We start from the raw sequence: 55,931 nt of genomic DNA, 5'->3' as shown, positions 1-55,931 counted from the left end.
TCCGGCACTTCTGTCAGCGGGTCGCGGTGATGTACCTGGGGCGGATCGTGGAGATCGGCGACCGGGCGGACATCTACGAGCGTCCGCAGCACCCGTACACCCGGGCGCTACTCTCGGCGATCCCGGACGTCACCCGGCTCGGCCCGGGGGGCCGGATCCGGTTGACCGGCGACGTGCCCACCCCGCTCGACCCGCCGTCGGGCTGCCGGTTCCGCACCCGCTGCTGGAAGGCGCAGGACATCTGCGCCACCGAGGAGCCGGCGCTGGTGCCGCGCGACGGCGGCGACCAGGCCACCGCTTGTCACTTCCCGGAATCGGGAGGGGCCCCCGCAGGGGAGGCCGCCGACGCGATCGTCGAGGAGGTGTCGCCGTGAGCCTGTCCCCGGTGGAGGGTGTGGCGCTGGCCGAGATCGAGTCCGGCACGGGCGCGGGCGGTCCGGAGGTCAAGGGTGTGGTCGGCCGCTCGCCCGGCCAGCTCGCCTGGCTCCGGCTGCGCCGCGACCGTACGGCCATCGTCAGCGGCGCGCTGCTGATCTTCTTCGTTCTGCTGGCGCTCGCCGCCCCGCTGGTCGAGATGGTCTACGGGGTCGGCCCCCGTGACCAGTTCCAGAAGCTGTTGGACAACTTCGGCATGCCGTTGGGCTACGCCGGCGGTGTCACCGGGGACCACTGGTTCGGTCTGGAGCCGGGGCTGGGCCGGGACATCTTCATCCGGTTGATCTATGGGCTGCGGACCTCGCTCTTCATCGCGTTCGCCGCGGCCCTGATCACCGCGACGATCGGCATCGTGCTCGGCGCCCTCGCCGGCTACCTGGGCGGCTGGCTCGACGCGGTCATCAACTGGATCACCGACCTGACCCTGGCCATGCCGTTCCTGATCATCGCGCTGGCGCTCACCCCCACCCTGACGCTGCGCTTCTACGGCGAGCGGGGGCAGGTGTCGGCGGCCTTCGGGGTGGGCGTGCTGATCGCCGTATTCGCCATCTTCGGCTGGACCAGTACGGCCCGACTGGTGCGTGGGCAGGTGATCGCGCTGCGCGAGCGGGAGTTCGTGGAGGCGGCCAAGGCCAGCGGCGCCGGGCTCGGGCACATGCTCTTCCGGCAGTTGCTGCCGAACATCTGGGCGCCGATCCTGGTCTCGTTCTCGCTGGCGGTGCCGCAGTTCATCACCAGCGAGGCCGCGCTCTCGTTCATCGGCGTCGGCCTCAGCGACGAGACCCCGAGCTTCGGCCGGATGATCTACGACAGTCTGGACTTCCTCCAGACCGACCCGGCGTACGTGTTCTTCCCGGGCATCACGATCTTCGCGCTGGTGTTCGCCTTCAACCTTTTCGGCGACGCGTTGCGTGACGCGCTCGACCCGAAGTCGTCCCGGTAGGGGTTTCCATGGCGCGATTTCTGATCAAGCGGCTCTTCTCCGCCACGCTGACCCTCTTCGCGGTCAGCGTGCTGACCTTCCTGATGTTCTTCGCCCTGCCACGCGACCCGGTCACCGGCATGTGCCCGAAGAACTGCAACCCGGAGCGGCTGGAGCGGGTCCGGACCGAGTTGGGCCTCAACGACCCGCTGATCAGCCAGTACGCCGGCTACATGAAGGGCATCGTGGCCGGACGGGACCTGGGCAGCGCCCAGGGCGGCCGGTGTGACGCGCCCTGCCTGGGCTGGTCGTACGTCACCAACGAGGCGGTCTCGGACACCATCGCCCGGGTGCTGCCGGTGACGCTGAGCATCGTGATCCCGGCGGCCATCCTCTGGCTGCTGCTCGGGGTTGGTCTGGGCATGGTCTCCGCGCTGCGCCGGGGCACCTGGCTGGACCGGCTGGCGATCGGCTTCTCCCTGACCGGCGCCTCGTTGCAGCTCTACTTCGTGGGCGCGGTGCTGCTGCTGGTGTTCGTCTACAACCTGCGGTTGCTGCCGGTGCCCAGCTACACCTCGATCTTCGACAGTCCGGCGAAGTGGGCCAGTGGGCTGGTGCTGGCCTGGGTCGCGCTGGCCTTCCTGTTCTCGGCCATCTACGCCCGGCTGTCCCGGGCGCAGATGCTGGAGACGTTGTCGGAGGACTTCGTCCGCACCGCGCGGGCCAAGGGCCTGGCGAAACCCAAGGTGTACGGGCGGCACGCGCTGCGCGCGGCGATCACCCCGGTGGTGACGATCGCCGGCCTGGACGTCGGTGGCGCGCTCGGTGGCACCGTCATCACCGAGACGACCTTCGGCATCCAGGGGCTGGGGCGTACCGCGGTGGATGCGGTGCGCTCGGGCGACCTGCCCACCATCATGGCCACCGTGCTGATCGCGGCCGTCTTCGTGGTGCTGGCGAACGTGCTGGTGGATCTGCTCTACGCGGCCATCGACCCGCGGGTCCGGCTGCGCTGAACCCGGCCGTTGATCTGGGTGTCCACCACCCGGATGGCGGCGAAATTTATCGACAACTGTTACACAATTCGTAGGTTTTCTTCTTTACGATCCTCGAGACGTCGGCGGTTCTCGCCCCGACGGACCGCACGGCACATTGATGAAGGAGGTACTTCATGCGACCACGCGTGGCGGCCGCCGTAGGCGGCGCGATCGCTCTGGTTGTGGCATTGGGTGCGTGCTCGGAGAACACGGGCGAGGGCACCACGGTGGACACCGAGCGGAAGCAGACCGGGGTCATCGCGACCGACCCCAAGGACTCCCAGGGCCCGGCGGCCGAGGTGAGCGGCGCCCAGAAGGGCGGCACGTTCACCATCATCCGCGAGACGCCGATCTCCCACCTGGACCCGCAGCGGACGTACTCGTTCGCCGGTCTGATGGCGAACCCGCTCTTCGCTCGCTACCTGACCACCTGGAAGGACGACGGCAAGGGCGGCCTCGTTCTCGTCGGTGACCTGGCCGAGACGCCGGGCACCAATGTCAACAAGGACTGCAAGGTCTGGGAATTCAAGATCAAGGACGGGGTGAAGTTCGAGGACGGCCGCCCGATCACCTCCAAGGAGATCGCGTACGGCATCGCCCGCTCCTTCGACCCGGACCTCTCCGGTGGCCCGACCTACATTCAGGAGTGGCTGGCCGACACCGCCCAGTTCGACACCAAGTGGGACTTCAAGAAGAACAAGACGTCGCTGCCGCCCGGGCTGACCACGCCGGACGAGAAGACGCTGCGCTTCGAGTTCGCCAAGCCCCGCTGTGACCTGCCGTTCGCGGTCTCGCTGCCGACCACCGCGCCGCTGCCTCCGGACAAGGACACCGGCGTCAACCTGGACCAGAAGCCGTTCTCCTCCGGTCCCTACAAGATCGCCAAGAACCAGACCGGCGTACAGCTCACCCTGGACCGCAATCCCAACTGGGACCCGGCCACCGACGCGGTGCGCCACCAGTACCCGGACCAGTTCGTGTGGAGCTTCGGCCCGACCGCGGACGCCGCCAACAACCGGGTGATCGCCGACAACGGGGCCGACCAGAGCGCGCTGGCCTGGAACTACGTGCCGGCCTCGCTGGTCGCCAAGGTGGCCGGGGACGCGGCGCTGAAGTCCCGCACCATCCTCTCCCCGACGCCGAGCACCAACCAGCTCCTGATCAACAACCAGCGGGTCACCGACCTGAAGGTCCGCCAGGCGCTCAACTACGCCATCGACCGGGAGGGCCTGATCAAGGCGATGGGCGGGCAGACCATCGCCGCGCCGCTGACCACGCTGATGCCGCCAGCCACGATCGGCTTCAAGGCGTACGACGCGTACCCGGCCGGTGCGAACGGCAACGTCGACAAGGCCAAGGAGCTGCTCGGCGGAAAGACGCCGGAGCTGGTCCTCGGCGTCGCCGACAACTCGACGGAGCAGCAGCAGGGCGCCCAGCTCAAGGCCAACCTGGAGCGGGCCGGCTTCAAGATCACGCTTCGCAACATCCCGGACGACGCGAAGCTCGACGAGGTCAAGAAGAAGAACAACCCCTGGGACCTGTACATCGGCAACTGGGCGGCGGACTGGCCGAGCGGCGCGTCGATCCTGCCGGTGCTCTACGACGGCCGCACCATCAAGGCCGAGGGCAACAGCAACAGCGCGTACTTCAACGACCTGGCGGTCAACACCGAGATCGACCGGATCCTCGCGCTCGAGCCGGGCGCTCAGGGGCCTGAGTGGGCCAAGCTCGATGAGCGGATCATGAAGGAGCAGGCCCCGGTGGTGCCGCTCTTCGTCGACGTGGCCTACGCGGTGCACGGGTCCAAGGCGGGTGGCGTCTTCATCTCCAGCGTCTTCGGCTACCCGTCGTTTGTCGACGCGCACGTCAAGCCGTAAGTCACATCGCAGGCAGGCAGGGTCCCCTCCCGACAGCGTCGTCGGAAGGGGGCCCTTGCCGTTCACACCGAACAGGTGCCCCAACGACGATCACCCAGCTCGCTATCGCCCTCGGGGTTTCTGAACACGACAGTTCACAGCAGGTGGGTACGGAGGAAATCGAGTTCCAGAGGGAGCAGGCGCTCCGCGGTGCCGTTCGCGGCCATGTGGGTGGCGCCGGTCAGCGGCAGCACGGCGTGCGGCCGGCCGGTGTTCAGCAGGGCCGCGGAGAGCCGGAGCGTGTGCGCGGCCACCACGTTGTCGTCGGCCAGGCCGTGCACCAGCAGCAACGGCCGGGCCTGGTCTGGACCGGTGACCGGCTCGGCGGCCAGCTCGACCAGCGAGTGGTGCGCGTAGATGTCCGCCCCGTCCTCCGGCATCCCGAGGTAGCGCTCGGTGTACGCGGTGTCGTACAACGCCCAGTCGGTCACCGGAGCGCCGGCGATCCCGCACCGGAACAGCTCCGGGTGGCGTAGCACCGCCAGCCCGGCCAGCCAGCCCCCGAACGACCAGCCGCGCACCCCCACCCGGCCCAGGTCCAGGTCGGGGTGCTTGCCGGCGAGCGCGGTCAGCGCGTCGATCTGGTCGGTCAGGATCACGTCGGCCACCCGCCGGTGGATCGCCTTCTCGAACGACGGGGCCACTCCCGGCGTACCCCGGTTGTCGATGGTGACCACCGCGAACCCGGCGTCGGCCCACCACTGCCGTTCCAGCCAGGCGGCCCGGGCGGCCACGACCTCCTGGTGCCCCGGACCGCCGTAGACGTCCAGCAGCACGGGCAACCGCCGGCCCGTCACGTGGTTGTCCGGGTAGAGCACCGCCGCCGGCAGCCGCCGGTCGGTCACCCGTTCCAGCAGCGGCAGTGGCGAATACGGAGGGGTGGCGGCCAGCGACCGCAGCTCGGCCAACTCCTGGTCGCCGCGGCGGACCGTCCACCGCACCCCGGCGTGGTCCAGCGAGGCGACCCCGACGACCAGCACGTCCCCGCCGACGGCGGCGGTGTGCCAGCCGGAGTCGGTGGTGAGCCGGCGGGCGTCCACCCCGCCGCCGATGGTGGTGCGGACCCGGAACAGGTGCCGCTCGCTCGGCTCGCCATCACTCGCCTCGACCAGCAGGTCGGCCGGGCCGGTGCCGGCGGGGAGCCGGCCCACCACCCGCCGCACGTACAGCGACGGCGGGGTGAGCAGGGTGCCGTCGGCGAACAGGCACCGCGCGTCGTACCCGTCGTGGGCCAGCTCGCCACCGACCAGCACCCGGCCGTCCGGCAGGTGCGCCGGTGTGCCGGCGATCGGCTCGACCCAGCGCGGATCGGCCAGTTCGGCGTGCACCTGCGTCTCACCGGTCCGGGGGTCCACCGCGAGCACCAGGCCGTGCTGCTGCGAGCGGCGCAGCACGGTGATCAGCGGGCTGCCCTCGGCCCAGCTGACCCCGGTCAGGTACGGGTAGGTCTCCCGGTCCCAGTGCACGTCGACCCAGCCGTCGTCCAGGTCCAGCAGGTGCAGGCTGACCTCCGCGTTCGGCCCACCGGCCCGGGGGTACGCGACGGCGGTCGGCGGGCTCGCCGGATCGGCCGGGTCGTGCAGGTGCCAGCGGTCCAGCCGGGACTCGTCGACCCGGGCCGCGAGCACCGAGCCGCCGTCCGGCGCCCACCAGTAGCCCCGGAACCGCCCGAACTCCTCGGCCGCGATGTGCTCGGCCAGCCCCCAGCTCACACCGGCGTCCTCGCCGGCCAGCAGGGTGTCGGTGCCGTCGGCGTCGATCACCCGGAGCTCGCCCCGGCGGATGCCCTCGGCCGCGTCGGTCACGTACGCCAGCCGCTGCCCGGTCGGGTCCGGCCGTGGGTCCAGCACCGGGCCGACGGTGGCCACCTCCACCACGTCGCCGTGCACCAGGTCGGCCCGGAACAGCCGGCCGGCGAGCGCGAACACCGCCACCCGGCCGGCGGCGTCCAGGGCGTACGAGCCGATGCCGGCGGCGCTGAGCCGCAGCCGCTCGCGTAGCGCGCGCTCACCGGGGGAGAGCGCCCCGGCGTTGCCGTCGGCGCCCAGCAGGGTGGCCGGGTCGGCGACCAGCCGCTCCTCGGCGGTGGCCACATCGAGCAGCCAGAGCGCGTCCGCCGGATCCTCCGGGCCGCCGGAGCGCAGGAAGATCACCCGGGAGCCGTCCTCGGCCACGGAGACAGCACGCGGCGCGCCGTGGCTGAACCGGCGGGTGCGGGCGGCCAGCTCCGGAAAGTCCACAGGCCAAATCGTAGAGCCGCGCCGGGCGTGATGTGGCCGACCTGGGCGGACGCGTCTACGGCCGCGGGCCGGAACCGCCGGTTAGAGTGATCGTCGTGACGATGCTGCCCGACCGCCGCCTGCTGCTGGTCCACGCGCACCCCGACGACGAGTCGATCGGCACCGGCTCGACGATGGCCCACTACGCCGCCAACGGCGCCCACGTCACGCTGGTGACCTGCACCCTCGGCGAGGAGGGCGAGATCCACGTGCCGGAGCTGGCCCAGCTCGCCGCCGCTGGGGCCGACCAGCTCGGCGGGTACCGGATCGGGGAGCTGGCCGCCGCGTGCGCCGAGCTCGGCGTCACCGACCACCGCTTCCTCGGCGGCGCCGGCCGTTACCGCGACTCGGGGATGATGGGGCTCGCGACCAACGAGCACCCCCGCGCCTTCTGGCAGGCCGGCCTGGACGAGGCCGCCGGGCACCTGGTGGAGGTCATGCGGGAGGTCCGCCCGCAGGTGCTGATCACGTACGACCCGAACGGCTTCTACGGCCACCCCGACCACATCCAGGCGCACCGGGTGGCGATGCGCGCCGTCGAGCTGGCCGCCGCCGAGGGCTGCGCCCCCGCCAAGGTCTACTGGACGGCCATGCCGCGCAGCGTGCTGGAGGCCGGAATGACGCACTTCGCCGAATCCTCGGACAACCCGTTCGCCGGCATCCAGGACATCGCCGACCTGCCGTTCGGCACCCCAGACGACCAGATCGCCGCCCGGATCGACGCGACGGAGCAGCACACCGTGAAGGAGGCCGCGATGCGGGCGCACGCCACGCAGATCCCGGCCACCTCCTGGCTCTACTCGATCGCCGGCAACTTCGGCGGCGAGTTCATGGGCGTGGAGTTCTTCACGCTCGCGGTCGGCGAGAAGGGCCCCGGCGCCGGCCGGTACGGCTGGGAGGAAGACCTCTTCGCCGGGCTGTCCGAGGAGGGCGCCCCGGACCGGCTCCCGGTCGTCGCGGCCGGTCTCCGATGACCCTGCCCGTCGCCCCGATGTCGGTCGTGCAAGGCCAGGACGCCCCGCCCCCGGCGGGGCCGCCCCCGCGCCTGCTGGACCTGGGCCTGCGGTTGGCCGGCGCGATCGTCGTGGTGGTGGCCGGGGTGCTGACCGGGGTGCTGGAGCTGTTGTTCTCCACGGTCCGGGTCGGGGGGCAGCTGATCGGCGTGTCGGCGCTGCTCGCCGTCGGGGCCAACATCGTGCTGAGCTGGTTCGCGTACGAGGTGGTCGGCCGCCGGTGGGCGGTGGCGCTGCCCGCGGTGCCGTGGTTCGTGCTGATGGCGGTGGCCGCCGTCCGGACCAGCGAGGGCGACCTGCTGCTGGCTGGCGACAACTGGGTCGGCCTGGCCATGATCGTCGCCGGGGCGATGACCTTCGCGGTGATGGGGTTCCGGCAGATCCTCGCCACTCCGCCCGCACTGGGCGGCTGATGACGCCACCCAGGTACGGGTGGTAGATATCTCTGCCAGAGATGCGTGCCCCTCGACGGGGCGTACGGCAGGAGGTCGTGCGGTGGACGGACGGTGGCGTGACGTCGGAGTGCTCTCGGGAGCGCTGTTCGCGGTCAACGTGGTGGCCCGGCTGATCATCCGGTTCGGCTTCGACGGTGACGACACCGCCGCCGACCGGGTGTCGCTGGCGATGTTCGCGGTGATCGGGCTGATCCTGGCCGTGGTCGCCTTCCGGTGGGCTCGCCGCCGGCCGCTGGCCGACTGGGCGGCCGACATGGCCCTCGTGGTGCTGGCGGCGCTGGCGCTGACCGTGCTGGTCGGGCCCCTGCTGATCGCTCACAACCCGTTCGCTGGCGGTGCGGCGACGTTCTTCGCCCAGATCTGGCTCTACCTGCTGGCCGCCGGCGCCGGAGTGGTGGTCGGCTACCTGGTCCTCACCGCGCTCGGGCGGGACTACCGCTCCCAGCAGCTCAAGCGGTATGCCGAGGTCAAGGCCGCCAAGCCGCGCCGGGTCGTCCGCCGCTGACCCGTCCGGGCAGGCGGTCCGGGGTGGGTGCTCTTCGTCCGGCGGCGGCGGTGATCGACTCGACTTCGCGGAAGTCGGGGGGTCCGGCCGAAGCGGACGGCCCGACTTCCGGGAACCCGAGTTGATCACGTCCGGGGTGGGTGCCGGCTCAGTGCGGAGCGACCCGGGTCAGGTAGGTGTGGTGGGTCGTGAAACCGAGCCGCCGATAGAGCGCCACCGCGGCGGTGTTGTGCTGCTCCACCTGGAGGAAGGCGTGCGTGGCCCCGGCCGAGCCGCCCCAGTCGGCCAGCGCCGCGATCACCGTCCGCGCCAGCCCCTGACGGCGCGCCTCCGGCAGCACCTCGATCAGGCTCAACCCGAGCCAGCGGCCCTGCCCGGTCACCGTGCCCCGGCCGATCGCCACCAGCGTGCCGTCCGCGTACACGTGGGCGAAGCGGACCTGGTCCACGGCGGTGAGCACGTGCCGGGCGGCGTCCGGTAGGCCACCCTTGCGCCCGGCGGCGATCGCCAGCCACGCCGTGGACGGCGCGGCCATCAGCTCGACGTCGGCTCCGGCGGCTGCCCCGGCGACCGGCTCGACGCCGGCTCTGACGACCGCTGATCCGGCCCCGGGGTCGACCAGGGGGAGCGGCGCGGTCTGCACCAGCGTGGGCGGGCGGCTGCCCCAGCCGCGGGTGTCCAGCTCGGCACCGACCGGCGCGGCGAGCGGCAGCGGGGTGTTGATCAGCGCCGGTCGGCCCTGCTCGGCGTACCAGCGCTCGACCGCGTCCACCGCCGCCGGCAGCGGCCGGTCCGGGTCGCCGATCGGCAGCGCGGAGTTGGCCCGTCCGGTCCAGCCGTCGGCGGCCCGGAGCAGCCAGTCGCCGAGCCGCCCCCGCGTCGGTGCCGGCCAGGCCTCGTCGGCGGCCCGTTCGAGGGCCACTACCGCGGCGGCGGTCGGTCGGCGGGTCGGCGGCACCCGCTTGGCCCGGTGCACCTGCGCCACCGGGACCCGCAGCTGACCCTGCGCGGTGGCCAGCGTGAGATGAGTCTCGCTCAGCTCCACCAGCTCGCCGAGGGCGTCCGAGAAGAGCGGCCGGCCTTCGCGAATCCCCACAATCCGGCGGACCACGATCCGGTGTCCCACATCCTGCTGTCGGAGCACGATCGACCCCCTCCCCGGCGAGATACTAGGCTCTAACCGTCGCGGGAGATCGCGGCGTGTCTTGCGGAGGAGAAGACCGGTGACCTACATCATCGCCGAGCCGTGCGTGGATGTGCTCGACAAGGCATGTATCGAGGAGTGCCCGGTCGACTGCATTTACGAGGGCAACCGGATGCTCTACATCCACCCCGACGAGTGCGTCGACTGTGGTGCCTGTGAGCCCGTCTGCCCGGTGGAGGCGATCTTCTACGAGGACGACGTCCCCGAGCAGTGGAAGGACTACACCGGCGCCAACTACGAGTTCTTCGAGGACCTGGGCTCGCCCGGGGGCGCCTCGAAGATCGGCAAGGTGGAGAAGGACGCCACGTTCGTCGCCGCGCAGCCGCCGCGCGGCGAGGGCCACTGAACAGCCCCGCGCCGGTCTCGTCGCGGCTGCCCGAGTACACCTGGGATACCCTGGCCGCCGCGGCCACCCTGGCCGCGGCGCACCCAGAGGGCCTGATCAACCTCTCCATGGGCACGCCGGTCGACCCGGTGCCCGAGGTGATCCGGCGGGCGCTGGCCGACGCGTCCGACGCTCCCGGCTACCCGTTGACCGCCGGCACCCCGGCGCTGCGGGACGCGATCGCGGCGTGGGTCGCCCGGGCCTGTGGCGCCGGGGTCGATGGTCTCGGCGTGCTGCCGACCATCGGCTCCAAGGAGCTGGTCGCCTGGCTGCCCACCCTGCTCGGCATCGGTCCCGGTGACGTGGTGGTGGTGCCGTCGATCGCGTACCCGACGTACGAGGCCGGGGTCCGGCTGGCCGGGGCCACCGTGGTCCGCGCCGACTCGCTCACCGCGGTCGGGCCGACCTCCCGGGTCCGGCTGGTCTGGGTCAACTCGCCCGGTAACCCGACCGGTCGGGTGCTGCCCGCGGCGCACCTGCGCAAGGTGGTCGACTGGGCCCGGGAACGCGGCGCGGTGGTGGCCAGCGACGAGTGCTACCTGCCGCTCGGCTGGTCGGCCGAACCGGTCTCGGTGCTGTCTCCGCAGGTCTGCGGCGGCAGCTACGCCGGGGTGCTCGCCGTGCACTCGCTCTCCAAGCGGTCCAATCTCGCCGGCTACCGGGCCGGATTCGTGGCCGGCGACCCGGCGCTCGTCGCCGAGCTGCTGAAGGTCCGCAAGCACGCCGGCATGATCGTGCCCGCTCCCGTGCAGGCGGCCATGGTGGCCGCTCTGCAGGACCAGCGGCACGCCGACGAGCAGCGGGAGCGCTACCGCGCCCGACGTGAGGTGCTGACCGCCGCGTTCACCGGCGCCGGCTTCACGGTCGAGCACTCGGAGGCCGGCCTCTACCTCTGGCTCACCCGTGGTGAGGACTGCTGGCAGACGGTCGACTGGCTGGCCCGGCGCGGCATCCTGGTCGCGGCCGGCGTCTTCTACGGCCCCACCGCCGGGCAGCACGTCCGGGTGGCGCTGACCGAGTCCGACGAGCACGTCGCCGCGGTCGCCGGCCGGCTGCGGGCCTGACCCCGGGTCCCGGTGATGACCGGCGAGGCGACCGGGCGGTACGCCGGCGTGCGGGCGGCGGTGGTCGGCACCGGCCTGATCGGCGGCTCGGTGCTGCTGCGCCTGGCCGACGCCGGCCTGGACGTGGCCGGTTGGGATCCCGACCCGGCGACCCGCGACCGGGCCCGGGCCGCGGGGCTGGTCGCGCCGGACACGGTCGAGCAGGCCGTGGCCGGCCGGGACGTGGTCTTCCTTAGCGGCCCGCTGCCCACCCTGCCCGGGACGCTGGCCCAGGTCTCCGCCGCGACCGCGCCGGGCTGTGTGCTGACCGACGTCGGCAGCACCAAGGTCGACGTGGCCGAGGCGGCCGAGCGGCTCGGGCTCACCGACCGGTTCGTGCCCGGGCACCCCATGGCCGGCGCGGAGTCCGCCGGCCTGACCGCCGCCTCCACGACGCTGTTGGCCGGCGCCGCCTGGGTGCTCTGCCCGGCGCCGGGCGCGGCGACGCACGCCTTCCGCTGGCTGACCGGGCTGCTCGTGGAGCTGTTCGGTGCCCGGGTGGTGCCGATGTCCGCGCCGGCGCACGACTCGGCGGCCGCGCTCGCCTCGCACGTGCCGCACCTGCTGGCCGGGGCGTTGGCCGGGGCGGTGCAGCGGGCGCCGCTGCGCGACGCGGTGCTGGCGCTCGCCGCCGGCAGCTTCCGGGACGGCACCCGGGTCGCCGGCACCCCGGCGGAGCGGACCGCGAACATGCTGCTCGGCAACCGGGCCCGGGTGCTGCACGAGTTGGCCGAGGTGAGCGAATTCCTGGACGGGCTGGCGGCGGCGCTGCGGGCCGGTGACGCCGCGGCGCTCACCGCTCGGTACGCGGAGGCCGCCGCGGCCCGGTCGGCGCTGCTCGACCCCCGGTACGCCGGGCGGGACCGGGAGTTCCCGGCCGACGGCGACCATTCCGCGGAGGTGACCTGGCTGTGGGGGCTGGGCGAGGCGGGCGGGCACCTGACCGGGTGCCGGGTTGGAGCGACAACGGTCTCCTACACCGCGTGGCTTCCCTCGGCTGACTAGGCTCAGAGGTATGGCGGTGGATGGCCCGGTGGTGCAGGTGCGCGGCGAGGCGTACCGGGAGGTGCCGCCCGAGCTGGCCCGGTTCTCGGTCACCGCGACGGCCCGGGACCGGGACCGGGAGGCCACGCTGACCCGGCTCGCTGAGCGGGCCGCCGCCGTCCGGGTTCTGCTGGACAGCTCCGAGCCGGTCGTGGTCCGGCGGGAGACCGGCGACCTGCGGGTCCGGCCGGAGACCCGGCGTTCGGGCGAGCGGGTGGTGGCCTGGCACGGGAGTGTCACCACCACGGTCACCGTCACCGACTTTACCGCCCTGGGTGAGCTGATGCTCCGGCTGGCCGACCAGGACCAGGTCGAGGTGGCCGGTCCATGGTGGGAGCTGCGCCCGGACAGCCCCGCCCACCGCGAGGCGCGGCACGCCGCGATCACCGACGCGCTGCTGCGTGCCCGGGAGTACGCCGAGGCGCTGGGCGCCCGGGTCACCTCGCTGATCGAGCTGGCCGACGCCGGCCCGGGCGATCGGCCGATGTTCGCCCGCGCGGCGTACGACGGGGGCGGCGGCGGGCCGGAGCTGGAGCTGGACCCGCAGCCACAGACCGTGCAGGCGACCGTGCGGGCGCGGTTCACCATCAGCGACCCGGTTCTGGGCTGATGCCGCCGGCCCGGGTGCTCTCCGTCGACGAGCTGGTGGCGCGGGCGCGCGTGCTGGCTGAGGTCGGTCCGCGGCAACTGCTCGGCATCGCCGGGGCGCCGGGCGCCGGGAAGTCCACGTTGGCCGAGCAGATCGTCGCCGGGGTCGGTCCGACCGCACGGCTGGTGCCGATGGACGGCTTCCACCTGGCGCAGTCACAGCTGGTCCGGCTGGGCCGCGCCGATCGCAAGGGCGCGGTGGACACCTTCGACGCCAACGGGTATGTCTCGCTGCTGCGCCGGTTGCACCGGCTGGAGCCGACCTCGGTCTACGTGCCGGAGTTCCGCCGGGCCCTGGAGGAGCCGGTGGCCGGGGCCATCGAGGTGCCGCCCTCGGTCCGGCTGGTGGTGACCGAGGGCAACTACCTGCTGCTGCCGGACTTCCCATGGCAGGAGATCCGGTCGCTGCTGCACGAGGCCTGGTTCCTCGATCTGGACGCCGAGGTGCGGCAGCGCCGGCTGGTCGCCCGGCACGAGGCGTTCGGGCGGTCGCTGGAGCAGGCGCGGGCGTGGGCGCTGGGCAGCGACGAGTCCAACGCCTCCCTGGTCACTGGCACCGCTGACGGCGCCGACCTGGTGGTGCGCCTGCCCGAGCCGCCCTCGCCCTGACCGGAGCGCCGTGCCGGCGCTGCGCCGATCAGTTGAGTTGGCGGATCGGCCGGGCCGGGTTGCCGACCGCGACCACGTTGGCGGGCAGGTCCCGAGTCACCACCGCGCCGGCGCCGACGACGGTGTTCGCCCCGATCGTCACCCCGGCCAGCACGATCGCGCCGCCGCCGAGCCAGACGTTGTCGCCGATGGTGATCGCCTTCGCCGCCTCCCACTTGTCGCGTCTCGGCTCGGGTTCCACCGGGTGCGTCGGAGTGAGCAGCTGCACGTTCGGTCCGACCTGGACGTCCGCGCCGAGGGTGATCGGGGCGACGTCGAGGAAGACCGCGTGGTAGTTGACGAAGCTCCGCGGCCCGATCCGGACCTGCCAGCCGTAGTCGCAGTAGAACGGTGGACGGATCCAGGCGCCCTCGCCCAGCTCGCCGAGGAGCTCGCGCAGCGCCGCGAGGCGAGCCTCCTCGTTCGTGGCGGAGCTGCTGTTGAAGCGTTCCATCCGGCGGGCGGCCTGGTCCCGGTCAGCGATGATCTCGGGATCGTCCGCGAGGTAGGGCTCTCCGGCGAGCATCCGGTCCTTCATGGAGGTCACCCGTCGATGATGCCGTTCCGACCGGGTAAGGGTTGGTTGGTCCGTCATTTTCTCGACTTCTTTATGCATACGCGGTATGCAACTCTGACGGTGGTCAATGCGTCTCTGTTCGTAACGACGCTCCATCAAGGAGGATCCGTTGCATCGAAGTAGCAGAATGGCCGCGGCAGCCGTGGTCGCCCTCGTGCTGGGCAGTCCGGCAGTCGCCGTGGTAGCCCCGCCGACCACCGCCGCCACCCCGGACGTCGTCGGGCGCACGTCGACCGACGCCGCGTCCTCGACCACCACCGTCACCCTGCTCTCCGGGGACCGGGTCACCGTCACCGCGTCCGGGTCCGCCGCCGTACGTCCCGGCCCCGGGCGTACCGACATCCGGCCGGCCGGACCCTGATCATCCCGGTGCAGGTGCAGGTGCAGGTGCAGGTGCAGGTGCAGGTGCAGGTGCAGGTGCAGCGGCAGCCCGGCGCCACCGGGTCGCGGGTGACCGGGTTGACCGTCGACGTCTCGTACGACGGCGGCCGGAGCTGGCAACCCGCCCAGGTCCGGCACGGCGGGCACGGCTGGACGGCCACCGTCCGGCACCCCGCCGGGCCCGGCTACGCGTCCCTGCGGGCCACCGGCCGGGACGCCGCCGGCAACACGGTGACCGAACGGATCATCCAGGCGTACCGGCTGCGCTGAGGCGTACCCCGTGGGGTCCGCGGCCGAGCGCCGCGGACCCGGCGGGGGCCGTCAGTCGTTGGCGTGCAGGGCGGCGTTCAGCTCGATGCCCCGGCCGGTGCGCGGCCGGGCCTCCAGCGCGCCGGTCACCGAGTTGCGCCAGAACAGCAGGCCGTCGACCCCGGACAGCTCACGGGCCTTGACCACCCGGCCGTCCGGCAGGCTGATCTTCGAGGCTGCGGTGATGTAGCAGCCCGCCTCCACCACACAGTCGTCGCCGAGCGAGATGCCGACGCCGGCGTTCGCGCCGATCAGGCTCCGCTCACCGATGCTCACCTTCTCCGTGCCGCCGCCGGACAGGGTGCCCATGATCGAAGCGCCGCCGCCGATGTCGGAGCCGTCGCCGATCAGCACGCCCTGCACGATCCGACCCTCCACCATCGACGTGCCCACGGTGCCGGCGTTGAAGTTGACGAAGCCCTCGTGCATCACCGTGGTGCCGGCGGCCAGGTGGGCGCCGAGGCGGACCCGGTCCGCGTCGGCGATCCGCACACCGGCGGGGACCACGTAGTCGGTCATCCGGGGGAACTTGTCCACCCCGTACACCGCCAGGTGGCGGCCGGCGGCCCGCTCGATCACCCGCAGCTCGTCCACCCGCTCCGGCGGGCACGGCCCGGCGGAGGTCCACGCCACGTTGGCCAGCTTGCCGAAGATGCCGTCCAGGTTGAGCTGGTTGGGCCGGACCAGGCGGTGGGAGAGGAGGTGCAGCCGGAGGTACGCGTCCGGGGCGTCCTTGATCGGGTCGTCCAGCGAGCCGACCACGGTGACCACCTGGACGGTACGCAGACCGGGCAGCGGCCGGTCGCCGAGCGCGGCCGGCGGCAGGTCGAGCACGTCCGTCTCGTCCTCACCGGCGACCAGCGGCAGCTCACCCAGGCCCAGCTTGCCGGTCGGGTACCAGGTGTCGAGCACCTGCTCGTCGGCCGTGACGGTGGCCAGGCCGATGCCCCAGGCGGAATCTGCGGACGTCACTGTTGCACCTCTCGGTCGCGGCCGGACCGGCCTCTGCTCACGACGGCGGGGCTCGCAAGCTCACTCCTCGCGCTGACAAGCCTGAAGGTACCGTGCGAACCATGGAGAACCCGCTGACCCCCGAGGTCCTCGCCGATCCGGTGGCGCTGACCCGCGCTCTGGTCGACATCGAGTCCGTGTCCCTCGACGAGAAGGCGATCGCCGACTGCGTCGAAGAGGTGCTGCGGGGCGTACCGCACCTGACCACCCACCGGCACGGCAACACGGTGATGGCGCGCACCGACCTGGGTCGCTCGCAGCGCGTCGTGCTGGCCGGACATTTGGACACGGTGCCGCTGAACAACAACTTCCCGTCGACCATGCGCGGCGACCTGATGTACGGCTGCGGCACCTCGGACATGAAGTCCGGCGTCGCGTACGCGCTGCACCTCGCGGTGACCCTGCCCGAGCCGCGCTACGACGTGACCTACTTCTTCTACGAGGCCGAGGAGATCGAGTCCCAGTACAACGGGCTGAACCTGGTCGCGCAGGCGTACCCGGAGTGGCTGGAGGCGGACTTCGCCGTCCTGCTGGAGCCGACGTACGGCATCGTCGAGGCGGGCTGTCAGGGCACCATGCGGTCGATGGTCACCACCACGGGGGTACGGGCCCACTCGGCGCGATCCTGGCACGGGGTCAACGCCATCCACGCCGCCGGCGAGGTGCTCCGCCGGCTCCAGACGTACGAGGCGCGCCGGGTCACCATCGACGGCTGCGACTACCGCGAGGGCATGAACGCGGTGCGGATCCACGGCGGGGTCGCCGGCAACGTGGTCCCGGACCGGTGTGAGATCGAGGTCAACTACCGGTTCGCTCCGGACCGCACCCCCGCCGAGGCGGAGGCGCACCTGCGGGAGGTCTTCGCGGGCTTCGACATGGTCGTGACCGACGCGGCGGCCGGCGCCCTGCCCGGGCTGGAGGCGGCCCCGGCGAAGGAGTTCCTGGCGGCGGTCGGCGCGGCGCCGATCGGCAAGCTGGGCTGGACGGACGTGGCCCGGTTCGCGGCCATGGGCATCCCAGCGCTGAATTTCGGCCCGGGGGACCCCAACCTGGCCCACCATCCGGACGAGCACGTCGAGATCACCAAGATCCGCGACGGGGCCGCGACCCTGCACCGCTGGCTGGCCCTGGTCTGACCCCGCGCCGGGCGCCCACCGGCCGCCCGCTCCGGTGATCAAGAGGTTCGCGTCAGCCGGGCCCGTTGTCGGCGACGCAAACCTCTTGATCAGCTCCGGATGGGGTGGGGGAGAGGGGTTCGTCCAGTTGGCGGGTGCGGCGGCGTTCGGCCACCACGTCTCGGATCCGTCGCTGCATCTGGCGACGGATCCGGATCATCTCGCTGTTGCTGATCACGCTGTCTCCTCCCCCGAAGGCGCGCGCCGGGGCATACCCGGTATGTGAATAGTAAGACGTACGAGCGAGCCGAATAGTTGCCCAAGATCTCGAACTATTTCTCTGCGTCCGCGACCCGCCCCAGCAACTGCCGGGTGGACCACTACGGTTGCTCCATGAGCCAGAGCAACGGGCGGGAGGCCAGCCGCGGTCCCGGACAGGAGCGGCATCGGGGCGCGGTGACGCTGCGCCGGGGAGCGATTCCGAGCAGCACCGCGGACCAGAGGCTGCTGGACTCGCGCGGGCGGGGTGACTGGAAGACCAGGGACGCCTGGCGGGCGCTGCGCATCCTGTCCGAGTTCGTTGAGGGCTTCGACACGCTCGCCGACCTGCCGCCCGCGGTCAGCGTCTTCGGCTCCGCGCGCAGCGGCCCGGACACCGCCGAGTGCCGCCTGGCCGAGCAGTTGGGCGGCGCGCTGGCCCGGGCCGGCTACGCGGTGATCACCGGTGGTGGGCCGGGGGTGATGGAGGCCGCCAACCGGGGGGCCAGTGAGGCCGGCGGGCTCTCCGTCGGGCTCGGCATCGAGCTCCCGTTCGAGCAGGGCATCAACGAATGGGTCGACCTGGCTATCGACTTCCGCTACTTCTTCGCCCGCAAGACCATGTTCGTCAAGTACGCGCAGGCGTTCGTGGTGCTGCCCGGCGGGTTCGGGACCATGGACGAGCTGTTCGAGGCGCTCACCCTCGTGCAGACCGGCAAGGTCACCCGGTTCCCGGTGGTGCTGATGGGGGTCGCCTACTGGCAGGGGCTGCTCGACTGGATGCGTGACACGATGGCCGCCGACGGCAAGATCGGCCCCGTCGACCTGGACCTGATCTGCCTCACCGACGACGTCAACGCGGCGGTCCGGCACATCATCGAGGCCGAGGCGACGCTCTCCGCCGAGCAGGAGGCGGTCCGCGACGAGGCCGTCGCCCGTACCGCCGCTGACCAGCAGGCCGCCGCCGAGCAGGCTGCCGAGCAGCCGCGGGAGAGCTGATGGCGGCGATCTGCGTCTTCTGCGCCTCCTCCCGTACCCTCGACCAGCGCTGGTTGGACCTGGCCGCCGAGACCGGCGCGGAGCTGGCACGGCGCGGGCACACGCTGGTCAGCGGCGGCGGCTGCGTCGGCATGATGGGCGCGCTGGCGGACGGCGCCCGGGCCGCCGGAGGGCGCACCCTGGGCGTCATCCCGCAGGCGCTGGTGGACCTGGAGGTCGCCGACCTGGCCTCGGACGAGCTGCTGGTGACCGACTCGATGGCCACCCGCAAGAACGTGATGATCGACAAGTCGGACGCGTTCCTCGCCCTGCCCGGCGGGCTGGGCACCCTGGACGAGCTGTTCGAGGTCTGGACCACCGCCACCCTCACCCTGCACACCAAGCCGATGGTGCTGATCGACACCGACGGCTTCTACCGGCCGCTGCTGGACTGGCTCGGCACGCTGGCCGACCAGCACTTCCTCAAACCAGCCGGCCTCAGCCTCCTAACCGTCGCCACCACCATCCCCACCGCCCTGGACGCCCTCGAATCCCACCTAACCTGACCCCCGGCTCCACACCCCCGCCCCCGGGCTCCCACCCCGCCGATCATGGAGTTGGCGGCGCTGCCGTCGGCGTGTCGCGCCGCCAACTCCATGATCGACGGGCTGGTGGGGTGGGGTGAGAGGGTGGGCGGGCCCGGGCGGGGTGGGGTGTCGTATGGGCGTGATGGGATGAGCTGATGCAGGCGTACCGGTTGGTGCGGCGGCCCGAGGGGCCGGCGCGGGGGGACGGGGACGTGCCTGTCGGCGGCGCCGTGCCCGCCGGTAGCGGCGCGGCCGAGGGCGGCGCCGTGCCCGCCGGTGGGGTTGCGCTGACCGGCCGGGTCGGGGCGGTCGGGCACGAGCGGGCGGTCGGGCCCGGGGCCGGCCGGCGGGTCGATCCGGTGCAGGCGGAGGTGGTCGGGCACACCGACGGGCCGATGCTGGTGCTCGGCGGGCCGGGCACCGGCAAGACCAGCACCCTGGTCGAGGCGGTCGCCGCCCGGGTGACCGAGGGGGTCGATCCCGAACGGATCCTGGTGTTGACCTTCAGCCGTCGAGGCGCCACCGCACTACGCCAGCGCATCGAGGCCCGGGTGGCGCAGGACGGCCACCGCGTGCTGCGGGAGCCCCTGGTGCGCACCTTCCCGGCGTACGCCTTCGGGTTGCTCCGCCGGGCCGCCGCCGAACGTGGCGAGCCGTCGCCCCGGCTGCTCACCGGCCCGGAGCAGGATCTGATCATCCGCGAGCTGCTGGACGTGGTGGGCGAGGAGCCCGAGGACGATCCGGTCGGCTGGCCGACGGACCTACGGCCGGCCCTGCGGACCCGCGCCTTCGCCGGCCAGCTGCGCGACCTGCTCATGCGTGCCGCCGAGCGGGGCATCGGCCCGGCCGACCTGGCCCGGCTCGGCGAGAAGCTCGGCCGCGCCGACTGGCCGGCCGCCGCGCGCTTCCTGCGGGAGTACGTGGCGGTGCTCGCGCTGCGCGACGTCAGCAACCGGGGGTCGATCGCGTACGACCCGGCCGAGCTGGTCCGTGCGGCCACCGGGTTGCTGCGCGACGACGAGGAGCTGCTGGCCGCCGAGCGCCGCCGGCTCGCCCACGTGTACGTCGACGAGCTGGCCGACACCGACCCCGCCCAGCTCGACCTGTTGTCGGTGATCGCCGGTGGCGGCAAGACGCTGGTCGCCTTCGCCGACCCGGATTCCTCCACGTACGCCTTCCGTGGCGCCGACCCGGCCGGCGTGACGACCTTCCCGCACCGGTTCCGGACCGCCTCGGGGGCGCCGGCCGCGCAGGCGCTGCTGACCACGTCCTACCGGGCCGGGGCGGGCCTGCTCGCCGCGATCGCCCGGCTGGGCCGCCGACTGCGGGGTCCGGCGGCGCACCGCCGGCTGCACCCGCTGCCGGATGCCCCGACCGGCGTGGTCGAGGTGCACACGTTCCGCTCGGCGACCAGCGAGGCCGCCTGGCTGGCTCACGCGCTGCGCTCCGCGCACCTGCTCGACGGCGTGCCCTGGTCACGGATGGCGGTGCTGGTGCGGTCGACCGCGCTGCAACTGCCCACCCTGCAACGGGCGCTGCACGCCGCCGGCGTACCGACCGTGGTGCACGGCGAGGACCTGCCGCTGCACCTGCAACCGGCGGTGGCCCCGCTGCTGCTCCTGCTGCGCTGCGCGCTGGAGCCGGACAGCCTGGACGAGGAGGCGGCCGTCGCGCTGCTGCACTCGCCGCTGGGCGGGGCGGACCCGTTGGCCGAGCGGCGGCTGCGGCAGGGCCTGCGCGCGCTGGCACTGGCCGGCGGCGACCGGCGCCCGTCCGGGGAGCTGATCGTCGAGGCGTTGCGTGACCCGGCCGAGTTGGCCGGCATCGAGCGGCGGTGGGCGGAGCCGGCGCAGGCGGTGGCCGGGCTGCTGGCCGCCGCCCGGGCCGCCGCCGCGCGGCCCGGCGCGACCGCCGAGGACGTGCTCTGGGCCGTCTGGCACGCCAGCGGGCTCGCCGAACGCTGGGCCGGAGCGATCGGCCAGGGGCGGCCGGAGGCCGGTGAGGGGGACCTCGCCCGGCGGCGGCGGGCCGAGGCGGCCGACCGGGACCTGGACGCCGTGCTGGTGCTCTTCGACGCGGCGGCCCGCTTCACCGACCGCCTTCCCGGCGCCCGCACCGAGGTCTTCCTCGACCATGTGCTCGGTCAGGACCTGCCGGCCGACACCATCGCCCCGACCGCCGACCGGGGTGCGGCCGTACGGCTGCTCACCGCGCACGCCGCGAAGGGTCTGGAGTGGGACCTGGTCGCGGTAGCCGGGGTGCAGGAGGGCATCTGGCCGGACCTGCGCCTGCGCGGCAGCCTGCTCGGCTCGGAGCGACTGGTCGACGTGCTGGCCGGTCGGTCCGTCGGCGGCGCCACCGCGGCGAACGTGGTGGGTCAGACCTCGGCGTTGCTGGACGAGGAACGCCGGCTCTTCCACGTCGCCGTCAGCCGGGCCCGACACCGGTTGCTGGTCACCGCGGTGGCGTCGGCCGCGGTGGGCGGCGACGACCACGAGGAGCAGCCGAGCCGGTTCCTGCACGAGCTGGGGCCCACCGCGCCGCCGGCCGCGCCGCCCACCCCGCCGAACGGGCCACCCACTCCGCCCGGTCCACGTACCGGCCCGACCAACGATCCCGCCGGCGGTCCGCCGCAGGCCGCGCCCAGTGGCGACGGCGCGGCCGGCGCTGGCGTCACCGACGGCGCAACCGGAAACGGCTCCCCGCACGCCGTGTCCGGTGACCGCGAAGTGACGGAGGACGGTGAGCCGGACCGGCCCGGCGCGCTGCCGGTCACCCGACCGCCGCGGGCGCTCACCCTGCCGGCGTTGGTGGCCGAGTTGCGTACCGCGATCACCGACCCGGCCGCACCGACGTTCCGGCGGCGCGCCGCGGCGGCCGAGCTCGCCCGGCTCGCCGCCGCCGGTGTGCCCGGCGCGCATCCGGACGACTGGTGGGGTCTACGCGCGCTCTCCGACGACCGGCCGCTGATCGATGACGGCGAACCGGTGCGGGTCACCCCGTCGGCGATGGAGAGCGCGTTGCGGTGCAGCCTGCGCTGGCTGCTGGAACGGCACGGCGGCAGCGGCCCGGCCAGCACCGCTCAGGGCGTGGGCAACCTGGTGCACGCCGCCGCGATGCTCGCCGAGGACGCCAGCGCCGACCGGGGCGCCCTGCTCGACTACGTGGCCGCCCGGTTCGACGCGATCGAGTTGGCCGCCCGGTGGATGGCCGGCCCGGAGCGGGAACGCGCCGAGGCGATGGTCGACAAGCTGCTGCGCTGGCTGGCCACCAACCCGCGCCGGCTGCTCGCCATCGAGCACGAGTTCGCGGTCCGCCTGGACGACCCGCACCGGCCGGTCGACCTGGCCGGCCGGGTCGACCGGCTGGAGGTCGACGAGGACGGGCGGCTGGTGGTGATCGACCTGAAGACCGGTAAGTCCACCGCCGTCACCGGCACCGACCTGGCCGAGCATCCGCAGCTCGGCGCCTACCAGGCGGCGGTGGAGGCGGGGGCGTTCCCCGAGTTCGGCGACGAGTCCGGGGGCGCCGCGCTGGTGCAGCTCGGCACCTCCGCCAAGGACGCCCGCGAGCAGAACCAGCCGGCGGTCGGCGAGGGACCGGCGGCTGGTTGGGCGACCGCGCTGGTCCGACGGACCGCCGATACGATGGCCGCTGCCACGTTCGCCGCGGTGGCGAACTCGAAATGCCGGGTCTGCCCGGTGCGCACCAGCTGCCCGGTCTCCGGGCAGGGGCGCCAGGTCGTCGAGCCGCCGACCACCCGGAGCAGCCGTGAGGGCGAGGAGTGAGCGTGCGATTCCCGCAGTCACGAACGACGTCACCGTGACCCAGCCCGCCCTGTTCGGCACCGGTCCGGCGCCGGCGCCCCGACTCGCCGACGCCGGCCCCCGGTACACCCCGGTGGAGCTGGCCAAGCTGCTGCGGCTGCCGGCGCCGACCCGGGAGCAGGCCGCGATCATCGCCGCCCCGGTGGAGCCGCTGCTGGTGGTCGCCGGGGCCGGGTCCGGCAAGACCGAGACGATGGCCGCGCGGGTCGTCTGGCTGGTGGCCAACTCGTACGTGCGCCCGGAGCAGATCCTCGGGCTGACCTTCACCCGCAAGGCGGCCGGCGAGCTGGCCCACCGGGTACGAACGCGGCTCGACCAGCTGATCCGCCGGCTCGGCCGTCAGGGGCGGGACCCGCTGGACGACCCACTCGCCGGCGAGCCGACCGTCTCCACGTACCACTCGTACGCCGGGCGGATCGTGACCGAGCACGGGCTGCGGGCCGGCTACGAGCCGTCCACCCGGCTGCTCACCGAGGCGTCCCGCTGGCAGCTGGTCGACCTGCTGGTGCGCAACTACGACGGCGACATGTCCGAGGTGGACCGGATGCCGAGCACCATCACCGACGCGGTGCTGGCCCTCGCCGGGGAGCTGGACGAACACCTGGTCGCCCCGGATGAGCTGGCCGCCTGGACCGGCCGGTTCTTCGCCGAGGTGCAGTCCCGACCGGGCCGGGTCTACGCCGACGTGCGCAAGGCGCTCGCCCTCCAGCAGACCCGGCTGCGTCTGTTGCCGCTGGTGCGGGCGTACGCCCGGCGCAAGGAGGACTTCGAGGCGATGGACTTCGCCGACCAGCTCGCCCGCGCGGCACGGGTGGCCCGGGACCACCCGGGGGTCGGCGAGATCGAGCGGGACCGCTACCGGGTGGTGCTGCTGGACGAGTACCAGGACACCAGCCACGCCCAGGTGGTGCTGCTCAACGCGCTGTTCGGCGGCGGGCACCCGGTGACCGCGGTAGGTGACCCGTGCCAGTCGATCTACGGCTGGCGGGGGGCGAGCGCCGGCACGCTGGACCGGTTCCCCACCGAGTTCGCCCGGGCCGACGGCCGGCCGGCCGAGGCGCTCGGGCTCACCACCAGCTGGCGCAACCGCCCGGAGATCCTCCGGGTGGCGAACGCGCTGTCCACCCCGCTGCGCGCGGCCGGCGCCCGGGTGCCGGAGCTGCGCTCCGCGCAGACCGTCCGGGACCCGATCCCGCACCGCAGCCCGGGTGGGGCGGCCGGCGGCACGGTGCACTGCGCGCTGCTGCCGACGTACGCCGACGAGGCGAACTGGATCGCCGACAGCGTGCTCGCCGCCTGGCGCGGCGCGGCGCGGATGCCCGGCGCGGTGCCCGAGCACATCCCGGTGGCGCAGCGGCCGACCACGGCCGTGCTGGTCCGGGTCCGCAGCCAGATCCCGGCGATCGAGTCGGCGCTGCGCGAGCGGGGCCTTCCGGTGGAGGTGGTCGGGCTGGGCGGCCTGCTGGACACCCCCGAGGTACGCGACGTGGTCTGCACGCTGCGGGTGCTGGCCGACCCGACCGACGGGGCGGCGCTGCTGCGGCTGCTCACCGGCGCCCGCTGGCGGATCGGGCCGCGCGATCTGGTGGCACTGCACCGGCGGGCCCGGTCCATCGCCAACGCCCGGCGACAGGTCGCCGCCGACGACACCTCGGCGATCACCCCCGACCTGCTGGACGAGGCGACCCTGGTGGAGGCGCTGGCCGACCTCGGCCCGGCGCAGGCGTACTCGGCGGAGGGCTTCGCGCGGCTGCGCGCGTACGGCCGGGAGCTGGCGCTGTTGCGGTACCGGCTGGACCAGGCACTTCCGGACCTGATCGCGGACATCGAGCGGACCATCGGCCTGGACGTGGAGGTCGCGGTGCGGGCCGGCCGGGACGGCGCGGGCGACGCCGGCCTGGCCCGGGGTCACCTGGACGCTCTCGGCGACGTGGCGGCCCGGTTCAGCGGGGAGACGCCCGGCGCGACGCTCTCCGGTTTCCTGTCCTACCTGGCAGCCGCCGAGGATGAGGAGCGCGGTCTCGCCCCGGGCGAGGTCGAGGTGGTGGAGGGCGCGGTGCAGGTGGTGACCGCGCACGCCGCGAAGGGCCTGGAGTGGGACGTGGTGGCGGTGGCCGGGCTGAGCCGAGGGCTGTGGCCCGGGCCGGTGCGCAACTCCGACCACTGGCTGGGTGGGCTGGGCGTGCTGCCGTTCCCGCTGCGCGGTGACGCCGACGGGTTGCCTGAGCTGGCGCTCGACGAGGCGGCGGACCAGCGGGCCGTGGCCCGGGCGGTGACCGACTTCACCGACGCCTGGCGCGCCCACGACGAGAGGGAGGAGCGGCGGCTGACGTACGTGGCCGTGACCCGGCCGCGCCGGCTGCTGCTCTGCTCCGGTTACTGGTGGGGGGAGGGGACCAAGCGTCCGCGCGGCCCGTCACTCTTCCTGCGCGAGGTGTACGACGCCTGCCTGGACGGCGGCCCGGGGCACCTGGTCGACGCGTGGGCGCCGGAGCCGACCCCGGACGCGACCAACCCGACCGCCGAGGTGGTGCTCCGCGCGGAGTGGCCGGCCGACCCGCTGGGCGGTCGTCGGCCGGCACTGGCGCAGGCGGCCGCGCTGGTCCGCCGCCTGATGACCGACGGCTCGGCGGACGTGGCGGTCGCCGGTGGGCCGGTCGAGCCGGAGGTTGATCCGGAGGTGGCGCGCTGGCAGCGCGAGGCGGACCTGTTGCTGGCCGAGCGGGCCGAGTTGACCCGGCTCTCCGGCGCGGTCGAGGTGGCCCTGCCCGGGCAGCTGAGCGTCACCCAGTTGGTCGCGTTGCGACGTGATCCGGCGGCGCTGGCCCGCACGTTGCGCCGCCCGGTGCCCACCGAGCCCAACCCGTACGCCCGCCGCGGCACCGCCTTCCACGCCTGGCTGGAACAGCGGTTCGGCGCCGACCGGCTGCTCGACGTGGACGAGTTGCCCGGCGCGGCGGACGCGGACGCCGCGCCGGACGAGGCGCTCGTCGAGCTTCAGGAGCGCTTCCTGGCCAGCGAGTGGGCCGACCGGGTGCCGGTGGAGGTGGAGGTGCCGTTCGCCACGGTGATCGCCGGGGTCGTGGTGCGGGGGCGGATGGACGCGGTCTTCGCCCGGCCGGGCGGCCGGTTCGACGTGGTGGACTGGAAGACCGGCGCGCAACCGACCGGCGCGGCGGCGGAGGTGGCTGCGGTGCAGTTGGCCGTCTACCGGCTGGCCTGGGCGGAGCTGGCCGGCGTGCCGGTCGACCGGGTGGGAGCGGCGTTCCACTACGTCCGGCACGGGGTGACGGTCCGCCCCGCGGACCTGCTGGAGGTGACCGGGCTCACGGCCCTGATCGCCAAGCTGCCAGAAGATTCCGTCCAACATTGACCATGGCGCGAAAATCCGTGGTAGGTTGAACGGGTTGCAGTTTTGGTTACCAGAGACTCTGTGTGCGCCTGGCGGGATTGTGGCCCCAGGCGCTCTTTGTTGTGTCCGGAGTTCTCCGGGCGGGGCGACCAGAAGCGACAGGCGATTCGCGCATTCCCGCGCGGAGCGCTCCTCTTCGGGCTCGCAACAAGTGCGAGTCCGACGTTCCGTCAAGGAGACGAAACACATGGCTATTGGCACCGTGAAGTGGTTCAACGCTGACAAGGGCTTCGGCTTCATCACCCCGGACGGCGGCGGCGCTGACGTCTTCGCCCACTTCTCGGCGATCCAGTCCTCCGGCTACCGGAGCCTGGACGAGAACCAGCGGGTCGAGTTCGAGGTGACCCAGGGCCAGAAGGGCCCGCAGGCGGAGAACATCCGCCCGCTCTGATCTTCGGATCGGCCAGCATTACCTGTCGCGCCCTCCGGGTGCGGCGGTGACGGGACCGGCCCGCCCCGTCGTCGACCTGCGTACGCAGGCGGCGACCCGGCGGCGGGCCGGCCCGTACCCCCTTCGGTTCGTGCTTGTGAGTCCTGGCGGCCTTTTCCGCTGGCGACAGCGCCGTCTTCGGCGCCCTCCCTCGACACGTGCCGCGTCGAGGAAGGCTTCTGCGTGACCTCTGTTATTCCTTCGTTCGCCCATACCGGTCTGGCGCCGGCGCTGCTCACCGCGCTGACCGCGCAGGGCATCACCGAGCCGTTCCCGATCCAGTCGGCCACGCTGCCCGACTCGCTCGCCGGTCGGGACGTGCTCGGCCGGGGTCGCACCGGCTCCGGCAAGACCCTCGCCTTCGGGCTTCCGCTGCTCTCCCGCACCGCCGGCCGCAAGGCCCGGCCGGGTCGCCCGCTGGCCCTGGTGCTGGTGCCGACCCGGGAGTTGGCGCAGCAGGTGACCACCGCGCTGTCCCCGTACGCCCGCGCTGTCGGGCTGCGTTGCGCCACCGTCGTCGGCGGGCTGTCGTTGCAGCGCCAGGCGGACGCCCTGCGCGCCGGCGCCGAGGTGGTCGTGGCCACCCCCGGTCGGCTGCACGACCTGATCAACCGCGGCGACGCCCGGCTCGACCAGGTCGAGATCACCGTGCTGGACGAGGCCGACCAGATGGCCGACATGGGCTTCCTGCCACAGGTCACCAAGCTGCTGGAGCAGGTCGCGCCGCAGGGGCAGCGGATGCTCTTCTCCGCGACCCTGGACGGCGGCGTGGACCGGCTGGTCCGCCGCTTCCTGAGCAACCCGGTGACCCACTCGGTCGACCCGGGCACCGCGACGGTCACCGCGATGACCCACCACGTGCTGCACGTCGACGCGGTGGACAAGCCCGACGCGTTGACCCGGATCGCCGCCCGTGAGGGCCGCACGATCCTGTTCATGGGTACGAAGCACCGCGCCGACCGGCTCGCCCGCCAGTTGCTCTCCAAGGGGGTACGCGCGGCCGCGCTGCACGGCGGCAAGTCCCAGCCGCAGCGCACCAGGATTCTGGAGCAGTTCCGCAACGGCCAGGTGACCGCCCTGGTCGCCACGGACGTCGCGGCCCGGGGCATCCACGTCGACGGCCTGGACATGGTGGTCAACGTGGACCCGCCGACCGAGGCGAAGGACTACCTGCACCGGGGCGGCCGGACCGCCCGGGCCGGTGAGTCCGGCTCCGTGGTCACCCTGGTCCTGCCCGAGCAGCGCCGGGACGTGTCCCGGCTGATGGCCACCGCCGGCATCCGGCCCGAGTCGGTCCAGGTCCGCCCGGGCGACGAGGCGCTGGCCCGGGTGACCGGTGCCCGCGAGCCCTCCGGCGTGCCGGTGACCATCGCCGCCCCGCCGGCGCCCGCTGGTCGGGGTCGCACCGCCGGTGGATCCGGCGGCCCGGTCGCCGACGGTGCCGCCCGCCCGGCGCACCGCGCGTCGGGGCGGTCCCGCCGCCCGCGCCGTCCCCGTACCGTCTGATCTCCCGCACCGCGACCGACCCGCTCCGCTTCGGCTGGGCGGGTCGGTCTGTCTGTGGCAGTTCTGTCTGTGGCAGGTCTGTCTGCGGCACCAGCGGCCGCAGGCGCACGCGCGGCCGTGCCGGGGTGAGCAACCGGCCCTCTGTGACTGCCTTTGCTCTGCTTCAACCCACGCAACGGGCACTGTCCGGATAGCGGACACTGGCTGTTGCGCGGGTTGAAGCAGAGCAAAGGTGGCAGAGCAGGTGCCCTCTGGCGCTGGCCCGGCCCTGGTGCTGGCCCGGTTCTGGCGCTGCCCGGGTGTTCCTTTGAGTCGGTAATCAGCCTCGGCTTGGTCGTTTGGCCGACTGCGCCCCGGCCGCATCTGGTCGAAGCTGGCCAGCGGGGGGAGCCGGGCGGGGGCCCGGCACGGAAGGGGTGACCATGGCGGGCGAAGCCGGCTCGGGGGCGCTGCGCGAACTGATCCTGGTGGTCGCGGTCGCGCTCGCCGGGCTGTTGCTCGCCATGGTTGCGGCCTTCGCGCCCTGGCACGCCACCCCGGTGGGCAACGCTCCCGCCGGTCTGGTGGAGCTGCACAGCCCCGGCGACCTGGGCTCCGGCCCGACGGTCGCACACGTGAGCTGAGCAGCGGCCGGACCGACCGGTGCCGGCGGAGGGGCAGGCCCGGTCAGGATCGGTACGAGGCGTGGTCGGGTCGGCGGGGCACCGGCCCGACCACGCCGCAACCTGTTGGCGAACGCACCCCGTCGGTGTCGGATGGTCACGACGCGGCGGGGGCGCGGCCGGTCGGGTCGCGGGCGAGCAGGTCGGCCAGGGTCGTGCTGTCCACCACCGTGGCGATCGCCCCGTGCACGGCCAGCCAGACGTCGGTCAGCCCGGCCGCCACCCCGTGGTAGCCGGCCCGCTCGGCCGGCAGTCCGCGTACCGTGGTCAGCGAGCCGCCGGCGGCGCGCAGCACGTCCCCCACGCTGATCTCGTCGGGCGATCGGGCGAGTGCGTACCCGCCCTCGGTGCCGCGATGGCTGAGCAGCAGGCCGGCGCGGCGCAGGTCCAGCAGGATGCCCTGGAGGAAACTCAGCGGGATCTCCTGCACCTCGGCCAGGCTGGCCGCCTTCACCAGGTCACCACCACCACCACCACCACCACCGTCGCCACCACCACCGCCGCTACCTTCAGCGGCAGCGGCAGCGGCGGCGACGGCGAGCATGGCCCGGAGGGCGTAGTCGCTGCGCGCGGAGACGTACACGTCACTGACCAGCCTGGTCCAGCACACCCCAGCGGCGCCGGATCGCCTTGTCCGCCGCACCGAACGCGGCATCCACGACCAGGCCGAGCACCAGGATGACGATCATGGTGGAGAGCAGCCAGGGCGCGTCGGACAGCTCGCGGGAGTAGGTGAGCTGGGCGCCGAGGGAGGTCTGCGAGATGCCGACTACGATCAGCTCGCCGGCCATCAGGCTCCGCCAGGAGAAAGCCCAGCCCTGCTTGAGCCCGGCGACGATCGCCGGCAGCGCGGCCGGTGCGATCACGTACCGGTAGAGGTTGAGCCCTCGGGCGCCCAGGTTGCGGCCCGCGCGCAGGAGCAGCGGCGGCACGTAGTCCACGCCGGAGATCACGCCGTTGGCGATGGACGGCGCCGCGCCGAGCACCACCACGAAGAAGATCGCCTTCTCGCTCAGCTCGAACAGCAGGATGGCCAGCGGAAACCAGGCTATCGACGGCATGGTCTGCAACGCGGTGATCATCGAGCCGATGGCGGCCCGGAGCACCGTGGACCGGGCCACCGCCAGGCCCAGGAGCAGGCCGACCGCGACCGAGAAGATGTACCCGACGGCGGCCCGGCGCAGCGTGGTGAGCAGGCCCTCCCAGAGCTGTGGGCCCTGGGCCTGGGTCAGCAGTTCGCGGCCGACGACCAGCGGCCCCGGCAGCGAGTACGACGGCTTCCAACCCGACCAGACCACCAACTGCCAGGCCGCGATGACGATGGCCAGCGCGGCCAGCTTGGGCCAGGTGGCGGCCCAGACCCGGGTGCCCCGGGAGATCTCCTTCTCCCGGCCGGCGATCTCCAGCGCGTCGAGGCCGGAGATCTGCGCGTCGGTGCGCGCCGTGCTGGTGAGGGTGTCACTGGCCATGGCGGCCCACCTCCGTACGGAGCCGCTCGGTGACCTCGGCGGCGATGGCGGCGACCTCGGGGGAGTCGATCCGCCGTGGGCGCGGGATGTCCACAGTGGTGGAGTAGATGATCCGACCGGGTCGGCTGGAGAGCAGGATGATCCGGTCGGCCAGCCGGGCTGCCTCGCGGACGTTGTGCGTCACGAAGAGCACCGAGAGTTTGCGCTCGGACCAGATCCGTTCCAGCTCGTCGTGCAGGATGTCCCGGGTCATCGCGTCCAGCGCGCCGAACGGCTCGTCCATCAGCAGCACCGGGGTGTCCAGGGCCAGCGTGCGGGCCAGCGCGACCCGCTGCCGCATCCCACCGGAGAGCTCGTGCGGGCGCTTGCGGCCGAAGTCGGCCAGGTGCACGGTGCGCAGCAGCTCCGCCACCCGCGCGCGCCGCTCGGCCCGGGGCAGCCCGCGCAGCTTCAACGGGACCTCGACGTTGCCGTCGACGGTCAGCCAGGGAAAGAGCGCCGGCTCCTGGAACATCAGCCCGGGGCTGGCGTCGCCGGCCAGGGCGATCCGCCCACCGCTGGGCCGGTCCAGCCCGGCGACCAGGTTGAGCAGGGTGCTCTTGCCGCAGCCGGAGGCGCCGACCAGGCAGACGAACTCGCCCGGCGCCACGTCCAGGGACACGCCGTCCAGGGCCAGTACGGCGTTCCCTCCGCGTCCGTACACCTTGGTCACGTCGGAGAGCGCGACCGCGGCGGTCGCGCTCCCCGGCGCCGTCGTGGTCGACGTCATGGCTGGATGACCTCGGGCTTGCCCTGCGCCTTGAGCGCGTTGTTGAGGTACGTCAGGTCGTACAGGCCCTTGAGGTCCACCGGGTCGGTCAGCTTCACCTCGACGGCGTGGTCGAGCCCGGCCTTGAGGGAGCTGGGGATCGGGTCGTTGGTGAACTCCAACGTCGTCCACGCCTGCTTGATCAGCTTCAGGTCCAGCGGCTTGCCGGTGATCTTGCCGATGGCGTCGGAGATGGCCTGCTGGGCCTCGTCCGGCTTGCTGTTGACGAACTCGTTCGCGGCCACCTGGCCGTCGACCAGCTTCTGCACCACGTCCGGGTGTGCCTTGAGGAACTTCGTGCTGACCAGCAGGTTGGTGATGACGAACTTCTTGTCCGGCCAGAGGTCGCGCTCGTCGACCAGCACCTTGCCGCCGGCGTTGACCAGCCGGGAGACGAAGGGCTCGGGCACCCAGGCGGCGTCGATCGCGCCGCTGTTGAACGTCTCCACCGTCTGGGCGTTCTCCTGCGGCACGATCTTGACGTCGCCGCCGCCCTCCTTGGTGGTGGTCAGCCCCTGCTGCTTGAGCCAGTAGCGGACCGCCACGTCCTGGGTGTTGCCCAGCTGCGGGGTGGCGACCTTCTTGCCCTTCAGGTCCTGCGGGCCGTTGATGCCGGGCTTGACGACCAGCGCCACGCCACCGGAGGCGGCGCCGGAGACGACCCGGACGGCTTCACCCTTGGACTTGGAGAACGCGTTCACGGTCGGGTTCGGACCGATGTAGGTGGCGTCCAGCGCACCGGAGAAGACGGCCTCGATGGCGGCCGGGCCGGCGTTGAACGTCTTCGGGTCCAGCTTCACGTTGGCGCCGAGCTTCTCGGCGAAGATGCCCTTCTCCACGCCGACGACCGCCGGCGCGTGGGTGATGTTGGGGAAGTAGCCGAGGCGCAGCGTCACCGGGCCGGAGCCGCCGCCCGCGGCCTCGCTGTCGTCGCCGCACGCGGCGGTGCTGCCCAGGGTCGCCGCGCCGACCACGGCGAGGGTGGCCAGGCTGACCATCCGGCGCAGGGGGAGACGTCTCATCGTCCGTCCAATCCGCAGTATTCCTACTTACTTGGTAGGAAGATTGGGGCAGGTCACACGCAGCGTCAAGACTCATCCACATGCCGGGACAGCGCGTCTCAGATATGTCGGCATCTCCCACCAATTTGCTAGGGCATCTGAAGCTCGGGCCGGAAGGCGCCGCCCCTGGTGGCCGATCCGGTGGAGGCGGCTCCGCGGAGGTCGCCGGTGGTGGAGGTGCCGACGCGCTAGGGTCGATCCCGTGGCGGCGCGGAGATCCAGAATTCCAGCGACGAAGTACCCGGTCGAGCGGTTCACCCTCGACAACGGCCTGCGGGTGGTGCTCACCCCCGACCGCAGTGCTCCGGTGATCGGGGTGGCAGTGGTCTACGACGTGGGCATCCGCTCCGAGCCGGAGGGGCGCACCGGCTTCGCCCACCTCTTCGAGCACCTGATGTTCCAGGGCTCGGAGAACCTGGAGAAGCTGGCCCACTTCCGGCACGTGCAGGGCGCCGGTGGCACCTTCAACGGTTCCACCCACCTGGACTACACCGACTACTTCGAGACGCTGCCGAGCAACGCGCTGGAACGCGCGCTGTTCCTGGAGGCGGACCGGATGCGCGGCCCCCGACTGACCGAGGAGAACCTGCACAACCAGGTCGACGTGGTCAAGGAGGAGATCCGGGTCAACGTGCTCAACCGGCCGTACGGTGGCTTCCCGTGGCTGACGCTGCCGCCGGTCATGTTCGACACCTTCCCGAACGCGCACGACGGCTACGGCTCCTTCGACGACCTGGAGTCGGCGACCGTCGCGGACGCCGCGGACTTCTTCCGTCGCTACTACGCCAGCGGCAACGCGGTGCTGGCGGTCAGCGGCGACATCGACGTGGCCGAGGCGACCGAGCTGGTCACCCGCCACTTCGGCGACGTGCCGGCCCGTCCGGCGCCGCGGCGACCCTACTTCACCGAGCCCGACCTGACCGCCGAGCGGCGTACCTCGTACACCGACGCGCTGGCGCCGCTGCCGGCGGTGGCCGGCGCCTGGCGGGTGCCGGATCCGGTCACCGACTTCGCCGCCTACCTGCCGTACGTGGTGCTGGCCGAGGTGCTCACCGACGGCGACGCGTCGCGACTGGTCGAGCGGTTGGTCCAGCGCGACCGGACGGTGACCAGCCTCGGCGGATACCTCGGCTTCATGGGCGACCCGTTCGACGTGCGCGACCCGACCGCGCTGCTGCTCCAGGCGCACCTGCCGCCCGGTGGTGACGTGGACAAGGTGCTGCGCACCATGGACGAGGAACTGGAGCGGCTGGCCACCGACGGGCTGACCGAGGGGGAACTGGCCCGGACCCAGGCCCGGATGGCGACCCACCTCCTGCGGGACACCGACGCGGTGCTCGGCCGGGCGCTGCGGATGGCCGTCCTGGAACAGCAACGCGGCGAGCCGGGTCTGCTCAACGATCTGCCCCGGCTGGTCGGCGAGGTCACCGAGGAGCAGGTGCGCGCCGCCGCGGCCACCCTGCGCCCGGAGCACCGCGCCGCCGTCGAGGTCATCGCCGGAGGTGCCCGATGAGTTCCGCCACCACCGTCCCCACCGGGCCGCGTACGCTGCCCCCGCTCGGCCCCACCCGCAAGCTCAAGGTGCCCAAGCAGGCCGAACGCACGCTGCGCAACGGCCTCACCGTGATCGCCGTACGCCGGCCCGCCGTGCCCCTGGTCGAGCTGCGGCTCTGGGTTCCCTTTGGCCGGGCCCAGCTGGCCCGCGGCGCGATGCTCTCGCAGACGATGCTCTCCGGCACCGAATCGATGACCAGCGTGCAGATCGCCGCCGAGTTGCAGAAGGTGGGCGGGGGCCTCTCGGCGGGCGTCGATCCGGACCGGCTGATGCTCTCCGGCGCCGGCCTGGTCACCGGGCTGGACCGGATGCTGGAGCTGCTGGCCGAGGTGCTGACCGGGGCCAGCTACCCCAGCGGGGAGGTGGCCACCGAGCGGGACCGGCTGGTCGACCGGATCCAGGTGGCGCAGAGCCAGCCGGCGCACCTGGCCCGGGAGGCGCTGCTGAAGCGGATCTACGGCCGCCACCCGTACGCGACGCAGACGCCGGAGCCGGGCCAGATCCGCGCCGTCCGACCGGCGGCGCTACGCACCCTGCACACGGAGCGGGTACACCCGGCGGGCGCGCAGTTGGTGCTGGTCGGTGACGTGCAGCCGGAGAGGGCCCTGGACGCGGCCGAGCGGGCCCTCGGTGGCTGGGCCGGCGCGGGGCGCACGGCCGAGCTGCCGGCCACCCCGCCGCTGGAGTCGGGGCCGCTACTGCTCGTCGACCGGCCCGGCTCGGTCCAGTCCTCGGTGCGGATCGCGCTGCCGGCCGTGCCGCGCACCGATCCCGACCACGCCCCGCTGCAACTGGCCAACCTGATCTTCGGCGGCTACTTCTCCTCCCGGTGGGTGGAGAACATCCGCGAGGACAAGGGCTACACGTACGGCCCGCACTCGGTGATCGAGCACTCGGTGGCCGGGTCGGTACTGGTCGCCGGCGCCGAGGTGGCCACCGAGGTCACCGGTCCGGCGTTGCTGGAGACGACGTACGAGCTGGGTCGGCTGGCGTCGCTGCCGCCGAAGCCCGAGGAACTGGAGCAGGCCCGCCAGTACGCCCTCGGCACCCTCCAGCTCGGCATGTCCACCCAGGCCGGGCTGGCCGCGTTGACCAGCGCGTACGCCGGCAACGGCCTGCGCCTGGACTTCCTCGCCGAGTACGCGTCCCGGCTCGCGAAGGTGACCACCGACGACGTCGCGCGGGTGGCGGCCCACCACCTCGCGCCAGCCCGGGCGGCGGTCGTGGTGCTCGGCGACGCCGAGCGGGTCGCTCCGGGGTTGGCCGCGCTGACCGCGGTCCGGACCGAGCCGGTGCGGCAGTGAGCCGGACGTCCGCGCCGGCTGCGGAGGGTGCGGCGTGAGTGGGGAGACGGCGCCACCGCTGGCCCGGTCCACGCTGGACCGGGCCGCGCACCGGCGGGGCGATTCGCGGTGGCTGACCGAGGCGTGGTTGCGTGCCCGGGTGCTGCTGCTCGACTCGACGGACGAGGGGCGGACGCTGGCGCACACCGACGCGTCACCTCCGGCGCTGGTGCTGTTCGGGGCGGCGGACGTGCCGGTCGGGTCGGAGTCGATCGCGATGTTCCTCGGTGTCGAGCCGGACGGGGTGCCGGTCTTCGCGGTCGACACGCCGCTGCCGGTGCTGCCGGGCACCCGGGCGGTCAGCCTGCGCGAGGTGGGGCATCTGCTCGGCGACCGGGAGGCCGGCCTCTTCACCACCGCGCTGGCGCTGGTCAACTGGCACACCCGGCACGGCTACTCGGCGGCCACCGGAGCACCGACCGAGATGGACGAGGCCGGTTGGTCCCGGGTGGACCGGAACGGCGGGCGGATCTGGCCGCGTACCGACCCGGCGATGATCGTGCTGGTGCACGACGGCGTCGACGGCCCGGACGGGCGCTGCCTGCTCGGCAACAACGCCGGCTGGCCAGGGACCCCGGGCGGCCGGCGCTACTCCTGCCTGGCCGGCTACGTGGAGCCGGGGGAGTCGGCGGAGGCCGCCGTGCTGCGCGAGGTCCGCGAGGAGGTGGGCATCGGGGTCGAGCGGGTCGGGTACGTGGGCAGCCAGGCGTGGCCGTTCCCCGGTTCGCTGATGCTGGGCTTCCTGGCCACCGCCGACCCGACCGATCCGGTGCAGGTCGACCCGTCCGAGATCGCGTACGCCCGCTGGTTCACCCGGGGGGAGATCGGGGCGGCGCTGGCCGGGAAGACCGTGGATGTGGGTGACGGGGCCCAGTTGATCCTGCCGCCGCCGTCGTCGATCGCGCTGTTCCTCATCCACCGCTGGCTGGACGGCTGGGTGGACGCCGACCGGTGAACACGGTCCCGGCCCGTGGCCGCCGTTGCCGCGGCGGTCACGGGCCGGGAACACGGGCCGTCGTGGTCGGCTGGGGCGAAAACGCGGCGGGGGAGCCGTTCCGACCACGACGGACGTCTCGTGGGTCAGGTGCTGGTGCGGCCCGGTCTGTGTCGGAACGTGGGTCGGGCTTCGCCCAGCGGCAGGACCTTGACCCGTTGCCTGCCGGCGCGGACCGCGCCGACCGTGGCGAGCGCCCGGGCCAGCAGCAGTGCGGCGTCCCGGTCCTCGGCGTGCACGATCTGGCGGCGTGGCTCGGGGGCGGTCGTCTCGTCGCGGAGTCGATGGCCGTCCGCCCAGGCGGCGGCGATGTCCCCGTCGGCGACGGCGCGGATGTCGGTGCGAACGATCAGGAACCGCATGAGGGTCTCCGGATGAACCGCGACGAATGAGTCGGTGTGGAAGTTCCACGTACTCGATCGCCATGTTACGCCGCGTGTTCGTCCCAGCAACTGAAACGCGCCTATTGGTTTCGAGCCTCGTCCGATCGGCGGATGCCTGGTCAGCGGGGTCGGCGGTGGGTAACGCGACGGGGCCGCCGGCAGCGCGCCGACGGCCCCGTCCCGGTCACCGGATCAGTTCGGATCGAACTGGCCCTTCTTCGCTCCGGCGATGAAGCCGAGCCATCCCGCCCGGTTGAACAGCAGCACCGGGCCACCCCGGTCCTTGCTGTCGCGCAGCGCGACCGCGGACGAGCCGGTGCCCAGCGGAGCGACCTCCACGCAGTTGGAGGTCTGGCTGCGCGTGCTGGTACGCCACGGGGCGTCCGACAGCCGGTGGGCGGGTACAGACGGCGTGTTGCGGATGTCGTTCATGGTTCTGCTCCTGATGTGAACCGCTCCGATGGGACAAGTGGTGCCGCACGCCCCGACGGAGGGTCCCCCGTGGATCACCGTTCCGTCAGCCGCCCCGAGGCCCGGCGGCGTTGGGGCGGCGCCGTTGCCGGCCCGAACGCCACTGTGGAAGGGGGCGCCACCTCGGTCAGCCGTCCCGTCGCCTCGATCAGCCAGGAGAGGGTGTCCGAGGCGGTAAGTGCCGCCGTGCATAGCCACTCGAACACCACTTTATAGCGATTTAGCGCGATTGCCTCGGTCGACATGACGTCGGTGAACCCCCCTTCGATGGTCAGCGTCTCCGGATCGAGCGGATCGGCGAACCGGTAGAGGGAGAACGCGGTCGGCGGGAGGTACCAGTTGCCGATCTGGGTGTCCCGGAGCAGCACGTGCAGCGTCACGTTGGGCAGCAGCGCCAGCTCGCACAGCTGGCGAAGTTGCTCGTGCAGCACCTCGGGCGGGCCGGCCCGGCGACCGAGGGCCGCCTCCTCCAGTACGGCGGTGTAGCGGGGCGCGTCGGGCTCCCGGGTGAGCAGCGTCTGGCGGGCCAGCCGTGCCTGCACCTCGGTCTCCGGCTCCTCGCCCGGCTCCGGCTCACCGGCGCCCTCGGCCACCTGACGGGCCGAGACGATCCGGACCTGCGCGTACCCGGGGGTCTGCAACAGCCCCGGCACCAGCACCGGGTTGTACTCGGAGATCTCCGCGCAGCCCGCCTCCAACTCGGCCCAACTGCGCTGCTGCTGCGTCATCACCGGGAAGTTCTTCAACCAGCCCCGCATGTCACCGGCCTCGCCGGTGATCCCGAGCAGCTCCTCGTGCAGTGCCGCGTCGGCACCGTAGAGGTCGAGCAGAACCCCGACGTCCTGCGGGTCGGGTCGGCTGCGCCCGTTCTCCAGCCGGGACAGTTTCGACGCGGAGGCCCAGCCGATCCGCTCGATGACCTGGTCGCCGGTGAGGCCTGCGGCCTCGCGCAGGCGGCGCAGCTCTGTGCCCAACCGGCGACGACGCAGGATCGGGCTGGGTGCGGCAGGAGGCACGTGTCCTCTTTCCCGTCGACCGCCGCAGACGCGACGGTAACTGTATGAAATTCGCCCCCCACGGTCAGTATGGACGGCGCGGCCGGCGTCGGAGGTTCCGGCGGGGGCGTGTCTTGCGAAAAATGGACCTTTGGTACGCCGACCACGGCGCGCCCCGAGGTCGCGGCCCCGTCGACCACGCCCGCCCGGGCGCGCCATCCCCGCCGGAGGGACCCATGCGCAGCGTCCTGCGCCGACCCGACTTCCGTCTGCTCTTCGGGGGCCTGCTGGCCAGCATGACCGCCGAGTCGATCCTGCTGCTCGCGCTCGCGATCTGGGTCAAGGACCTGACCGGCTCCGACGGGCTCGCCGGCGCCACGATCTTCGCCGTCGTCGCCCCGATGACGCTCGCGCCGCTGGTCGGCTGGTTCGTCGACCGCTACCCGCGCCGGCCCTTCTTCGTGGCCGCGAACCTGGTCACCGCGGTGCTGCTCACCCCGCTGTTCACCGTCCGGGACGCGGGCGACGTCTGGCTCGTCTACACGGTGGCCGCCCTGTACGGCCTGTCCTACATCACGCTCAGCGCGGCACTCAGCGGGCTGATCCGGCAGCTGGTGCCGGTTGAGCTGCTGGCCGAGGCGAACGGCGTGCTGCAGACCGTACGCCAGGGGCTGCGGCTGGTCGGCCCGCTGGTCGGTGCGGCGCTCTACGCGGCGGTCGGCGGGTGGGCGCTGGCCGGGATCGGCGTGGTCGGATTCCTGACCGCTGCCGCCGTGGTGACCGCGCTGCCCACCCCGCAGCCGGCGCCGCCGACGGTACGGCTGCGCTGGCCGGCCGAGCTGGGTGCCGGGCTGCGACACCTGGCCGGCGAGCCGGCCCTGCGCCGGGCCCTGCTCGGCTACGGGCTCGGGTCGCTGGTGATGGGCTTCAGCGAGTCGCTCATCTTCGCCTACGTCGACCAGGGGCTGGGCCGGGACGCCGCGTTCGTGGGTGTGCTGGTCACCGTGCAGGGCGTGGGTGGGCTGCTCGGCGGGCTCTGTTCGCCGGCGCTGGTCCGCCGGCTCGGCGAGGTCGGCACGCTGGCCGCCGGGGTCGCGTTCTTCGGGCCGGCCGCGCTCGCGCTCGCGTACCCCGATCTGCGGCTCGGTTTCGCCGCGGTGCTGCTGGCCGGCGTCTCGCTGCCGCTGACCATGGTGGGGCTGCACACGCTGATCCAGCGGCGTACCCCTCCCGGGCTGGTCGGCCGGGTCGCCGCCGCCACCGAGGCGGTGGTCAGCGGACCGCAGGCATTCTCCATCGGCGCGGGCGCACTGCTGGTCGGGTTCCTGGACTACCGGGCGCTGTTCGCGCTGGTCGGGGTGGCCACCCTGGTCGCCGGCGGCTACCTCTGGCGGGGCCGGCACCTCAGCGCGCCTTCCGGCGCCCGCCCGCCCACACCGCCGCCCGGCCCGACCCTTCCGGCGCAGCGACGCCCGGCGGACGACGCGGACCAGCAGGTGGTGACCGGGAGCCACCGGTCGCCGCGCCGGTGACGGATACCGGACACGACGAGCGGCCGCCCCGATCGGGGCGGCCGCTCGTCGGAAATGACCCGGCCGGTCAGGCGGTGAGGGTCTCCAGGTGCTGCTTGACCTGGGTGATCGAGGGGTTGGTCAGGGCGCTGCCGTCGGCGAAGCGCAGCGTCGGCACCGTCTGGTTGCCGCCGTTGACGCTCATCACGAACTCGGCGGCCTTCGGGTCCTGCTCGATGTCGACCACCTCGTACCCGATGCCCTCCCGGTCGAGCTGCGACTTCAGCCGGTGGCAGTAGCCGCACCAGGGGGTGGAATACATCGTCAGCATGGTCGGGCCCTCCAACTCATCCGCCGCCGGCTTGCGGATCAAGCCGAGGCTGTTCGCTGCAACGTTCGGGACAGCTGCGATGATTCCTGGTTGTGGCGGTTCACTCAGCGTCGGAAAGCGTGCTCGCCGGGCTGGACCCGGATCAGCGCTCCGCGGTGACCGCACCCGCCGGCCCGGTCTGCATCCTGGCCGGCGCCGGCACCGGCAAGACCCGCGCGATCACCTCCCGGATCGCCCACCGGGCGCTCTCGGGTGAAATCTCCCCCCGGCACGTGCTCGCGGTCACCTTCACCGCCCGGGCCGCCGCCGAGATGCGAAGTCGACTCACCGTCCTGGGGGTGGGTGGTGTGCAGGCGCGGACCTTCCACGCCGCCGCACTGCGCCAGGTGCGCTACTTCGCGCCCCGGCTGCTGGCCGGCCGGGCCATGCCCGAGCTGCTGGACAGCAAGGTGCGGCTGGTCACCCTCGCCGCGGCCCGGGTGGGCCTGCGGACCGACCGGGCCGCCGCGCGGGACCTGGCCGGCGAGATCGAGTGGGCCAAGTCGTCGCTGGTCGAGCCGGGGGACTACGTGGTCTCGGCCGCCCGGGCGCTGCGCGACACGCCGCACGAACCGACGAAGGTGGCCGAGGTGTTCACCGCGTACGAGCAGCTCAAGCGCTCGAACGGCGTGATCGACTTCGAGGACATGCTGCGCGCCGCGGTGTGGGGCATCGAGGAGCACCCGGACGTCGGCGAGCAGGTGCGCGGCCAGTACCGGCACTTCGTGGTGGACGAGTACCAGGACGTCAACCCGCTCCAGCAGCGGTTGCTGGACGCCTGGCTGGGCGGCCGGAACGACCTGACCGTGGTCGGCGACGCCAGCCAGACGATCTACTCGTTCACCGGGGCGACCTCGGCGTACCTGGTCGACTTCCCGCGCCGGCACCGGGGCGCCGCCGTGATCCGGCTGGTTCGGGACTACCGCTCCACCCCGCAGGTGGTCGGGTTGGCCAACGCGGTGATCTCCCAGGCCCGGGGCGCCGAGGCGCGGCTGCGGCTGGAGTTGAGCGGGCAGCGCCCGGCCGGCCCCGAGCCGGATCTGCGGATCTTCACCGACGAGCCGGCCGAGGCCAATGCCGTGGCCGCCCGCTGCCGCTCCCTGATCGACGCGGGCACACCGGCCAGGGAGATCGCCGTCCTGTTCCGGACCAACGCGCAGTCCGAGGCGTACGAGAAGGCACTCACCGAGGCCGCGGTGCCGTACGTGGTGCAGGGCGCGGAGCGGTTCTTCGAGCGGGCCGAGGTGCGCCAGGCGATGGTCGCGCTGCGCGCCGCCACCCGGTCGATCCCGGGCGAGACCCCGCTGCCGGCCGCCGTCGTCGAGGCGCTCACCGCGGTCGGTTGGGCCCCGGACGCGCCCCCGGCCGGTGGCGCGGCCCGCGAGCGGTGGGAGGCGCTGGCCGCGCTGGTCCAGCTCGCCGAGGAGTACGCGGCCACCCCGGAGGTGGTGCCGATCGGCGAGGCGGCGGCGGTCGAGCGGCCGGTCACCCTGGCCGACTTCACCGAGGAGCTGGCCCGTCGGGCCGCCCAGCAGCACGTGCCGACCGTGGACGGGGTGACCCTGGCCTCGCTGCACTCGGCCAAGGGGCTGGAGTGGGACGCGGTCTTCCTGGTCGGCCTCGCCGAGGGCACCCTGCCCACCACGTACGCCAAGACCGTCGAGCAGGTCGAGGAGGAACGCCGGCTGCTCTACGTCGGGATCACCCGGGCCCGGCAGTGGCTCTGGCTGTCGTACGCCGCCGCGCGCTCGCCGGGCGGACGGGCCCGGCGGCCGTCGCGGTTCCTGCCCCAGCTGGACCGCTCCGGCGGGACCGAGCGGGCCACCGGTGGCGCCGGTCCGGCCCGCCGCCCCGAACGGCGTCGGACCCAGATCGTCTCCTGCCGGATCTGTGGCGCCACCCTGCTCGCCGGCCCGGATCGCAAGCTGGGTCGTTGCCCCACCTGCCCGTCCGACATCGACGATGAGCTGCACGAACGGCTGCGCGAGTGGCGACAGCGGGTGGCCGGGGCGCAGAAGGTCCCCGCGTACGTGGTGTTCACCGACGCCACGCTGGTCGCGCTGGCCGAGCGACGGCCCGGCCGGCCGGAGGAACTGATCGCGATCGCCGGCATCGGCCCCCGGAAGCTGGGCCTCTACGGCGAGTCGGTGCTCGCGCTGGTGGGGGGCGCGGGAGTGGACGACGTCTGCCCGGAGAAAACTTTCGAAATCTCGTCGTAAATTCGTTTGCCCTCGCCCCGGCGCGAGGAATAACCTCAGGACACACCACGCGAGCGGCGCCATTCCGGCTGCTCACGGGGGGTCGGTCCGGTCGATATACGAGAACGTGAGGGAGGTGGTACCCGTGAGGATCTTCACCTATGAGCGTCTGGCGGTGATGCCAGCTGTCCACGCTCCGTTGTCGGCTGTCCGGGTGGCCCTCGCGGCCGCACGACCGTCGGTTCCGCAGGTGCACCAGGTTCAGGCCGAGCTGAACCTGACTGTCGCCCCCATCGGAGTCGAGGGGACCAGTGGCTTCACGGGCATGGCCATCCAGGGCGCCAAGAAGCGCACGGATGTCCGCGGCGTTCCACCTCGAGGTAGACCGGTCTGACCATCAGACACCGGCTCACCTCGAGGCCGCGGAACCCGCTTACCGGGATCCGCGGCCTCAGTTTTTTGCCCCGCCGAAGTACGTCGGAATGCGATCCATGAGATCGAAGTGTGAGAGAGAGGTGACCGGGCGATGAGTCTGGCGTTGGCCCCCCTCGACGTGAGCGTCGAGATGGAGGCGAACCTGCCCTGCCGGAAGTTCGACCCCGACCTGTGGTTCTCCGACTCGCCTGCCGAGCTCGAGCTGGCCAAGTCGCTCTGCGGGGACTGCCCGCTGCGCGTCGAGTGCCTGGCCGGGGCGGTGGAGCGAGCGGAGCCGTGGGGCGTCTGGGGCGGCGAGATCTTCGAGCGTGGCGCGGTTGTCCCGCGCAAGCGGCCCCGTGGCCGCCCGCGCAAGGAGGACGTCGCACGTGACGCCGCGCTCCGGGTCGAGGCCGAGGCGCGCCTGGCGGCCAGTGGGCTGTCCGAGGTGCGTGGCGCGGTCCGGCTGGCAGCCTGACATGTTCCCGATCCGTACCAACTACGCCGGTGTCGCACCGGCAGCGAGTGAGAAGACGACCATGCTGCACGTACCGACTGGAGCTTTCGAGATGCAACTACTCAACGAAGCGTTGTCCCGGGCTCGAATGCGCCGGCCTCAGGCCGGTCGTACCACCACGAGCACTGAGGCAACCCGATCCGCCCGTACCGTCGCCATGAACAGCCGCAACCAGTCGGCACGCGACCTGGGCGTTCTCTAGTACCACCCACGCAGAAAGGGGCGGGTGCCACCGGCACCCGCCCCTTCGCCATGCAAGGAAGGGCACCTTCTTAACGCCTGCGGTAGAGGAAGGGCCCCTTCTTAACAACCGGTGCCGGATGGCACCCGCCCTTCTTGGCGTGCGTGCTCAGGCGACCGGGGCGAAGCCGGGCAGCCAGCGCTCCAGGATGCCGCGGTACGGCGCCTTCGCCTCCAACTGGCAGAGCACCCCGATCGACCCGAGCGTCACCCGGTGGATGAGCAGGTACGACGGCGGCAGGTTGAGCTGCCGGCTGAGCTGGTAGGTGGGGGAGCGGGGGCTGGCCAGCCGGGCCGCCTCGGCCCGCAGCCAGGCCCGGGTGAAGCGGAACTCGTCGGCTGCGATGGGCTCCAGCATCGGACGGAGGAAGTCCAGCACCGCCTCGCCGTCGATCTCCTCGGTGGAGCTGACGAAGCCCTCCGACCGCAGCCCCGCCACCACCCCGTCGGCGTCGTTCCGCAGGGCCAGCGCGGCGATACGACCGATCGGCTCCGGCGTGCCCTCCGGCATCCGGGCCACCGCACCGAAGTCGATCACCCCGAGCCGGCCGTCGGGCAGTATCCGGAAATTGCCCGGGTGCGGATCGGCGTGCAGCAGCCCGGCCCGCTGCGGTGCGGAGAGGTGCAGGGTGGCCATCAGGCGGCCGGCCTCGTCCCGCTGCTCCTCGGTGCCCTCGCGGATGATGTCGGCGAGGGGTGTGCCCGTCACCCACTCGGTGACCAGCACCCGAGGCGACGCGGAGACCACCGCCGGGATGTAGATCTCCGGGTCGTCGGCGTACGCGGCGGCGAAGGTGCGCTGCGACTCGCCCTCCAGCTCGTAGTCCAGCTCCTCGGTGATCCGTTCGCGCAGCTCGACCAGGAGCGGCTTGACGTCCAGGCCGGGCTGGATGGCCCGGAACATCCCGCCGAGCCGGGAGAGCTGCTTGAGGTCGGCGAGCAGCGCGTCACCGGCGCCCGGATACTGGATTTTGACGGCCACGTCGCGGCTGTTCGGCTCGCCCGAGGGGCCGTACCCGGGCTCACGCCACCGCGCCCGGTGCACCTGGCCGATGCTGGCCGCGGCGGCCGGGGTGTCGTTGAACTCGACGAACCGGTCCCGCCAGTCCGGGCCGAGCTGCTCGGTCAGCACCTTGTGCACGCTGGCGACCGGCAGCGGCGGAGCGGCCTCCTGGAGCTTGGTCAGCGCCTGGCGGTAGGGGGCGGCGATCTCCTCGGGCAGCGCCGCCTCGAAGACCGACAGGGCCTGGCCGAACTTCATCGCACCGCCCTTGAGCTGGCCCAGCACGCTGAAGAGCTGCTCGGCGGTGCGCTGCTGAATCTCCGCGGAGATCACGTCGGAGGCGAGCCCGGTGACGCGCTTACCCATGCCGAGGACGGTCCGACCGGCGAAGCCGAGCGGCAGAGCGGCGAGTTTGGCGGTCCGGGACACGGCCCGGCGCGGGATGTCGGTCACTCGGTCATTGTTACCGACCGGAGGCCCCCGCTGCTGCTGTGCCGCCGGGCTGGTGCCCACACTCGGCTCGGCGAGCACCCGCACGCCGGGTGCGGCGGCCAGCCCCGGCGGCGAAACCGGCCCGGCCCGGTGACCTCCGTGGCACCGCCCAGCGTCTCCGGGTTGCCGCCATCGAGTTGCGCGAGCGCCTCGGCCAGCGCGTACCCGGTGGCCGCGAGCAGTGTGCCGGTGGCGCCGGCGGCGGCCGGCTCGGCGGCCGCGAGTTGGGCGGCGAGCCGCGGCCAGTCCGGGTCGCGGTCGGCCCGGTGCAGCTCCACGCAGTGCAGGCAGGGCCCGGCGGGTGGGCGGACCAGCGGCCCGATCACCGGTACGCCCTCGCGCAGGGTGACCAGCAGGTGCGGCTGGCGGCGTTGGGCGAGACCGGCGGCGAGTAGCGGCGGCGGGCGGTCGGTGCCGAGCTGGATCACCAGGTCGATCCGGGCGGTGCGACCCGGTTGGGTGCCGGTGCCCGGTGCGACGCGGTCGACCGCGGCCCGTACCGCCGGAGCGAGCGGGTCGCCCAGCTCGGCGGCCGGGATGCCGGTGCCGACCAGGTCGATGGGGCGCACCGGACCGGTGAGGTGTGGGATCACCTGTCCGACGCCGGACTGGGCCAGCGCCACCGCCAGGGGCGCGCCGAGCGCTCCGGCCCCGGTGAGCAGCACCCGGGCGGCCTGTCGTCGGCGCAGGCACTGCGCGGGGGTGCCGGGTAGCCGGCCCGCGGCGAGGGCCAGCGCGCCGGCCTCCGCGGCGAGCCGGGCCCGGACCGGCCCGGTCAGCTCGCGGGGGAGCAGGCTGTGCCCGGGCATCAGCAGGCACGCCGTGCGCAGGGCGTCGAGCAGGTCGAGTGCCTCGTCGGTGGTGACCCGGGCGGTGGCCGCGTGGGCCAGCACGGCGCGCTCGCTACGGGTGCCGTCCAGCAGGTCGAGCAGGTGGGCGGCGCGCGGGTTGGCCAGCTCCAGCAGCACGGCGGGCCCGGGGCCGACGCCGAGTTGGAGGGTGTGCCGGTCCCGCCAGAGCCGGCAGAGACCGGGCAGCAGGGTCGGGCGCGGCAGGGCGGTACGACTCATGATGACGAATCGTGACCGCGTCCCTGCGCTCGGTCGATCGTTGTCCACAGGTGGTCGGGCGGCTGTCCAGCGCTGTCCACAGGATTCGCCGGGTTATCCACAGCCCGCCGGTACGCGTGTCGGGCACCCGACAGACCGTGGATGACCTCCGGAACGGCAACGGGGGCGGGGTGGCCGTCGGCCACCCCGCCCCCGATTACCCGTACGCGTCAGACCTTGGCCTTGCCGAGGATGCGGTTCACTGTTGTCCCGCAAACCGGACACTTGCCCTTGGCCATGTTCATTCCGGTCTTCGAGACCTCAACGTGCCCCTCGAAGTCCCGCTTCTCCTTGCACTTCACGCAGTAACCGTTGTAGGTCTGGGCCTGGTCGGCCACGGTGCCCTCCTCGTCTCGTCCGCCGGTCAATGCCGTCCCGGCGGGGTGCCCGGCGGCGGGCCACACGGGGCGCCGGCGCTGGGTCTCACTCCGCGGCCACCTTCGTGACCGCTGGTTCGCGGACCCTACCCAGGTCTGGGCAGTTCCATGTCAGCTGTGCATCGACACTGTGAGCAAGTCGACGTCGAGAGTGTGCATGGCGAATTAGGTCGGATAAGTCAGTTTGGCGGGGACACGCCGACCAAACCCTCTCAGCCACCCGTGCGGGTGCCCCCGCCGCGGCACCGAGCACGGTGATCACCTACGGTGGAGGGGTCCCCGGAGAGGGCCGCCATCGGTGTTCACGAAGGGTGACGAGATGGCGCAGCGGCGACCCGGCCAAGAAATTTTCGGGACGCCCAGCGACCAATCACCATTTTTTGGGCGCGTGTCGCGCGGTTGACCCTTGCGGACCCCTGGTCAGTACGCATTAGCTTTCCTTCGTGACACGTAGCCGAGGCTGCGCGGGCCAGTGATGGCGGGGACGCGCAAGCCGGTCGTCGAGGTGCGGCGCAGCCAGCGCCGACGACGCACGGTGTCTGCGTACCGCGATGGTGAGCGGGTCGTCGTCCTCATCCCGGACCAGTTCTCCCGGGCCGAGGAGAGCGAGTGGGTCGACCGGATGCTCGCCCGGCTCGCCGCCCGGGAGGGCCGGCTCGCCCGCTCGGACGCGGAGCTGCTGGCCCGGGCCACCCGGCTGATCGACCTCTACCTCGCCGGGTACGGCGCCAAGGCGGTGCCCGCCAGCGTCCGGTGGGTCACCAACCAGAACGGCCGGTGGGGCTCCTGCACGCCCGCCGATCGCAGCATCCGGATCTCGCACCGCGTGCAGGACATGCCCGAGTGGGTCATCGACTACGTGCTGCTGCACGAGCTGGCCCACCTCATCGTGCCCAGCCACAACGCCCGGTTCTGGGCGCTGGTCGGCCGCTATCCCAAGGCGGAACGAGCCCGCGGCTACCTCGAAGGCGTGGCCGCCACCTCCTGCGCCCCCGTCGCCACCTGACGCGGGGTCGGGGCCTCCGTGATCGACTCGGTTTCCTTGATGTCGCGGTGTCCCGGGCCCTCGGACAGCGCGACATCCTTGAAACCGAGTGGATCATCAGCCCAGCCCAGCCCAGCCCAGCCCAGCCCAGCCCAGCCCAGCCCAGCCCGGGCGGCCGGGGCGGCGTAGGCCGGGCCAGGTGGTCGGGCCGGGGGCGCTAGGGTCGGGATGTGGCACGACGGGTGGTGGTGGCGTTGCTCGGGCCGGTGCACTGGTCGCCGCCCGGCATCGACCTGGCGGACTGGCGGGCAGCGCTCGCCGAGGACGTCGTCGACCTGCTCGCCACGCTCAACGAGGTGGAGGTCGCCGTCGCGGTGACCCCGGCCGACCGGTCGTTGGCGGACGCCGTGGTCTGGCCCGGCACCACCGTGTACGAGGTGCCCGAGCCGACGCCGACCGCGGTGTTCGCCGCGCTGGACGGCTACGAGCAGGCGGCGGTGCTCGCCGGTGACGTGCCCGACCTGCCCGCGCTGACCGTCGGCAAACTGCTGCGCCCGCTCACCACCCGGCCGGTCGCGGTCGCCCCGGTGGAGGGCGGCGGCCCGGGCCTGCTCGGGGTGGCCGTGCGACTGCCCGTGGCGGGTTGGCTACCGAAGCTGGACCTGGACGTGGCGACACCGGCCGACGCGCGGGCCGGTGCCCCCCGACCCGGCGACGTTGCCGTCACGGCCGGGTGGCGTCGGCTACGCGGGCCTGCCGACCTGGCCACCCTGGACCCGGCGTTCGAGGGTTGGGAAGCCACCCGCGCCCTGCTCTCCGGCTCCGGCCGACCGGCCTGACCCGCTGGCCAACCTGGCCGCGGGGCCTGCGTGACCCGCTGGCCGACCGGCCGGGTGCCCGCCGTCGATCGGTGCGGGCACCCCGGCTCTGTCGTCAGGGCTTGGCGTCGCCGTCGGTGTCGCTGTCGTCCTGCTGGCCGGGAGCCTTCTCCTCGGCCCCACCCGGCGCGGTGAAGTCGAAGTTGTCCAGCTCGCTCAGGTCCCACTCGTTCATGGCGAAGGCGACCGGGTCGGCGAAGTCGTCGTCCGACGGGAGAAGGTCCGGGTGGCCCCAGACCGCGTCCCGGCCGGCGATGCCGCGATGCTCGGTGAGCGCGGCCCACAGCGCCGCCGCCTCGCGCAGCCGGCGCGGGCGCAGTTCCAGACCGACCAGCGCGGCGAAGGTCTGCTCGGCCGGACCGCCGGCGGCCCGGCGGCGGCGGAACGCCTCGCCCAGCCGGACGACGTTGGGCAGCCGGTCGCTGGCGGCGCTGTCCACCACGTGGCACACCCAGCCCTCGACCAGGGCCAGCGCGGTCTCCAGTCGGGCCAGGGAGGCCTTCTGCGCCGGGCTGTCCTCCGGCGTGAAGATGCCCTCCAGGGCGATCGCCTGCATCGACTCCGGGTCGGTCGGGTCGACCCGCCCCATCGCCTCCTCGATCGCCTCCCGGTTGACCCGGATGCCCGAGGCGTACATCTCCACCGCGCTGAGCACGTGCCCGCGCAGCCACGGGACGTGCTGGAACAGCCGCTGGTGGGCGGCCTCGCGCAGCGCCACGTAGAGGCGTACCTCGTCCTCGGGCAGCTCCAGGCCCTCGCCGTACGCCCGGATGTTGGCCGGGATCAGCGCGGCCGTGCCGGCCGGACCGAGCGGCAGCCCGATGTCGCCGGCGGAGAGCACCTCCGCGGCGAGGGAGCCGAGGGCCTGCCCCAACTGCCCGCCGAAGAGCGCGCCGCCGAGGGTGGCCACCATCGACTGCATCGGGCCGAGCTGGGCGCGCGCCTCCGGCGGCACCAGGTCGCCCATCGCGCCGACCATCCGGCTGGCCACCGGGTCGCAGAGCTTGCGCCACACGTCCAGCGTCTTGAAGATCCACTCATTGCGGTTCCAGGCCACCGGGGACTGGATGCCGGAAGGCCAGGCCGAGGCGGGCTCCAGCCACAGGTCGGCCAGGCGCAACGCCTCTTCCACCGCGTTGCGCTCGTAGGGCGACACCGCCGGGTCGCCGGCGGCCGCCAGCTGGCTGGCCGCCACCTGCCGGGCCAGGTCCCAGTTGACCGGCCCGCTGCCCGGCGCGGAGAGCAGGTGCTGCAACTGCGACATGAACTGCTGCATCTGCGCGGGATCGTTGGGGTCTGGTGGTTGCCCACCCGGTAGCGCGAAACCGAACGGAATATCAGGCACGACGTCTACGGTACGCGCGCCGCGCCCCAGCTCGCCGCCGCTGGCGTTGCGCTGAGGGCGAAGTCGCGCGGCGCATCCGGCAACCGGGCCCCGAGCGGTCGGTACGCTCTGCCGCATGAGACGTCGTGGCCTGACGGTCCTGCTCGGTGCCCTGTTCACCGCCCTGCTGAGCATCGGGGTGCTCCGGGTGCCGATCCCGTACGTGGTGCTCGGCCCGGGCCCGACGGTCAACACCCTCGGCACCGCCGACGGCAAGGAGGTCATCCAGGTCTCCGGGCGGGAGACGTCCACCTCCGCCGGCCAGCTCCGGTTGACCACGGTGGGGGTGCAGCCCACGGTGCGGCTCCGCGGGGCGATCGCCGGCTGGTTCTCCGACGACGAGGCGGTGGTGCCGCGCGAACTGGTATACCCGCCGGGGGAGTCGACGGAGCAGGTCGAGCAGCGCAACGCCGAGGACTTCAAGGTGTCGCAGACCAGCGCCGAGACCGCCGCGCTCCGCGAACTGGGCTTCCCGGTGCAGGTGGTGATCAAGACGGTGGCCGCGGACGGCCCGTCCGCCGCGGTGCTCAAGGTCGGTGACGTGGTCACCTCGGTCGACGGTAAGCCGGTGTCGGTGGCCTCGAAGGTCACCGAGCTGGTCCGGGCCAAGCCGGCCGGCACGGCCCTGACCATCGGCTACACCCGCGACGGCGCGTCGGCCACCGCGACGGTGAACAGTCAGGAGCAGGACGGCCGGCCGCGGATCGGCGTCGAGATCGACCAGCAGCAGCCGCACCCGTTCACGCTCGGCATCGACCTGGAGGACATCGGCGGGCCGAGTGCCGGCCTGATGTTCGCCCTGGGCATCGTGGACAAGCTGACCCCGGCCGACCTCACCGGTGGGCAGGTCATCGCCGGCACCGGCACCATCGACGACGAGGGCAACGTCGGCCCGATCGGCGGGATCGCCCAGAAACTGGTCGGTGCGAAGCGCGCCGGGGCCAAGGTCTTCCTCGTGCCGGCGGACAACTGCGCCGAGGCGGTCCGCAATCCGCAACCCGATCTGCCGCTGCTGCGGGTGGGCTCGTTGAGCCAAGGGCTGACCGCGCTGGAGACGCTGCGGGCGGGGGGACAGCCGACCCGCTGCTGACGCGTGTGACCGTGCCCCGCCGCGTTCAGGAACACCCCGTACTCTGGGTGCCTGGTCGGAGCCGATCACACTCGAGCGTGCGGAGCCAACAGTGGTCATGCGTAGCAGCAGCCCCCTTCCGAGGATGAGCCGGCGCGGACGCGTCACCATCGCTGTCCTGGTCGGGGTGTTCGTGCTCTTCACCCTGCTCGGCTGGGGTGTGCAGGCGTGGACGGACTGGCTCTGGTTCGACGAGGTCCGCTACACCGAGGTCTTCACCGGCGTGCTGGTCACCCGGCTGCTGCTCTTCCTCGCCGTCGGCCTCGGCATGGCGGTCATCGTCGGCGGCAACCTGTGGCTGGCCCACCGGCTGCGCCCGCGGCTGCGTCCGCACTCGGTCGAGCAGGCGACCCTGGAGCGCTACCGGATGGCGCTCAGCCCGCGCCTCGGCACCTGGATCGCGCTGACCGCCGCCGTGGTCGGGCTCTTCGCCGGTCTCTCCGCGCAGAGCCGGTGGAACCAGTGGCTGCTCTTCCGCAACGGCGGCGACTTTGGAATCAAGGACCCGGAGTTCGGGGTCGACATCGGCTTCTACGTCTTCCAGCTGCCGTTCTGGCGCTACCTGCTCGGGGTCGCGTTCACCGCGGTGGTGCTGGCCGTGATCGGCGCGCTGGCGGTGCACTACCTCTTCGGCGGGGTCCGCCTCCAGGGCGTCGGGGACCGGATGAGCAACGCCGCCCGCGCCCACCTGAGCAGCCTCGTCGCGGTCTTCGTGCTGCTCAAGTCCGTCGCGTACGTGCTGGACCGGCGGGCGATGCTGCTGGAGTACAACGAGGGCGCCAAGCTGTACGGCGCCGGCTACGCGGACGTCAACGCGCTGCTGCCGGCGAAGGAGATCCTGGCCTACATCTCGATCGTGGTGGCGATCGCGATCATCGTGTTCTCCAACGCCTGGATGCGGAACCTGGTCTGGCCGGGCATCTCGCTCGCCCTGCTCGGCGTGTCCGCGGTGGCCATCGGCGGCATCTACCCCTGGGCGGTGCAGACCTTCGAGGTCAAGCCGAGCGCCAAGGACAAGGAGGCGCCGTACATCCAACGCAGCATCGACGCGACCCGGGCGGCGTTCGGGTTGGCGGTCACCGAGACGACCCCGTTCGCGGCGAGCAACCTCACCCCGCCGGCCAACCTGGCCACCGACACCTCGGTGGTGTCGAACGTGCGGCTGCTCGACCCGCAGTTGGTCAGCGAGACCTACACCCAGCTCCAGCAGGTGCGCGGCTTCTACGACTTCGGCCCGAAGCTGGACATCGACCGGTACGGGGTGAACGGCAAGACCTCCGACTACGTGGTCGGCGTCCGGGAGATCAACTACGGCGAGCTGACCGACCAGCAGAACACCTGGATCAACCGGCACACCGTCTACACCCACGGGTACGGGCTGGTGGCCGCCCCGGCGAACCAGGTGGTCTGCGGCGGGCAGCCGTTCTTCGTCTCCGGCTTCCTCGGCGAGCGGACCCAGGAGGCGTGCTCCTCGCAGACCGAGCAGATCCCGGCGAAGCAGCCGCGCATCTACTACGGCGAGCGGATGGCCGCCGACGACTACGCGATCGTCGGGCAGTCCGACCCGAACAAGAAGGCCGAGTTCGACCGGCCGGTGGGTGAGGGTGGCGGCGAGTCCTACACCTACACCGGCGAGGGCGGCGTGGAGATCGGCTCCTTCACGCGGCGGCTGCTGTACGCCATCAAGGAGCAGGAGTCGAACTTCCTGCTCTCCGAGGCGGTCAACAAGGACTCCAGGCTGCTCTACGTGCGCAACCCGCGGGACCGGGTGGAGAAGGTCGCGCCGTTCCTCACCCTGGACGGCGACCCGTACCCGGCGGTGGTGGACGGCCGGGTGCAGTGGATCGTCGACGGCTACACGACGGCGGCGACCTACCCGTACGCCGAGCGGGTCAACCTCCAGACCGAGACCACCGACGAGCTGACCAACCGGGGCACCTTCCAGCTGGCCCGGGAGAACGTCAACTACATGCGCAACTCGGTGAAGGCCACCGTCGACGCGTACGACGGCACCGTGAAGCTCTACGAGTACGACGACACCGACCCGGTGCTCAAGGCGTGGAACAAGGCGTTCGGCGGTGACCTGGTGCTGCCGAAGACGGAGATTCCGGTCGAGCTGACCGAGCACCTGCGCTACCCGGCGGACATGTTCAAGGTGCAGCGGAACCTGCTCACCAAGTTCCACGTGACCAACCCGGGTGACTTCTACTCGGCGCAGGACTTCTGGCAGGTGCCCAACGTGCCGGACGCGCCGGACAGCGGCCAGAAGCAGCCCCCGTACTACCTGTTCACCCAGTTCCCCGGGCAGGAGTCCCCGCGCTTCCAGCTCACCTCCGCGGTCACCCCGAACGGCCGGCAGAACCTCGCCGCGCTGATCTCGGGGTCGTACGTCGAGGGGCAGCCCCGGCTGGAGGTGCTGGAGCTGCCGGACCAGACCCGGGTCTCCGGCCCGGTGCAGGTGCACCAGCAGATGACCAACAACGCCAACATCCGCCAGCAGCTCAACCTGCTCTCCAGCAACCAGGCGCAGGTGCAGTACGGCAACCTGCTCTCGCTGCCGTTCGCCGACGGCATGCTCTACGTCGAGCCGGTCTACGTGAAGAGCAACCAGCAGGACGCGTACCCGCTGCTGCAGAAGGTGCTGCTCTCGTACGGTGACGGCGGCTCCTTCGTGGCGCTCGCCGACAACATCAACGACGGCATCAAACAGCTGGTCGAGCAGGGCAAGCGGGCCGGGCAGGGCGCACCGCCGCCCCCGATCACCGGGGGTAACCCGACCACGCCGCCGCCGAGCCCCGGCCCCGGCACCAGCACGCCGCCGATGACCGGCGAACTGGCCGACGCGGCGAACCGGGTGCAGACCGCCATCACCGAGGTCCGGGCCGCGCAGACGTCCGGGGACTTCGAGCGGTACGGTCGGGCGCTCAAGGCGCTGGACGAGGCGCTCACCGCCTTCCAGCAGGCGCAGCAGGCGGCCAACCCGCCCGCTTCGCCCAGTGGTAGCCCGTCGCCGAGCGGCAGCGCTCCGCCGCCGACCCCCAGCCCGGGCGGCTGACCTCGCCCCTCGGGAAGAACCTCTCGGAGCCCTCGTCGTCGGACCGCACCTGGTCGTGACGGCGAGGGCTCCGCCGTGTCCGCCTGTCGCCTCCCGGACACACCGCGGCCGGCCGGCCCGCAACCTGCGGCACCGGTCCGTCGTCCTGTCTGCAACGGGGTGCGGACGAGGGGGACCAGCCGATGAGGGACGCGCAGAGTTTCGACGAGTTGTACCGCGGCACGGCGCGGCGGCTGTTGCGGTACGGCTATGCCGTCACGGGCGACCACACCGAGGCGCAGGATCTGGTGCAGGAGGCGTTCGCCCGTGCCTGGCGGCAGTGGGCACGGCTGTCGACGCATCCGGCCCCGGAGGCGTGGCTGCGGCTGGTGGTGGCCCGGCTCGCGACGGACCGTTGGCGGCGCCTGCACCGCTGGCGGTCGGCGCTGAGTCGCACCGGACCACCGCCGGACGCTCCGGCGCCCAGTGAGGACGGCGTTCTGCTGGTTCGTGCCCTCCGCGAGTTGCCGACCGGCCAGCGGCAGGCGCTGGCCCTGCACTATCTCTTCGACATGTCGGTGGAGGACATCGCCCGGGAGGCCGACGTGCCGGTCGGCACCGTGAAGTCCTGGCTGTCCCGCGGCCGGTCCCGGCTGGCCGCGCTGCTGCCCGACCTCTCCACCGTGAAGCTGGAGGCGAACGATGTCAGCTGAACTCTCCGACCTCTACCGGTCGCTCGGCGCCGCTGTCGACGACCAGGAGCTCGCGCACCCCGGGCTGGTTCGGCGGCGCGCCGACCGGCGGGCCCGCGTCCGGGTCGCCAGCACCGCGCTCGCGGTGGCGGTGCTGCTCGGCGGGGTGGCGGTCGGCGGCCGGCTGGTGTTGTCGGCGGACGACGCCACACCGTTGCCGCCGCCCGCCGACACTCCCGGCCCGGTGCCGACCGGATCGACGCCACCCCCGTCCCTGTCCCCGTCGCCACCGTCGTCGCCGCCGGGCGGCACGCCGAGTGGTACGCCGTCGGCGCCCACAACGGGTGCGGGCACTCCCCGGCCACCAACCTCGATTCCGCACCGTGCCTTCTTCGTCCTGGCGGCCGCGAACCAGACCGGCCTGGAATCGCGGATCGACGGGGCGGCGCTGCCGGTGCTCTGCACGGCCGGTTATCCCAGCGAGTCCGCCGTGGCGCAGCGCCGCGGCCGGTACCTGGCCTACAAGCGGCCGGAAACCTCGCCGGGGTACGTGCCGGACGGCAGCTACCGGCACACCATCACCATCTACCGCCCGGGCCGTGCCGACGACGCCCTACGGGAGCTGCGGCGGGCCGTTCGCGACTGCCCCGAGCAGGAGCTGCCCGACGACGGCGCGAGGACCTGGCGGCAGCGGCTGCTCGACCCGGGCAGGTACGGGGACGAGTCGGTGCTGTTCGAGATGCGGGCACCGTTCCTGGACGCCAACGGCGAAGCGGACGGCGAGGAGGTCCGGTTGGTCCGGGCGGTCCGCATCGACGACGTGGTGACGGTGCTCTGGGAACAGGGCTGGGAGGGCACCTCCGCCGAACGTGCCCCGTTCGATGCCGACAGCCGGCGGGCGGTCGCGGCGATCGAGGACTGGCTCGGCTGACGGCGGCCTCGGTGAGCGGGTGGGTGGCGGGATGTGGGTCGCTTTGCGGTGCCCCGGGTCGGTGCGCTACGGTTATCGAGCCGACGCGGGGTGGAGCAGCTCGGTAGCTCGCTGGGCTCATAACCCAGAGGTCGCAGGTTCAAATCCTGTCCCCGCTACGAGAGGCACAGATCGACAGCCCGTTTCCGGTTCGCCGGAGGCGGGCTGTCGACGTTGTCGGGTACGTGTGGGCGGCGGACCGGTGGTCGTGCCAGGCCTCGAGTGGCGACCCCGCCGATCATCACCGGAACGGATGGGTTAGGGTTAACCAGTCGACGCGGGGTGGAGCAGCTCGGTAGCTCGCTGGGCTCATAACCCAGAGGTCGCAGGTTCAAATCCTGTCCCCGCTACCACTGAAGGTGCACGTCAAAGCCCGGCCCCCAGATCGTGGGGGTCGGGTTTTTTTGGGATCCCGCACAGGCGCGGTCTGGTGTGGGCGGCGGCGACGTAGGCCGCATGACTGGGCGTGGACAATCGTGCCGAGGTTGCGTCCTTCGGCGAGGATGGGGACATGTCTTCATTCGGCAAGTGGTGGGGCCGGCTCAGCGCGGTCCTCGGTGCGGTCGTGCTGGCGGTGTTCGTGCCCGTCGCGGCCTGGGCGTCCACGGGCACCGGCGAGCTGGTGGTGGAGGCCGCCCGGCGGCGGTCCCGCGGCGGTGGCTTCGGTTTCCTCGGCCTGCTCTGCTGCCTGGTGGTGGTGGCGATCATCGTGTTCCTGGTGCTGCGGCTGACGCGCAACCGCCGGGGCGGTCCGCCGCGCTGACCCGGGCGTTGCCGCCGTGCCCGGCCGGTCGGCGGCTCGTCATCACCGGCGCCTCGTGGTGCGCCAGGCACCAGGCCGCCATGATCGAGCCGCCCCGGGAGACGATCCCGGTCACCCGGTTCACCGCGAGCGGCACGAA

At 72.8% G+C, this 55,931-nt stretch carries 53 protein-coding genes, 2 tRNA genes and 1 pseudogene (1 of these 56 running past the window's edge); 38 read left to right on the top strand and 18 right to left on the bottom strand.

Going from position 1 to position 55,931, the window contains the following annotated elements; genetic code table 11:
• The 4 genes from ACWD5O_RS24495 to ACWD5O_RS24480 all read left to right on the top strand — a co-directional run.
• Positions 1-374: the end of an ABC transporter ATP-binding protein gene (locus ACWD5O_RS24495; protein ID WP_450086665.1), read on the top strand. Its footprint begins 652 nt before the window's first position; 374 of the gene's 1,026 nt are visible here — the last part of the coding sequence; its start codon lies off the left edge, out of view; its stop codon occupies positions 372-374.
• The gene (locus ACWD5O_RS24490) at positions 371-1,378 is read left to right on the top strand and encodes an ABC transporter permease (RefSeq protein WP_354963691.1); all 1,008 of its coding nucleotides are present in this window, start codon (positions 371-373) and stop codon (positions 1,376-1,378) included. Before ACWD5O_RS24495 ends, ACWD5O_RS24490 begins: the two co-directional genes overlap by 4 nt.
• Positions 1,379-1,386: 8 nt before the next feature.
• The gene (locus tag ACWD5O_RS24485; protein WP_450086664.1) at positions 1,387-2,373 is read left to right on the top strand and encodes an ABC transporter permease; all 987 of its coding nucleotides are present in this window, start codon (positions 1,387-1,389) and stop codon (positions 2,371-2,373) included.
• A 155-nt stretch (positions 2,374-2,528) separates the two neighbouring features.
• Entirely contained in the window at positions 2,529-4,271 is a 1,743-nt protein-coding gene (locus ACWD5O_RS24480) for an ABC transporter substrate-binding protein (RefSeq protein ID WP_450086663.1), read from the top strand.
• Between the two features lie 134 nt (positions 4,272-4,405).
• Here the strand turns inward: ACWD5O_RS24480 and ACWD5O_RS24475 are convergent, their stop codons facing one another.
• On the bottom strand, positions 4,406-6,550 hold the full coding sequence (locus ACWD5O_RS24475; RefSeq protein ID WP_450086662.1) for a prolyl oligopeptidase family serine peptidase: 2,145 nt from the start codon (positions 6,548-6,550) through the stop codon (positions 4,406-4,408).
• Positions 6,551-6,636: 86 nt separating this feature from the next.
• Here ACWD5O_RS24475 and mshB point away from each other — a divergent pair, with 86 nt between their 5' ends.
• The 3 genes from mshB (at position 6,637) to ACWD5O_RS24460 (ending at position 8,562) form a co-directional block, all read left to right on the top strand.
• A complete protein-coding gene (gene mshB / locus ACWD5O_RS24470; protein WP_450086661.1) occupies positions 6,637-7,563 on the top strand; it encodes an N-acetyl-1-D-myo-inositol-2-amino-2-deoxy-alpha-D-glucopyranoside deacetylase in 927 nt (308 codons plus the stop codon).
• Positions 7,560-8,015 (top strand): hypothetical protein, encoded by a 456-nt coding sequence (locus tag ACWD5O_RS24465; RefSeq protein ID WP_450086660.1) that lies wholly within the window; start codon positions 7,560-7,562, stop codon positions 8,013-8,015. The genes mshB and ACWD5O_RS24465 overlap by 4 nt, the downstream gene beginning before the upstream one ends.
• Before the next feature lie 82 nt (positions 8,016-8,097).
• A complete protein-coding gene (locus tag ACWD5O_RS24460) occupies positions 8,098-8,562 on the top strand; it encodes a hypothetical protein (protein WP_450086659.1) in 465 nt (154 codons plus the stop codon).
• 148 nt (positions 8,563-8,710) lie between these two features.
• Here the strand turns inward: ACWD5O_RS24460 and ACWD5O_RS24455 are convergent, their stop codons facing one another.
• Entirely contained in the window at positions 8,711-9,706 is a 996-nt protein-coding gene (locus ACWD5O_RS24455; protein WP_450086658.1) for a GNAT family N-acetyltransferase, read from the bottom strand.
• A gap of 79 nt (positions 9,707-9,785) precedes the next feature.
• Here ACWD5O_RS24455 and fdxA point away from each other — a divergent pair, with 79 nt between their 5' ends.
• Genes fdxA through ACWD5O_RS24430 form a run of 5 tightly spaced genes read left to right on the top strand, consistent with a single transcriptional unit; the run spans position 9,786 to position 13,555 of the window.
• The gene (gene fdxA, locus ACWD5O_RS24450) at positions 9,786-10,112 is read left to right on the top strand and encodes a ferredoxin (RefSeq protein WP_007464872.1); all 327 of its coding nucleotides are present in this window, start codon (positions 9,786-9,788) and stop codon (positions 10,110-10,112) included.
• Entirely contained in the window at positions 10,109-11,215 is a 1,107-nt protein-coding gene (gene dapC / locus ACWD5O_RS24445) for a succinyldiaminopimelate transaminase (RefSeq protein ID WP_354964002.1), read from the top strand. Before fdxA ends, dapC begins: the two co-directional genes overlap by 4 nt.
• A gap of 15 nt (positions 11,216-11,230) precedes the next feature.
• Complete coding sequence (locus ACWD5O_RS24440) at positions 11,231-12,259, top strand: prephenate dehydrogenase (RefSeq protein ID WP_354963699.1); 1,029 nt, start codon at positions 11,231-11,233, stop codon at positions 12,257-12,259.
• A 10-nt stretch (positions 12,260-12,269) separates the two neighbouring features.
• Positions 12,270-12,908, top strand: coding sequence for an SIMPL domain-containing protein (locus tag ACWD5O_RS24435; protein ID WP_450086657.1), 639 nt, complete (start codon positions 12,270-12,272; stop codon positions 12,906-12,908).
• Positions 12,908-13,555, top strand: a complete 648-nt coding sequence (locus ACWD5O_RS24430) for a nucleoside/nucleotide kinase family protein (RefSeq protein WP_450086656.1) — start codon at positions 12,908-12,910, stop codon at positions 13,553-13,555. The genes ACWD5O_RS24435 and ACWD5O_RS24430 overlap by 1 nt, the downstream gene beginning before the upstream one ends.
• Before the next feature lie 28 nt (positions 13,556-13,583).
• Here ACWD5O_RS24430 and ACWD5O_RS24425 read toward each other — a convergent pair whose 3' ends face one another.
• Positions 13,584-14,141 carry a sugar O-acetyltransferase gene (locus tag ACWD5O_RS24425; RefSeq protein WP_354963702.1) on the bottom strand — a complete coding sequence of 186 codons (558 nt, stop codon included), beginning with the start codon at positions 14,139-14,141 and terminating at the stop codon, positions 13,584-13,586.
• Between the two features lie 157 nt (positions 14,142-14,298).
• Between ACWD5O_RS24425 and ACWD5O_RS24420 the strand changes: the two genes are divergently transcribed.
• Both ACWD5O_RS24420 and ACWD5O_RS24415 read left to right on the top strand, forming a co-directional pair.
• Positions 14,299-14,532, top strand: a complete 234-nt coding sequence (locus ACWD5O_RS24420) for a hypothetical protein (RefSeq protein ID WP_450086655.1) — start codon at positions 14,299-14,301, stop codon at positions 14,530-14,532.
• A gap of 8 nt (positions 14,533-14,540) precedes the next feature.
• Entirely contained in the window at positions 14,541-14,822 is a 282-nt protein-coding gene (locus ACWD5O_RS24415) for a hypothetical protein (protein ID WP_387327702.1), read from the top strand.
• A gap of 51 nt (positions 14,823-14,873) precedes the next feature.
• On the opposite strand, the gene dapD is transcribed toward ACWD5O_RS24415, so the two are convergent.
• Positions 14,874-15,833 (bottom strand): 2,3,4,5-tetrahydropyridine-2,6-dicarboxylate N-succinyltransferase, encoded by a 960-nt coding sequence (gene dapD, locus ACWD5O_RS24410; RefSeq protein ID WP_354963705.1) that lies wholly within the window; start codon positions 15,831-15,833, stop codon positions 14,874-14,876.
• Between the two features lie 101 nt (positions 15,834-15,934).
• Here dapD and dapE point away from each other — a divergent pair, with 101 nt between their 5' ends.
• Positions 15,935-17,008, top strand: coding sequence for a succinyl-diaminopimelate desuccinylase (gene dapE / locus ACWD5O_RS24405; RefSeq protein WP_354963706.1), 1,074 nt, complete (start codon positions 15,935-15,937; stop codon positions 17,006-17,008).
• 52 nt (positions 17,009-17,060) lie between these two features.
• On the opposite strand, the gene ACWD5O_RS24400 is transcribed toward dapE, so the two are convergent.
• The gene (locus ACWD5O_RS24400) at positions 17,061-17,225 is read right to left on the bottom strand and encodes a hypothetical protein (RefSeq protein WP_354963707.1); all 165 of its coding nucleotides are present in this window, start codon (positions 17,223-17,225) and stop codon (positions 17,061-17,063) included.
• Positions 17,226-17,380: 155 nt separating this feature from the next.
• Here ACWD5O_RS24400 and ACWD5O_RS24395 point away from each other — a divergent pair, with 155 nt between their 5' ends.
• From ACWD5O_RS24395 to ACWD5O_RS24365, 7 genes are all read left to right on the top strand, one after another.
• Positions 17,381-18,244, top strand: a complete 864-nt coding sequence (locus ACWD5O_RS24395) for an LOG family protein (RefSeq protein WP_354963708.1) — start codon at positions 17,381-17,383, stop codon at positions 18,242-18,244.
• Complete coding sequence (locus ACWD5O_RS24390; protein ID WP_354963709.1) at positions 18,244-18,789, top strand: LOG family protein; 546 nt, start codon at positions 18,244-18,246, stop codon at positions 18,787-18,789. Before ACWD5O_RS24395 ends, ACWD5O_RS24390 begins: the two co-directional genes overlap by 1 nt.
• Positions 18,790-18,965: 176 nt before the next feature.
• Positions 18,966-22,598 (top strand): ATP-dependent helicase, encoded by a 3,633-nt coding sequence (locus ACWD5O_RS24385; RefSeq protein WP_450086654.1) that lies wholly within the window; start codon positions 18,966-18,968, stop codon positions 22,596-22,598.
• Positions 22,599-22,632: 34 nt separating this feature from the next.
• Positions 22,633-26,010: an ATP-dependent helicase gene (locus ACWD5O_RS24380; protein ID WP_387327694.1), complete on the top strand. Its 3,378-nt coding sequence runs from the start codon at positions 22,633-22,635 to the stop codon at positions 26,008-26,010.
• Positions 26,011-26,236: 226 nt separating this feature from the next.
• On the top strand, positions 26,237-26,440 hold the full coding sequence (gene cspE, locus ACWD5O_RS24375) for a transcription antiterminator/RNA stability regulator CspE (RefSeq protein WP_007464836.1): 204 nt from the start codon (positions 26,237-26,239) through the stop codon (positions 26,438-26,440).
• Between the two features lie 222 nt (positions 26,441-26,662).
• Positions 26,663-27,985, top strand: coding sequence for a DEAD/DEAH box helicase (locus ACWD5O_RS24370; protein WP_354963712.1), 1,323 nt, complete (start codon positions 26,663-26,665; stop codon positions 27,983-27,985).
• A gap of 422 nt (positions 27,986-28,407) precedes the next feature.
• Positions 28,408-28,608, top strand: coding sequence for a hypothetical protein (locus ACWD5O_RS24365; RefSeq protein WP_354963713.1), 201 nt, complete (start codon positions 28,408-28,410; stop codon positions 28,606-28,608).
• A gap of 136 nt (positions 28,609-28,744) precedes the next feature.
• On the opposite strand, the gene ACWD5O_RS24360 is transcribed toward ACWD5O_RS24365, so the two are convergent.
• From ACWD5O_RS24360 to ACWD5O_RS24345, 4 genes are read right to left on the bottom strand one after another with little or no spacing between them, the layout of a single operon-like run.
• On the bottom strand, positions 28,745-29,230 hold the full coding sequence (locus ACWD5O_RS24360) for an RrF2 family transcriptional regulator (RefSeq protein ID WP_450086653.1): 486 nt from the start codon (positions 29,228-29,230) through the stop codon (positions 28,745-28,747).
• Between the two features lies 1 nt (position 29,231).
• Positions 29,232-30,116, bottom strand: a complete 885-nt coding sequence (locus ACWD5O_RS24355) for an ABC transporter permease (RefSeq protein ID WP_450086652.1) — start codon at positions 30,114-30,116, stop codon at positions 29,232-29,234.
• Positions 30,106-30,885 (bottom strand): ABC transporter ATP-binding protein, encoded by a 780-nt coding sequence (locus ACWD5O_RS24350; protein WP_450086651.1) that lies wholly within the window; start codon positions 30,883-30,885, stop codon positions 30,106-30,108. Before ACWD5O_RS24350 ends, ACWD5O_RS24355 begins: the two co-directional genes overlap by 11 nt.
• A complete protein-coding gene (locus ACWD5O_RS24345; RefSeq protein WP_450086650.1) occupies positions 30,882-31,946 on the bottom strand; it encodes an ABC transporter substrate-binding protein in 1,065 nt (354 codons plus the stop codon). Before ACWD5O_RS24345 ends, ACWD5O_RS24350 begins: the two co-directional genes overlap by 4 nt.
• A gap of 241 nt (positions 31,947-32,187) precedes the next feature.
• Between ACWD5O_RS24345 and ACWD5O_RS24340 the strand changes: the two genes are divergently transcribed.
• Genes ACWD5O_RS24340 through nudC form a run of 3 tightly spaced genes read left to right on the top strand, consistent with a single transcriptional unit; the run spans position 32,188 to position 35,838 of the window.
• Entirely contained in the window at positions 32,188-33,498 is a 1,311-nt protein-coding gene (locus ACWD5O_RS24340) for a M16 family metallopeptidase (protein ID WP_450086649.1), read from the top strand.
• On the top strand, positions 33,495-34,844 hold the full coding sequence (locus ACWD5O_RS24335) for a M16 family metallopeptidase (protein WP_450086648.1): 1,350 nt from the start codon (positions 33,495-33,497) through the stop codon (positions 34,842-34,844). The genes ACWD5O_RS24340 and ACWD5O_RS24335 overlap by 4 nt, the downstream gene beginning before the upstream one ends.
• A gap of 34 nt (positions 34,845-34,878) precedes the next feature.
• The gene (gene nudC, locus ACWD5O_RS24330) at positions 34,879-35,838 is read left to right on the top strand and encodes an NAD(+) diphosphatase (RefSeq protein ID WP_354963720.1); all 960 of its coding nucleotides are present in this window, start codon (positions 34,879-34,881) and stop codon (positions 35,836-35,838) included.
• A gap of 125 nt (positions 35,839-35,963) precedes the next feature.
• Here the strand turns inward: nudC and ACWD5O_RS24325 are convergent, their stop codons facing one another.
• From ACWD5O_RS24325 to ACWD5O_RS24315, 3 genes are all read right to left on the bottom strand, one after another.
• Positions 35,964-36,239, bottom strand: a complete 276-nt coding sequence (locus ACWD5O_RS24325) for a hypothetical protein (RefSeq protein ID WP_354963721.1) — start codon at positions 36,237-36,239, stop codon at positions 35,964-35,966.
• Positions 36,240-36,452: 213 nt separating this feature from the next.
• Positions 36,453-36,692 (bottom strand): DUF397 domain-containing protein, encoded by a 240-nt coding sequence (locus tag ACWD5O_RS24320; RefSeq protein WP_450086647.1) that lies wholly within the window; start codon positions 36,690-36,692, stop codon positions 36,453-36,455.
• 74 nt (positions 36,693-36,766) lie between these two features.
• Positions 36,767-37,747, bottom strand: coding sequence for a helix-turn-helix domain-containing protein (locus ACWD5O_RS24315; protein ID WP_450086646.1), 981 nt, complete (start codon positions 37,745-37,747; stop codon positions 36,767-36,769).
• 215 nt (positions 37,748-37,962) lie between these two features.
• On the opposite strand from ACWD5O_RS24315, the gene ACWD5O_RS24310 reads away from it, so the two are divergent.
• A complete protein-coding gene (locus ACWD5O_RS24310) occupies positions 37,963-39,258 on the top strand; it encodes an MFS transporter (RefSeq protein WP_450086645.1) in 1,296 nt (431 codons plus the stop codon).
• Positions 39,259-39,325: 67 nt separating this feature from the next.
• Here ACWD5O_RS24310 and ACWD5O_RS24305 read toward each other — a convergent pair whose 3' ends face one another.
• A complete protein-coding gene (locus tag ACWD5O_RS24305; RefSeq protein WP_139582276.1) occupies positions 39,326-39,568 on the bottom strand; it encodes a mycoredoxin in 243 nt (80 codons plus the stop codon).
• 92 nt (positions 39,569-39,660) lie between these two features.
• On the opposite strand from ACWD5O_RS24305, the gene ACWD5O_RS24300 reads away from it, so the two are divergent.
• The 3 genes from ACWD5O_RS24300 to ACWD5O_RS24290 all read left to right on the top strand — a co-directional run bounded on the left by ACWD5O_RS24300 (position 39,661) and on the right by ACWD5O_RS24290 (position 42,697).
• Positions 39,661-41,826 carry an ATP-dependent DNA helicase UvrD2 gene (locus tag ACWD5O_RS24300; protein WP_450086644.1) on the top strand — a complete coding sequence of 722 codons (2,166 nt, stop codon included), beginning with the start codon at positions 39,661-39,663 and terminating at the stop codon, positions 41,824-41,826.
• A gap of 124 nt (positions 41,827-41,950) precedes the next feature.
• The gene (locus ACWD5O_RS24295; RefSeq protein ID WP_354963726.1) at positions 41,951-42,199 is read left to right on the top strand and encodes a hypothetical protein; all 249 of its coding nucleotides are present in this window, start codon (positions 41,951-41,953) and stop codon (positions 42,197-42,199) included.
• Positions 42,200-42,331: 132 nt separating this feature from the next.
• Complete coding sequence (locus tag ACWD5O_RS24290) at positions 42,332-42,697, top strand: WhiB family transcriptional regulator (protein WP_074314263.1); 366 nt, start codon at positions 42,332-42,334, stop codon at positions 42,695-42,697.
• Between the two features lie 388 nt (positions 42,698-43,085).
• On the opposite strand, the gene ACWD5O_RS24285 is transcribed toward ACWD5O_RS24290, so the two are convergent.
• The 3 genes from ACWD5O_RS24285 to ACWD5O_RS24275 form a co-directional block, all read right to left on the bottom strand.
• On the bottom strand, positions 43,086-44,432 hold the full coding sequence (locus tag ACWD5O_RS24285) for an ABC1 kinase family protein (protein ID WP_354963727.1): 1,347 nt from the start codon (positions 44,430-44,432) through the stop codon (positions 43,086-43,088).
• Positions 44,429-45,541, bottom strand: a complete 1,113-nt coding sequence (locus tag ACWD5O_RS24280) for a hypothetical protein (RefSeq protein ID WP_450086643.1) — start codon at positions 45,539-45,541, stop codon at positions 44,429-44,431. Before ACWD5O_RS24280 ends, ACWD5O_RS24285 begins: the two co-directional genes overlap by 4 nt.
• A 209-nt stretch (positions 45,542-45,750) precedes the next feature.
• Positions 45,751-45,918, bottom strand: a complete 168-nt coding sequence (locus ACWD5O_RS24275) for a DUF5679 domain-containing protein (protein ID WP_007464795.1) — start codon at positions 45,916-45,918, stop codon at positions 45,751-45,753.
• A gap of 514 nt (positions 45,919-46,432) precedes the next feature.
• Here ACWD5O_RS24275 and ACWD5O_RS24270 point away from each other — a divergent pair.
• Together ACWD5O_RS24270 and ACWD5O_RS24265 are read left to right on the top strand one after the other, a co-directional pair.
• On the top strand, positions 46,433-46,963 hold the full coding sequence (locus ACWD5O_RS24270) for a M48 metallopeptidase family protein (protein ID WP_450086642.1): 531 nt from the start codon (positions 46,433-46,435) through the stop codon (positions 46,961-46,963).
• A gap of 209 nt (positions 46,964-47,172) precedes the next feature.
• The gene (locus ACWD5O_RS24265) at positions 47,173-47,781 is read left to right on the top strand and encodes a hypothetical protein (protein ID WP_450086641.1); all 609 of its coding nucleotides are present in this window, start codon (positions 47,173-47,175) and stop codon (positions 47,779-47,781) included.
• A 94-nt stretch (positions 47,782-47,875) separates the two neighbouring features.
• Here ACWD5O_RS24265 and ACWD5O_RS24260 read toward each other — a convergent pair whose 3' ends face one another.
• Complete coding sequence (locus ACWD5O_RS24260) at positions 47,876-49,165, bottom strand: zinc-dependent metalloprotease (RefSeq protein WP_354963731.1); 1,290 nt, start codon at positions 49,163-49,165, stop codon at positions 47,876-47,878.
• Positions 49,166-49,280: 115 nt separating this feature from the next.
• Between ACWD5O_RS24260 and ACWD5O_RS24255 the strand changes: the two genes are divergently transcribed.
• The 7 genes from ACWD5O_RS24255 (at position 49,281) to ACWD5O_RS24225 (ending at position 55,792) form a co-directional block, all read left to right on the top strand.
• On the top strand, positions 49,281-50,294 hold the full coding sequence (locus tag ACWD5O_RS24255; RefSeq protein WP_450086640.1) for a YlbL family protein: 1,014 nt from the start codon (positions 49,281-49,283) through the stop codon (positions 50,292-50,294).
• 97 nt (positions 50,295-50,391) lie between these two features.
• Positions 50,392-53,388 (top strand): UPF0182 family membrane protein, encoded by a 2,997-nt coding sequence (locus ACWD5O_RS24250; RefSeq protein ID WP_450086639.1) that lies wholly within the window; start codon positions 50,392-50,394, stop codon positions 53,386-53,388.
• A 182-nt stretch (positions 53,389-53,570) separates the two neighbouring features.
• The gene (locus tag ACWD5O_RS24245; RefSeq protein WP_450086638.1) at positions 53,571-54,080 is read left to right on the top strand and encodes a SigE family RNA polymerase sigma factor; all 510 of its coding nucleotides are present in this window, start codon (positions 53,571-53,573) and stop codon (positions 54,078-54,080) included.
• On the top strand, positions 54,070-54,990 hold the full coding sequence (locus ACWD5O_RS24240; protein WP_450086637.1) for a hypothetical protein: 921 nt from the start codon (positions 54,070-54,072) through the stop codon (positions 54,988-54,990). Before ACWD5O_RS24245 ends, ACWD5O_RS24240 begins: the two co-directional genes overlap by 11 nt.
• An 84-nt stretch (positions 54,991-55,074) precedes the next feature.
• A tRNA-Met gene (locus tag ACWD5O_RS24235) sits at positions 55,075-55,148 on the top strand.
• A 157-nt stretch (positions 55,149-55,305) separates the two neighbouring features.
• Positions 55,306-55,382, top strand: a tRNA-Met gene (locus tag ACWD5O_RS24230).
• A gap of 158 nt (positions 55,383-55,540) precedes the next feature.
• Positions 55,541-55,792, top strand: coding sequence for a hypothetical protein (locus ACWD5O_RS24225; protein WP_089019121.1), 252 nt, complete (start codon positions 55,541-55,543; stop codon positions 55,790-55,792).
• A gap of 52 nt (positions 55,793-55,844) precedes the next feature.
• On the opposite strand, the pseudogene ACWD5O_RS24220 reads toward ACWD5O_RS24225, so the two are convergent.
• Positions 55,845-55,931 (bottom strand): annotated as a pseudogene (locus ACWD5O_RS24220) (phosphomethylpyrimidine synthase ThiC); the annotation flags it as partial.

The organism is Micromonospora sp. NPDC005161 (assembly GCF_053599855.1).
The sequence above is the reverse complement of the archived record's forward strand: the minus strand, read 5'-3'. Positions and strand labels throughout refer to the sequence as shown.

What these genes read in the sequence shown, in the direction of transcription:
- ACWD5O_RS24335 (WP_450086648.1), top strand. Translation starts at nt 33,495, where the DNA reads ATGAGTTCCGCCACCACCGTCCCCACCGGGCCGCGTACGCTGCCCCCG.
- ACWD5O_RS24250 (WP_450086639.1), top strand. Translation starts at nt 50,392, where the DNA reads ATGCGTAGCAGCAGCCCCCTTCCGAGGATGAGCCGGCGCGGACGCGTC.
- ACWD5O_RS24225 (WP_089019121.1), top strand. Translation starts at nt 55,541, where the DNA reads ATGTCTTCATTCGGCAAGTGGTGGGGCCGGCTCAGCGCGGTCCTCGGT.
- ACWD5O_RS24305 (WP_139582276.1), bottom strand. Translation starts at nt 39,568, where the DNA reads ATGCTGACGATGTATTCCACCCCCTGGTGCGGCTACTGCCACCGGCTG.
- ACWD5O_RS24280 (WP_450086643.1), bottom strand. Translation starts at nt 45,541, where the DNA reads ATGAGTCGTACCGCCCTGCCGCGCCCGACCCTGCTGCCCGGTCTCTGC.
- ACWD5O_RS24465 (WP_450086660.1), top strand. Translation starts at nt 7,560, where the DNA reads ATGACCCTGCCCGTCGCCCCGATGTCGGTCGTGCAAGGCCAGGACGCC.
- ACWD5O_RS24255 (WP_450086640.1), top strand. Translation starts at nt 49,281, where the DNA reads ATGAGACGTCGTGGCCTGACGGTCCTGCTCGGTGCCCTGTTCACCGCC.
- ACWD5O_RS24395 (WP_354963708.1), top strand. Translation starts at nt 17,381, where the DNA reads ATGAGCCAGAGCAACGGGCGGGAGGCCAGCCGCGGTCCCGGACAGGAG.
- ACWD5O_RS24240 (WP_450086637.1), top strand. Translation starts at nt 54,070, where the DNA reads ATGTCAGCTGAACTCTCCGACCTCTACCGGTCGCTCGGCGCCGCTGTC.
- ACWD5O_RS24480 (WP_450086663.1), top strand. Translation starts at nt 2,529, where the DNA reads ATGCGACCACGCGTGGCGGCCGCCGTAGGCGGCGCGATCGCTCTGGTT.
- cspE (WP_007464836.1), top strand. Translation starts at nt 26,237, where the DNA reads ATGGCTATTGGCACCGTGAAGTGGTTCAACGCTGACAAGGGCTTCGGC.
- ACWD5O_RS24435 (WP_450086657.1), top strand. Translation starts at nt 12,270, where the DNA reads ATGGCGGTGGATGGCCCGGTGGTGCAGGTGCGCGGCGAGGCGTACCGG.
- ACWD5O_RS24485 (WP_450086664.1), top strand. Translation starts at nt 1,387, where the DNA reads ATGGCGCGATTTCTGATCAAGCGGCTCTTCTCCGCCACGCTGACCCTC.
- ACWD5O_RS24270 (WP_450086642.1), top strand. Translation starts at nt 46,433, where the DNA reads ATGGCGGGGACGCGCAAGCCGGTCGTCGAGGTGCGGCGCAGCCAGCGC.
- ACWD5O_RS24325 (WP_354963721.1), bottom strand. Translation starts at nt 36,239, where the DNA reads ATGCGGTTCCTGATCGTTCGCACCGACATCCGCGCCGTCGCCGACGGG.
- ACWD5O_RS24310 (WP_450086645.1), top strand. Translation starts at nt 37,963, where the DNA reads ATGCGCAGCGTCCTGCGCCGACCCGACTTCCGTCTGCTCTTCGGGGGC.
- ACWD5O_RS24365 (WP_354963713.1), top strand. Translation starts at nt 28,408, where the DNA reads ATGGCGGGCGAAGCCGGCTCGGGGGCGCTGCGCGAACTGATCCTGGTG.
- ACWD5O_RS24440 (WP_354963699.1), top strand. Translation starts at nt 11,231, where the DNA reads ATGACCGGCGAGGCGACCGGGCGGTACGCCGGCGTGCGGGCGGCGGTG.
- ACWD5O_RS24385 (WP_450086654.1), top strand. Translation starts at nt 18,966, where the DNA reads ATGCAGGCGTACCGGTTGGTGCGGCGGCCCGAGGGGCCGGCGCGGGGG.
- ACWD5O_RS24350 (WP_450086651.1), bottom strand. Translation starts at nt 30,885, where the DNA reads ATGACGTCGACCACGACGGCGCCGGGGAGCGCGACCGCCGCGGTCGCG.
- ACWD5O_RS24420 (WP_450086655.1), top strand. Translation starts at nt 14,299, where the DNA reads ATGGCCGCGGCAGCCGTGGTCGCCCTCGTGCTGGGCAGTCCGGCAGTC.
- ACWD5O_RS24390 (WP_354963709.1), top strand. Translation starts at nt 18,244, where the DNA reads ATGGCGGCGATCTGCGTCTTCTGCGCCTCCTCCCGTACCCTCGACCAG.
- ACWD5O_RS24355 (WP_450086652.1), bottom strand. Translation starts at nt 30,116, where the DNA reads ATGGCCAGTGACACCCTCACCAGCACGGCGCGCACCGACGCGCAGATC.
- dapE (WP_354963706.1), top strand. Translation starts at nt 15,935, where the DNA reads ATGGAGAACCCGCTGACCCCCGAGGTCCTCGCCGATCCGGTGGCGCTG.
- ACWD5O_RS24430 (WP_450086656.1), top strand. Translation starts at nt 12,908, where the DNA reads ATGCCGCCGGCCCGGGTGCTCTCCGTCGACGAGCTGGTGGCGCGGGCG.
- ACWD5O_RS24245 (WP_450086638.1), top strand. Translation starts at nt 53,571, where the DNA reads ATGAGGGACGCGCAGAGTTTCGACGAGTTGTACCGCGGCACGGCGCGG.
- ACWD5O_RS24290 (WP_074314263.1), top strand. Translation starts at nt 42,332, where the DNA reads ATGAGTCTGGCGTTGGCCCCCCTCGACGTGAGCGTCGAGATGGAGGCG.
- ACWD5O_RS24345 (WP_450086650.1), bottom strand. Translation starts at nt 31,946, where the DNA reads ATGAGACGTCTCCCCCTGCGCCGGATGGTCAGCCTGGCCACCCTCGCC.
- ACWD5O_RS24320 (WP_450086647.1), bottom strand. Translation starts at nt 36,692, where the DNA reads ATGAACGACATCCGCAACACGCCGTCTGTACCCGCCCACCGGCTGTCG.